Annotated in this window: 53 protein-coding genes and 1 riboswitch (2 of these 54 running past the window's edge); of the genes, 38 read left to right on the plus strand and 15 right to left on the minus strand. The window is 47.3% G+C overall.

The window, feature by feature from the left end; translation table 11 throughout:
* From BM124_RS05910 to BM124_RS05955, 10 genes are all read left to right on the plus strand, one after another.
* On the plus strand, positions 1-699 hold the 3' portion of the coding sequence (locus tag BM124_RS05910) for a tRNA nucleotidyltransferase/poly(A) polymerase-related protein (RefSeq protein ID WP_170840997.1). 471 nt of this gene lie to the left of the window's left edge; the window shows 699 of its 1170 coding nt (coding positions 472-1170); its start codon lies off the left edge, out of view; it ends in the stop codon at positions 697-699.
* Positions 689-1654 carry a biotin--[acetyl-CoA-carboxylase] ligase gene (locus BM124_RS05915; RefSeq protein ID WP_093336002.1) on the plus strand — a complete coding sequence of 322 codons (966 nt, stop codon included), beginning with the start codon at positions 689-691 and terminating at the stop codon, positions 1652-1654. The genes BM124_RS05910 and BM124_RS05915 overlap by 11 nt, the downstream gene beginning before the upstream one ends.
* A 58-nt stretch (positions 1655-1712) precedes the next feature.
* Entirely contained in the window at positions 1713-4520 is a 2808-nt protein-coding gene (dinG, locus tag BM124_RS05920; RefSeq protein ID WP_093336003.1) for an ATP-dependent DNA helicase DinG, read from the plus strand.
* Between the two features lie 14 nt (positions 4521-4534).
* Positions 4535-5845 (plus strand): amidohydrolase, encoded by a 1311-nt coding sequence (locus BM124_RS05925; protein ID WP_244504248.1) that lies wholly within the window; start codon positions 4535-4537, stop codon positions 5843-5845.
* Between the two features lie 31 nt (positions 5846-5876).
* A complete protein-coding gene (locus BM124_RS05930; RefSeq protein WP_139217072.1) occupies positions 5877-6353 on the plus strand; it encodes a PepSY domain-containing protein in 477 nt (158 codons plus the stop codon).
* Positions 6354-6479: 126 nt separating this feature from the next.
* Positions 6480-7670: a pyridoxal phosphate-dependent aminotransferase gene (locus BM124_RS05935; protein WP_093336006.1), complete on the plus strand. Its 1191-nt coding sequence runs from the start codon at positions 6480-6482 to the stop codon at positions 7668-7670.
* Between the two features lie 121 nt (positions 7671-7791).
* Positions 7792-8487, plus strand: coding sequence for a DnaD domain-containing protein (locus BM124_RS05940; protein ID WP_093336008.1), 696 nt, complete (start codon positions 7792-7794; stop codon positions 8485-8487).
* A gap of 15 nt (positions 8488-8502) precedes the next feature.
* The gene (gene nth, locus BM124_RS05945; protein ID WP_093336010.1) at positions 8503-9165 is read left to right on the plus strand and encodes an endonuclease III; all 663 of its coding nucleotides are present in this window, start codon (positions 8503-8505) and stop codon (positions 9163-9165) included.
* Positions 9158-9664: a YpoC family protein gene (locus BM124_RS05950; protein ID WP_093336011.1), complete on the plus strand. Its 507-nt coding sequence runs from the start codon at positions 9158-9160 to the stop codon at positions 9662-9664. The genes nth and BM124_RS05950 overlap by 8 nt, the downstream gene beginning before the upstream one ends.
* A gap of 33 nt (positions 9665-9697) precedes the next feature.
* The gene (locus BM124_RS05955; RefSeq protein ID WP_093336013.1) at positions 9698-13300 is read left to right on the plus strand and encodes a dynamin family protein; all 3603 of its coding nucleotides are present in this window, start codon (positions 9698-9700) and stop codon (positions 13298-13300) included.
* A 196-nt stretch (positions 13301-13496) separates the two neighbouring features.
* Here the strand turns inward: BM124_RS05955 and BM124_RS05960 are convergent, their stop codons facing one another.
* A complete protein-coding gene (locus BM124_RS05960; RefSeq protein ID WP_093336014.1) occupies positions 13497-16283 on the minus strand; it encodes a transglycosylase domain-containing protein in 2787 nt (928 codons plus the stop codon).
* Between the two features lie 86 nt (positions 16284-16369).
* Positions 16370-16963, minus strand: a complete 594-nt coding sequence (recU, locus tag BM124_RS05965) for a Holliday junction resolvase RecU (RefSeq protein WP_093336157.1) — start codon at positions 16961-16963, stop codon at positions 16370-16372.
* A 149-nt stretch (positions 16964-17112) separates the two neighbouring features.
* Here recU and BM124_RS05970 point away from each other — a divergent pair, with 149 nt between their 5' ends.
* The 4 genes from BM124_RS05970 (at position 17113) to BM124_RS05985 (ending at position 19267) form a co-directional block, all read left to right on the plus strand.
* Positions 17113-17367, plus strand: a complete 255-nt coding sequence (locus BM124_RS05970) for a DUF370 domain-containing protein (RefSeq protein WP_093336159.1) — start codon at positions 17113-17115, stop codon at positions 17365-17367.
* Between the two features lie 106 nt (positions 17368-17473).
* Positions 17474-18004 (plus strand): phage terminase small subunit-related protein, encoded by a 531-nt coding sequence (locus tag BM124_RS05975; protein WP_280139715.1) that lies wholly within the window; start codon positions 17474-17476, stop codon positions 18002-18004.
* A 41-nt stretch (positions 18005-18045) separates the two neighbouring features.
* Complete coding sequence (locus BM124_RS05980; protein ID WP_170840998.1) at positions 18046-18417, plus strand: YppE family protein; 372 nt, start codon at positions 18046-18048, stop codon at positions 18415-18417.
* Between the two features lie 19 nt (positions 18418-18436).
* Complete coding sequence (locus BM124_RS05985; protein ID WP_093336160.1) at positions 18437-19267, plus strand: sulfurtransferase; 831 nt, start codon at positions 18437-18439, stop codon at positions 19265-19267.
* On the opposite strand, the gene BM124_RS05990 is transcribed toward BM124_RS05985, so the two are convergent.
* From BM124_RS05990 to BM124_RS06005, 4 genes are all read right to left on the minus strand, one after another.
* Positions 19264-19878, minus strand: coding sequence for a trimeric intracellular cation channel family protein (locus BM124_RS05990; RefSeq protein WP_093336019.1), 615 nt, complete (start codon positions 19876-19878; stop codon positions 19264-19266). The genes BM124_RS05985 and BM124_RS05990 overlap by 4 nt on opposite strands.
* Positions 19879-19932: 54 nt before the next feature.
* Entirely contained in the window at positions 19933-21609 is a 1677-nt protein-coding gene (locus BM124_RS05995; protein WP_093336020.1) for an ABC1 kinase family protein, read from the minus strand.
* Positions 21610-21665: 56 nt separating this feature from the next.
* On the minus strand, positions 21666-21998 hold the full coding sequence (locus tag BM124_RS06000) for a phasin family protein (RefSeq protein ID WP_139217073.1): 333 nt from the start codon (positions 21996-21998) through the stop codon (positions 21666-21668).
* A gap of 147 nt (positions 21999-22145) precedes the next feature.
* Entirely contained in the window at positions 22146-22325 is a 180-nt protein-coding gene (locus BM124_RS06005) for a hypothetical protein (protein WP_093336023.1), read from the minus strand.
* A gap of 287 nt (positions 22326-22612) precedes the next feature.
* Between BM124_RS06005 and ilvA the strand changes: the two genes are divergently transcribed.
* Genes ilvA through BM124_RS06030 form a run of 5 tightly spaced genes read left to right on the plus strand, consistent with a single transcriptional unit; the run spans position 22613 to position 26002 of the window.
* The gene (ilvA, locus tag BM124_RS06010; RefSeq protein ID WP_093336024.1) at positions 22613-23860 is read left to right on the plus strand and encodes a threonine ammonia-lyase IlvA; all 1248 of its coding nucleotides are present in this window, start codon (positions 22613-22615) and stop codon (positions 23858-23860) included.
* 36 nt (positions 23861-23896) lie between these two features.
* Positions 23897-24649: a DUF3891 family protein gene (locus BM124_RS06015; protein WP_093336026.1), complete on the plus strand. Its 753-nt coding sequence runs from the start codon at positions 23897-23899 to the stop codon at positions 24647-24649.
* Positions 24650-24667: 18 nt separating this feature from the next.
* Positions 24668-25189, plus strand: a complete 522-nt coding sequence (locus BM124_RS06020) for a type 1 glutamine amidotransferase domain-containing protein (protein ID WP_093336027.1) — start codon at positions 24668-24670, stop codon at positions 25187-25189.
* Positions 25190-25233: 44 nt separating this feature from the next.
* Positions 25234-25593: a thioredoxin family protein gene (locus tag BM124_RS06025; RefSeq protein WP_093336029.1), complete on the plus strand. Its 360-nt coding sequence runs from the start codon at positions 25234-25236 to the stop codon at positions 25591-25593.
* The gene (locus tag BM124_RS06030; RefSeq protein ID WP_170841000.1) at positions 25568-26002 is read left to right on the plus strand and encodes a TlpA disulfide reductase family protein; all 435 of its coding nucleotides are present in this window, start codon (positions 25568-25570) and stop codon (positions 26000-26002) included. The genes BM124_RS06025 and BM124_RS06030 overlap by 26 nt, the downstream gene beginning before the upstream one ends.
* A gap of 79 nt (positions 26003-26081) precedes the next feature.
* Here BM124_RS06030 and BM124_RS06035 read toward each other — a convergent pair whose 3' ends face one another.
* The gene (locus BM124_RS06035) at positions 26082-26810 is read right to left on the minus strand and encodes a metallophosphoesterase family protein (RefSeq protein WP_093336032.1); all 729 of its coding nucleotides are present in this window, start codon (positions 26808-26810) and stop codon (positions 26082-26084) included.
* A 188-nt stretch (positions 26811-26998) separates the two neighbouring features.
* On the opposite strand from BM124_RS06035, the gene BM124_RS06040 reads away from it, so the two are divergent.
* Together BM124_RS06040 and BM124_RS06045 are read left to right on the plus strand one after the other, a co-directional pair.
* Positions 26999-28138 carry a conserved virulence factor C family protein gene (locus BM124_RS06040; protein ID WP_093336034.1) on the plus strand — a complete coding sequence of 380 codons (1140 nt, stop codon included), beginning with the start codon at positions 26999-27001 and terminating at the stop codon, positions 28136-28138.
* A 58-nt stretch (positions 28139-28196) separates the two neighbouring features.
* A complete protein-coding gene (locus BM124_RS06045) occupies positions 28197-28406 on the plus strand; it encodes a hypothetical protein (RefSeq protein WP_093336035.1) in 210 nt (69 codons plus the stop codon).
* A gap of 117 nt (positions 28407-28523) precedes the next feature.
* On the opposite strand, the gene BM124_RS06050 is transcribed toward BM124_RS06045, so the two are convergent.
* The 3 genes from BM124_RS06050 to BM124_RS06060 all read right to left on the minus strand — a co-directional run bounded on the left by BM124_RS06050 (position 28524) and on the right by BM124_RS06060 (position 31624).
* Positions 28524-29513: a DUF2777 family protein gene (locus BM124_RS06050; protein WP_093336037.1), complete on the minus strand. Its 990-nt coding sequence runs from the start codon at positions 29511-29513 to the stop codon at positions 28524-28526.
* 89 nt (positions 29514-29602) lie between these two features.
* Positions 29603-30547, minus strand: coding sequence for a hypothetical protein (locus BM124_RS06055; protein ID WP_093336038.1), 945 nt, complete (start codon positions 30545-30547; stop codon positions 29603-29605).
* A 27-nt stretch (positions 30548-30574) separates the two neighbouring features.
* On the minus strand, positions 30575-31624 hold the full coding sequence (locus tag BM124_RS06060) for a toxic anion resistance protein (protein WP_093336040.1): 1050 nt from the start codon (positions 31622-31624) through the stop codon (positions 30575-30577).
* Positions 31625-31811: 187 nt separating this feature from the next.
* Between BM124_RS06060 and BM124_RS06065 the strand changes: the two genes are divergently transcribed.
* The 5 genes from BM124_RS06065 (at position 31812) to kapB (ending at position 39891) form a co-directional block, all read left to right on the plus strand.
* Positions 31812-32225, plus strand: a complete 414-nt coding sequence (locus tag BM124_RS06065; RefSeq protein ID WP_093336041.1) for a DUF2203 family protein — start codon at positions 31812-31814, stop codon at positions 32223-32225.
* 15 nt (positions 32226-32240) lie between these two features.
* Positions 32241-33017: an NRDE family protein gene (locus BM124_RS06070; RefSeq protein ID WP_093336043.1), complete on the plus strand. Its 777-nt coding sequence runs from the start codon at positions 32241-32243 to the stop codon at positions 33015-33017.
* Between the two features lie 227 nt (positions 33018-33244).
* Positions 33245-37843: a glutamate synthase large subunit gene (gene gltB / locus BM124_RS06075; protein WP_093336044.1), complete on the plus strand. Its 4599-nt coding sequence runs from the start codon at positions 33245-33247 to the stop codon at positions 37841-37843.
* Between the two features lie 39 nt (positions 37844-37882).
* A complete protein-coding gene (locus tag BM124_RS06080; RefSeq protein WP_093336046.1) occupies positions 37883-39367 on the plus strand; it encodes a glutamate synthase subunit beta in 1485 nt (494 codons plus the stop codon).
* A 146-nt stretch (positions 39368-39513) separates the two neighbouring features.
* Positions 39514-39891, plus strand: a complete 378-nt coding sequence (kapB, locus tag BM124_RS06085) for a kinase-associated lipoprotein KapB (RefSeq protein ID WP_244504249.1) — start codon at positions 39514-39516, stop codon at positions 39889-39891.
* A gap of 75 nt (positions 39892-39966) precedes the next feature.
* On the opposite strand, the gene BM124_RS06090 is transcribed toward kapB, so the two are convergent.
* Positions 39967-41673, minus strand: coding sequence for a PucR family transcriptional regulator (locus BM124_RS06090; RefSeq protein ID WP_093336049.1), 1707 nt, complete (start codon positions 41671-41673; stop codon positions 39967-39969).
* Between the two features lie 122 nt (positions 41674-41795).
* Here BM124_RS06090 and BM124_RS06095 point away from each other — a divergent pair, with 122 nt between their 5' ends.
* The 6 genes from BM124_RS06095 (at position 41796) to BM124_RS06120 (ending at position 49581) form a co-directional block, all read left to right on the plus strand.
* Positions 41796-43046, plus strand: coding sequence for a cystathionine gamma-synthase family protein (locus tag BM124_RS06095; protein ID WP_425288570.1), 1251 nt, complete (start codon positions 41796-41798; stop codon positions 43044-43046).
* An 81-nt stretch (positions 43047-43127) separates the two neighbouring features.
* Positions 43128-44297: a M20 metallopeptidase family protein gene (locus tag BM124_RS06100; protein ID WP_093336162.1), complete on the plus strand. Its 1170-nt coding sequence runs from the start codon at positions 43128-43130 to the stop codon at positions 44295-44297.
* The gene (locus BM124_RS06105) at positions 44297-45337 is read left to right on the plus strand and encodes a homoserine dehydrogenase (protein WP_093336052.1); all 1041 of its coding nucleotides are present in this window, start codon (positions 44297-44299) and stop codon (positions 45335-45337) included. Before BM124_RS06100 ends, BM124_RS06105 begins: the two co-directional genes overlap by 1 nt.
* Positions 45338-45364: 27 nt before the next feature.
* Positions 45365-46807: an aldehyde dehydrogenase family protein gene (locus tag BM124_RS06110; protein WP_093336053.1), complete on the plus strand. Its 1443-nt coding sequence runs from the start codon at positions 45365-45367 to the stop codon at positions 46805-46807.
* 79 nt (positions 46808-46886) lie between these two features.
* Positions 46887-48098 (plus strand): M24 family metallopeptidase, encoded by a 1212-nt coding sequence (locus BM124_RS06115; protein WP_093336055.1) that lies wholly within the window; start codon positions 46887-46889, stop codon positions 48096-48098.
* Positions 48099-48213: 115 nt separating this feature from the next.
* The gene (locus tag BM124_RS06120) at positions 48214-49581 is read left to right on the plus strand and encodes a TRAP transporter large permease subunit (protein ID WP_093336056.1); all 1368 of its coding nucleotides are present in this window, start codon (positions 48214-48216) and stop codon (positions 49579-49581) included.
* Positions 49582-49641: 60 nt separating this feature from the next.
* Here the strand turns inward: BM124_RS06120 and yidD are convergent, their stop codons facing one another.
* Both yidD and dapA read right to left on the minus strand, forming a co-directional pair.
* Positions 49642-49893 carry a membrane protein insertion efficiency factor YidD gene (gene yidD, locus BM124_RS06125; RefSeq protein WP_093336058.1) on the minus strand — a complete coding sequence of 84 codons (252 nt, stop codon included), beginning with the start codon at positions 49891-49893 and terminating at the stop codon, positions 49642-49644.
* Between the two features lie 124 nt (positions 49894-50017).
* The gene (gene dapA / locus BM124_RS06130; protein ID WP_093336059.1) at positions 50018-50905 is read right to left on the minus strand and encodes a 4-hydroxy-tetrahydrodipicolinate synthase; all 888 of its coding nucleotides are present in this window, start codon (positions 50903-50905) and stop codon (positions 50018-50020) included.
* A 141-nt stretch (positions 50906-51046) separates the two neighbouring features.
* Positions 51047-51230, minus strand: a riboswitch (Lysine riboswitch).
* Between the two features lie 214 nt (positions 51231-51444).
* On the opposite strand from dapA, the gene BM124_RS06140 reads away from it, so the two are divergent.
* The 6 genes from BM124_RS06140 to BM124_RS06165 all read left to right on the plus strand — a co-directional run bounded on the left by BM124_RS06140 (position 51445) and on the right by BM124_RS06165 (position 55785).
* Entirely contained in the window at positions 51445-51717 is a 273-nt protein-coding gene (locus BM124_RS06140) for a hypothetical protein (RefSeq protein ID WP_093336062.1), read from the plus strand.
* Positions 51718-51775: 58 nt separating this feature from the next.
* On the plus strand, positions 51776-52162 hold the full coding sequence (locus BM124_RS06145) for a type II toxin-antitoxin system PemK/MazF family toxin (protein ID WP_244504250.1): 387 nt from the start codon (positions 51776-51778) through the stop codon (positions 52160-52162).
* Between the two features lie 123 nt (positions 52163-52285).
* A complete protein-coding gene (nfsA, locus tag BM124_RS06150) occupies positions 52286-53041 on the plus strand; it encodes an oxygen-insensitive NADPH nitroreductase (RefSeq protein WP_093336063.1) in 756 nt (251 codons plus the stop codon).
* Between the two features lie 138 nt (positions 53042-53179).
* Complete coding sequence (locus BM124_RS06155) at positions 53180-54382, plus strand: alpha/beta hydrolase (protein ID WP_244504251.1); 1203 nt, start codon at positions 53180-53182, stop codon at positions 54380-54382.
* 271 nt (positions 54383-54653) lie between these two features.
* Positions 54654-55346: a hypothetical protein gene (locus BM124_RS06160; RefSeq protein ID WP_093336065.1), complete on the plus strand. Its 693-nt coding sequence runs from the start codon at positions 54654-54656 to the stop codon at positions 55344-55346.
* A 127-nt stretch (positions 55347-55473) separates the two neighbouring features.
* The gene (locus tag BM124_RS06165) at positions 55474-55785 is read left to right on the plus strand and encodes a hypothetical protein (RefSeq protein ID WP_093336067.1); all 312 of its coding nucleotides are present in this window, start codon (positions 55474-55476) and stop codon (positions 55783-55785) included.
* A gap of 35 nt (positions 55786-55820) precedes the next feature.
* On the opposite strand, the gene BM124_RS06170 is transcribed toward BM124_RS06165, so the two are convergent.
* Together BM124_RS06170 and BM124_RS06175 are read right to left on the minus strand one after the other, a co-directional pair.
* A complete protein-coding gene (locus BM124_RS06170) occupies positions 55821-57161 on the minus strand; it encodes a YjiH family protein (protein WP_425288576.1) in 1341 nt (446 codons plus the stop codon).
* Between the two features lie 147 nt (positions 57162-57308).
* Positions 57309-57671, minus strand: partial view of an HAD family hydrolase gene (locus BM124_RS06175; RefSeq protein ID WP_093336070.1) — the final stretch only. The gene runs 417 nt beyond the window's last position; only the last 363 of its 780 coding nucleotides appear in the window; its start codon lies beyond the right edge, outside the window; the stop codon is at positions 57309-57311.

A 57671-nucleotide genomic window follows, 5' to 3' on the forward strand; every position in this document is an offset into this window, starting at 1 on the left:
TTCAGCGTGGATGAGTTAACCTGGCAGGCGCTATGTACGGCGGGAAATGGGCTTTGGCATACTGCAGAAGAACGGATTCAAAGAGAAATCGAAAAACTGCTCACCGGCATGGATAATTCAAGAGCCCTGGGACTGCTGCTGCGCTCCGGTGTGCTGCATGATTTTCCGCCTTCCATCAGGCCGGAGCACGTTCTGAAAAAGCAAAAACACCCGAATATGGCGTCTTTTTCTTCCATCGAGGAAAAATGGACGGTATTCTTCTTCCTGTTGTATGGCGGACAGGCAGGGCGTTTCGTAAGCAGGTGGCCGATGAAAAAAAGCCTCCAAAAGCGTATCCGTCACATCATTCAAGTCTGTACCGCCAATCCTGATGAAATAGAATGGAACACAGAGCTTGTTTACCGAAACGGCAAAAGGTGCGCTCTTCAGATTGAAACCGTCCACCAATGGCGGAAAGGAAAACAGAACAACGGCACACTGGAACACATCGAAGAGCTCGCCCGCTTGCTTCCTATCGCTTCAAGGAGTGATTTGAAAGTGGATGGATCGGATATCGTCAAGCTGCATCCCGCTCTACCGGGAAAGCAGATTGGTCATCTTCTGACGTTCCTGGAGGAAGAAGTGCTCCAAGGACGTGCTGCCAACACACATAAGGAATTACTATCCCTCGTAAAGGAGAAACTGTCACATGAGAGATAAGCTGCTGCAGGTGCTTGAAGATACAGCCGATGCCTATGTTTCCGGACAGCAGATCAGCCGAAAACTCGGTATTTCGCGGACTGCTGTATGGAAACATATAGAGGAATTGAGAAAGAACGGTTATGAAATCGAAGCGGCACCCCGGAAAGGATACCGTTTGACCCACACGCCCAACCGTGTAAGCGCTGATGAAATAAAAGCGCGGCTTCATACGAATACATTCGGACAGAGGCTGTTCTATAAAGAGGAAGTCACCTCCACCCAGGAAGAAGCTCATGAACTGGCGGGAAAACACGAACCGGAAGGAACAGTCGTCGCCGCCGATAAACAGGTGAAAGGAAAAGGCAGACTGGACAGGCCTTGGCTTTCCACGCCGGGAACGGGACTGTGGTTCAGTATTATACTGCGTCCTGACATACGGCCGCAGTATGCTCCCCAGCTTACCCTGCTTGCAGCAGTCGCTGTAACCGAAGGAATCAGCAGTGCAACTGGTCTTGACCCATGTATTAAATGGCCGAATGATATTTTACTAAACGGAAAAAAAACCGCCGGCATTCTGACAGAAATGCAGTCGGACCCGGACCGGGTTCAGGCTGTGATTATCGGCATCGGACTGAATATCAATCACGAAACAGATGATTTCCCGCCTGATCTGCAATCGAAGGCGACATCCCTGGCACTGGAGAATAACGGAGCAGCGTTCCACCGCGCTGATATTACTGCTTCTGTTCTGAAAAGTATGGAGCAGTGGTATGAGACTTATTTAACAGAGGGATTCGCATCCATCCGCAGACGCTGGGAGGAACTTGCCGTTACCATCGGAACCCGTGTCCGGGCTGTGTCCCGGTCCAAAACGGTGGAAGGATACGCCGAAGGAATTACAGAAGACGGCGTTCTTCTTCTTAAACAATCAGACGGTACGATTGAGAAAATTTACAGTGCCGATATTGACTGAAGCTGGAATATGATATACTTATGATGCCCGTAGAGACGAAACGGCCGGGGTGAAACCTATGACAAGAAAATTTGTCGTTATTGACACGGAAACGACAGGAAACGCTCCTAAAAAAGGAGATAAAATTATTCAGATAGGAGCGGCTCTCATCGAAGACGGCCGTATTGAAAAGGTATGGTCTTCGTTTATTCAGCCGCATTCTTCCATTCCTTTGTTTATCCAGCAGCTGACCGGTATTTCCTCTGAAGATGTTAAAACAGCCCCGGAATTTACCGACGTCGCGCCAATGCTCCGGGAGTGGCTGGAGGATTCCTATTTTGTCGCACATAACGTTCCATTTGATCTTCAATTTATAAATAGTGAACTTCAGGAAGCGGGGTTTCCGCCTTTTCAGGGAAGTGTACTGGACACCGTCGAGCTGTCCCGCATTCTTTTCCCGTCGGCTCCGGCGTATCAGCTCTCAAGGCTGACCCAGTGGCTCGGCATCTCCCACAACCGTCCCCACCAGGCTGACAGCGACGCGTGGGTAACCGCCTCTTTACTTCTTCGGCTGCTTCATAAACTGGCTGGTCTTCCGGAAACGACGAAAAAGTGGTTTCATTCGCTCGCACCGCATCTTGAGAGTGATGTATCGGCAGTGATGAGAGAACCTGTCATCAAACAGGAAACAGTCACCAATTCTGATCCACGGTGGATGGAGTATAAAGGAATTGTATTTAAAAAACCGGATTCGGATGATACCGGTCAGGATAAAATGAAAGGTTGTGCTGGAGAAATAGACACGTTTTTCTCTTCAGACGGACCATTCGCTTCTGAAAAGGAAACATTTGAGTACAGAGAAGAACAGGCCGTGATGGCACGGAAAGTGGAGCAGGTGCTGCAGGAACGCAGCCATTTGCTGGTTGAGGCAGGACCCGGGATTGGCAAAACGCTCGCGTATCTCGTGCCCGCCCTTTATTTCAGTAAACGAACCGGTCAGTGTGTACTTGTTTCCACCAACACGATTTCACTACAGGAACAGCTGATGCAAAAAGAACTTCCGTTACTGGAAGAAGCTGTTCCATTTTCCTTTTCGATGATTCTTTTAAAAGGAAAAAGCAATTATCTCTCGCTGCGCCGGTTCCGCCAGGCAATCGGAACGGCAGCCGGTTCTTATGAAGAGGTTCTCACGATTGCACAAATTCTTGTCTGGATTCTTGAAACAAGTACCGGGGATGTTGAAGAAATCAATATTCCAGGCGGCGCAGGAAATGCCCTCTGGGAGAAAGTGTGCACCGATGACCTGGACAAGCGGGGGCATTTTCCATCATGGGAAGCGCTGGATTACTATCCCCGCGCCGTTCAGCATGCCGGACAGGCCGACATTGTGATTACCAACCACGCCCTGCTTTTTACAGACATGAAAAACGGTGGCGGTCTGCTTCCTTCCCACGATCATGTCGTCATTGACGAAGCTCATCACCTTGAGGAACTGGCTTCCCGGCATTTAGGTGTGGAAATCAGCTATTTTGATGTAAATCAGGCTCTGAACCGCCTCGGTGTTCTGGAAGACACCGGACTGTTTCAACGCCTTTTTGTGTTTGAACAGGAAAAAGCGGAACAGTACTCGATGACGTGGTTTCAAAAGAGACAGGATTATTTCACATTATTAAAGTATGAAATAGATGAACTGTTCCGGATGGTCCATGAATTCTGTCTCAAACAGTCTGAACACGGGCACACGGACGTGGGACGGTTGTCGCTTCGTTATTTTCCAGCCCACATGAACCATCAGGCGTGGATGGGAATACAGGACGCGCTGGAGCGGGCGCTTGCCGTATTTTCAGAAGAAACAAGACAGTTCGAGTCTTTTTGCAGCAGCCTTTCCGCTCTGATTCATATGGATTCAGCAGAAAATGGACTGCTTCAGGATTTTGCTTCAGCTCTGGAGGAGGCAGCTAACCTGTTTGATTACCTTCATTCTTTATTTATGATAGAAGACTCCAACCATGTCTACTGGATGGAAGTAGAGAAGAAGGGAGCAGCGAATGCCGCGTATATATACCGGAGACCGGTCGATGTTTCGGATCTTCTTGCCGACCGGCTGTTTCAGGAGAAAGACAGTGTCATCATGACGTCGGCTTCCCTTACATTGAAAAACTCCTTTTCCCATGTCATTACAAAATGGGGGCTGGACGACTTTGTGCCTGAAACGATGCAGCTTTTCAGCCCTTTTCCGATACATGAACAGGCAGAACTGCTCGTTCCACAGAATATGCCTTCGGTGAAAGACCGGTCGTTCATTGCAGATACTGCTGAATTTATCTATCATACAGCCCACATCACCGAAGGGAAAATGCTGGTGCTTTTCACATCGTTTGATATGCTGAGGCGGACGTACGACCAATTGAAGCAGTGGGATGAGGAAAACCAGTTTTCCTTTATCGCCCAGGGAGTGAAAAGCGGGAGCCGCTCCCGTCTCATGAAGATGTTTAAGCAGCAGGAGCAGGCTGTACTGCTTGGAACAAATTCTTTCTGGGAAGGTATCGATCTGCCCGGTGAGGATCTGAGCTGCCTTATTATCGCAAGGCTGCCGTTTCCGCCTCCGGATGATCCGATGACACAGGCGAGAATGGAAGCGGCGGAACAAAACGGTCTATCTTCGTTTCGAAACGTGTCTCTTCCCCAGGCGGTACTTCGATTTAAACAGGGATTCGGCAGACTGATCCGCCACAGAAAAGACAGAGGAGTCGCTGTTGTGCTCGATGAAAGAATCATGACGGCCGGTTACGGAAAGACCTTTTTGGAGTCTATACCGGAGCTGCCTGTGGTCCACCGGCCGGTCGATCATCTGCTGGATGATATAGCTTCATTTTTTTACGACTGACAGGAGGGTGTGTGTTGCAGCACTTCATCATTGAAGATATTCATCTGCTTCCGGATGGCAGCAGAGAGTCCGTGCAGAAAAACTGCTATATGGAAATCAAAGACGGAATTATTGCGGAAGTGGAAACGATGCCGGTCCCTGATCATAAACACGATCTTATTCCCCGTATACAGGGAAAAGGCAGATGGGTTCTTCCCGGCATGTACAATACACATATGCATACACCGATGACGCTGCTGAGAGGTACAGCTGATGATGTTCCCCTTAAAGAGTGGCTCGAAAAAGAAATATGGCCCCGGGAGGCTGAACTGGACCGCGATATGGTGCAGGCCGGTACGGACCTTGCTCTGGCTGAAATGATCCGCTCGGGAACGACAGCCTTTCTGGATATGTATCATCTGCATATGGACCTTGTCTTTGAACAAACGAGGCAGGCCGGCATGAAAGCAGTATTAAGCCGTGGGATGATCGGCTTTGGAGGACAGAAAGAATGGGAAGCGAAACTAAGCGGGGCGGTGGAACTTGCCCATTACTGGAATAAGGAAGGAAATGGTAAGATAAAGGGAATGCTCTTTCCGCATGCTCCTTATACGTGCCCTCCGGCATTCATGACGCAAATTGCATCTGCCGCCCGGGAACATGATTTGATGATCGGTACGCATGCTGCCGAAACTGCAGGAGAAGTCGAGGAGTATAAAGAGAATTACGGACGTACGCCGGCCGCCCATCTTGACGATCTTGGGTTTTACGAACAGCAGGCGGTATTGACTCATGGTGTTCACGTGTCAGAAGAAGAGATAAGCCTGCTGCAAAAGAAACGCGCCTTTATTTCCCATAATCCGATGAGCAATGCGAAACTGGGGTCCGGCACGGCGCCAATCAGCCGTTTTCTTGAAGCGGGCATTCCCGTCACTCTCGGCACGGACAGCTCCGCATCCAACAACAACCTGGATATGTTCCAGGAAATGAGAATGGCTGCTCTTATGCAGAAGGGTGTCCGGATGGATCCCGGCGCAGTCGGGGCAGAAGACATTTTCCGGATGGCAACGCGAAATGGGGCGCATCTCCTTGGCTTTGAAGGAGATGGACTGCTTCAGCCCGGAGGCCCTGCTGATTTTATTATGCTGGATGCCGAAAAGCCCCATTTGCAGCCGGAACATCATATGGTGTCTCATGTTGTGTACGCCGCTTCCGGTCAGGACGTGACGGATGTATTTGTCGATGGAAACCAGCTCATGAAGGACAGGGAGCTCGTTACAATAGACGAAGAACGGATATTGTACAATGCCCGTTACCAGCACGAAAAACTGGAACAAAGACGGTGACGTGATGGACACAACAGAAAGGAAATGCAATATGAAGCGCTGGTTTCTTCTTACAGGAATAGCAGTCATACTGGCGGCAGGACTATCTTATCTCGGTTATACGATGGTTCGTTCCTCTCTGGCACAAACGCTGGATGAGGCGGAAAATATCGTCCTCGCTAAAGAGAATGTGACGTCGGTGCAGGAGTCTTATTACTTTCATGGACAGGAAACGGTTTACAGCGTATACGCTGTGTTATCCGATGGTTCCGAAGAATGGTTCTTTGTGAAGGGAGGCAGTGCAGCCGCCCGTCTGCCCGCACAGCAGAGCATATCATCCGCTGAAGCCAAAGAAATGGTCCGCAGCCGCTTTAACCGGCAGAGTATCCGCAGTATAAAACCGGGTTTCGAGAATGGCACCCCGTTGTATGAAGTGACGTTTGAAAATGACAATTCTCTTCATTACTATTATTTATCAATGAAAAATGGAGACTATATCAAACGGTACAGCATCCAGAAATCCGGGTAGAATTACCTCCCGGGAAGAGCAGAAGAAAACCATACAGCATGGCACAAACGCTGCTTGAATTTAAACGAGGTTTTTATTACACTTACGATATCCTGTTTTGTAACGTAACGAGGAGGAATAGAGATTATGGAGCTATCTAAAAGAGTATCGGCGCTTAGTCCGTCTTCCACTCTGGCGATTACGGCAAAAGCCAAGCAGTTAAAAGCCGAGGGGCATGATGTAATTGGCCTGGGCGCCGGCGAACCTGATTTCAACACGCCGTCGTACATAATAGAAGCAGCGGCCGCGTCCATGAGGGACGGACACACGAAATACACCCCGTCCGGCGGAATGCCGGAATTAAAAAAAGCAGTTGCCGACAAATTCAAAAATGATCAGCAGCTGACGTACACGGAAGAAGAAATTATTATCGGTAACGGAGCGAAACACATTTTATATACACTCTTTCAGGCTCTTCTGGATGAAGGAGATGAAGTTATTATTCCAGCTCCTTACTGGGTCAGTTACCCGGAGCAGGTAAAACTGGCCGGCGGAAGACCGGTATTTGTAAAGGGGAGCGAAGACAACCATTTCAAAATCACCGCAGAGCAGCTGGAAGAGCACGTATCTTCTTCGACAAAAGCTGTCATTATCAATTCACCCGGCAACCCGACAGGAAGCATGTATACGAAAGAAGAACTGAAAGAGCTGGGGGAAACCGCTCTGAAACATGATCTCATCATCGTTTCTGATGAAATCTATGAAAAATTGATTTATGGAAATGCCACGCATGTTTCCGTGGCGCAGCTTTCACCGGAACTCAAAGAACAGACCGTGCTCGTTAACGGGGTATCCAAGTCCCATTCGATGACAGGGTGGAGGATTGGATATGCTGCCGGAAACAGCACCCTTATCAAGGCGATGACCAACCTGGCGAGCCATTCAACGTCCAATCCGGCGTCGGCTTCCCAGTTCGGAGCGCTTGCAGCCTACACGGAGGATGACGGTTCCGTGGAAACCATGAGACAGGCATTTGAAGAGAGATTGAATACCGTATATGATAAACTGATAGACATAACGGGTGTTTCATGTGTGAAGCCCGAAGGAGCCTTTTACCTGTTTCCAAATGTGAAGGCAGCTGCCGATAAAGCGGGATATAACACCGTAGATGAATGGGCCAAAGCGCTGCTTGAGGAAGAAAAAGTGGCTGTTGTACCGGGAAGCGGCTTTGGTTCTCCGGATAATGTCCGTCTTTCCTACGCGACATCACTTGATGCACTGGAACAGGCACTGGAGCGGATACAAGCATTTATTGAAAAAAAGAACGCTTTATCATAAAGCAGGAGCATGCTGTGAAAGAAAGGCTTCCTGCTCCGCTCCGCCCCCTGATTCCGGGGGTTTTTCTTTGACAGGAGAGAAAGCGGGTAGGAAGCCGGACGGCCGAAAGGGGGAATGATGAATGAATCAGGAACAGGCACTTCACCTGCTGCAGTATGGAACCACACCAGTTTCCAACCTGCTTTTTGATTATTATGCTTGTATCGGACTCAACGAAAAAGAAATGATGATGCTGCTTCATATCTACCGGTTTATTGAAGACCATCATCCTTTTCCGACTCCGGGCGAACTTTCCGAGCGGATGGCCATTACAGATGATGAGTGTTCCAGCCTGCTGCGCACCCTGATTAATAACGGGTTTTTGGATATGCATAAAAACGAAGATGATAATCAGGTAATGTATGAAACATTCTCTCTGGAACCGTTATTCCGGCGGATTGTCGAAGCTTTTTACCGCCCGGCGGAAGACCTCCGGACCGAAGCGGAGGGGGAAGGAGAACTCTACCAGCTGTTTGAACAGGAGTTTGCCAGACCTCTTTCGCCGATGGAATATGAAACAATCAGCGTGTGGATGGATCAGGATAAATATAGTGCCGATCTTATAAAAGCGGCCCTGCATGAATCGGTATTGTCCGGGAAATTGAATCTGCGCTATATTGACCGTATCTTATTTGAATGGTATAAAAACGGCATCCGCACGAAACAGGAAGCAAAAGCTCACAGTGACCGTTTTCGTAAATCGACATCATCAGCCGGAAAAGCTTCAAAAGAAAAACTTCCTGACTATCCGAATATCAATTGGCTGGATGAACCATAAAAGGGCGGATGAAAGATGCTGACAAAAAAACAAATCCGAGAAACACTTGAAACAATCAAAGACATGTACCCTGAAGCCGAATGTGAGCTTCATCATTCCAATGCTTTTGAACTGCTTATCGCTGTCGTATTGTCTGCGCAGTGCACCGATGCGCTGGTGAATAAAGTGACACCGGGACTTTTTCAGAAGTATAAAAAACCGCAGGATTATCTCGATGCATCTCAAGGTGAGCTGGAGCAGGATATACGATCCATCGGGCTGTATCGGAACAAGGCAAAGAATATCAAAAAACTTTCCGCCTCTCTTCTCGAACAGTTTGAAGGGGAAGTTCCCCGCTCGAGAGATGAATTGATGAGCCTTGCCGGCGTTGGCAGAAAGACAGCCAATGTTGTGGCATCTGTCGCATTTAAAACACCTGCCATCGCAGTCGATACCCATGTGGAAAGAGTCTCTAAGCGTCTTGGCATCTGCCGCTGGAAAGACAATGTGCGCGAAGTGGAAGAAACCCTGATGAAAAAAGTTCCGGAAGAGGAGTGGGCGGATACGCATCACCGGTTGATTTTTTTCGGCAGATACCACTGCCGGGCGCGGGACCCTCAGTGCGCATCGTGCCCGCTTTTGCATTTATGCCGTGAAGGACAGAAACGAATGAAACGGGGGGACGTGCAGCATGCATGATAAGCTCGTTATCCCCCTCCATCTTGCTCAAGCCCCTTTTTATTATCAACACGATGTGGATTTATCCTTTCTCCAGGAAAAGAGAGCACCGTTCAGGGAAGAAATTTTGTGGGAAAACGGCTGGTTGAACGAGGCTCCATGGGAGCATCCTCTGACGTCTGTACCGAATCTGTTCGAGGAATGGGAGGAGCGTCTGAACGTGCTGGAAATCTGTTACGCGGACCGGGATACAGCATCCGCCCACCCTGTTATGATCGAGCAGACGGCCGCTCTGTTATCGGTTCTGTCCTGGATGAACAGATGCCGGGTTCCGGGAGCGGATCCGGACGTTTTCACCACAGCTGCCAAAGATATGAGAAGGGTGCCTTCCAACGCCGGCGGAAGGCTTTCTTTTATCATAAGCAGGCCGTCCCATCATCACAGTTTTATACAGCTTAAAAGCCTGTTTGTGGAAAGCAGAAAGCAGTTTGCCCTTATAAAGATTGAAGAAAAAAATTAAATGGTTCGTTTTACATGACACGGAGGGAAAATCATGCCAGAGGTACAAATGAAAGATGCTGGTTCACTGTTGAATCTCCCTTTTTCCGACGAGGACGAAAAACGGCTGCAGGCCCTGGTTTCAAAACGACAGAATCCTGCGTTTGAAGTTGCCTTCTGCGGTCATTTTTCTGCGGGGAAATCGACACTTCTGAATGAACTGCTGGGCAGAGACCTTCTGCCGTCAAGTCCTATTCCGACAAGTGCCAATATTATATCGATTCAATACGGCGACCCGGGTCTGGCCATTACAACCAGTGACGGGAAAGAGCAGCGGTGGCAGGATGAAATACCGTGGGATGAGGTGAAATCCTGGGGAATGAATGGAGAGGAAATTAAACATATTAATATCTACATCCCCTTTCCATTTCTGTCCACTTCAACCCGGCTGTTTGATACGCCGGGGGTGGATTCCACCGACCCGAATCATCAGCTCGTTACCGCAGATCAGCTTTATACAGCCGACTGCATTGTGTATGTCACCGATTATAATCACGTGCAGTCTGAAACAAATCTTCGGTTTTTAAAAGAAATGAGCAGGGAGAACAAACCAATTCTTCTTGTCGTCAATCAGATCGATAAACACAATGAAAACGAAGTACGTTTGACATCGTTTAAAAATGGGCTGCGCACCACGCTCTCCAGGGCCGGTATTCAGCCGATGGAACTTTTTTTCACTTCGATGAAAGAACCCGATTACCCTTTTAATGAATCCGATCGTCTTGCTTCTTTCTTAAAGCCGCTGCTTTATTATGGCGGCAATCTTTCTTCACGGAGCCTGCCGATGCACGAGTCGGGCGCGGTCCATCAATTAATGGAACGGCTGAAAGAAGAAAAAGAAGAAGCCTATGAAACGTGGCAGGAAAATCTTTTATCGCGCGGCATGGACCCAAAAGATGCAGAACAGGCCGGAAGCAGGGAAGAAGAGATTCAACAGGTAGAGCAGCAGAAGAAAGCTGCCGTACAATTGCTCTATGATGAACGCAATCAGCTCCTGAAAGATGTTACGCTGTTTCCGTATACGACAACGGAAAAGGTCAGACACTGGCTCGAAAGCTGTCACCGTCAGTTCAAAAAAGGGCTGCTTTTCACGCGCCGCAAAACGGAGGAAGAACGCGCGAAACGAAAAGAAGCAGTGCTTGAGGAATTGAATGAAAAGGTGAAAACAGAACTGCTTTTTCACGTAAAAAATATACTTCTGGGAGAAGCGGTGCCGTATATGCAGGATCCTGCTTCGTTTGAAACACAGGTACAGGAATGGAGTTTCACCGTTGACGGAGAGCTGTTGGAACGGTTTGTGCCGACATCGGAATTCGACCGGCAGTTTGTGTATACATTCACTGAAAAAATGGCGGATGCCGTAGGGAAACAGCTGAAGGCGGAAACGGAATCTTTTTTTCAGGACTATGAAGAAGCTTTGAAAACGCAGTATGATGAAAAAAAAGCGGCACTGCTGGAAAAACAGGAGAATGCGGAAGATGTAAGCCGGGAACTTCGGGAATGGGAGCAGGCCGCAGATGAAGTGGAGAAGAAATTAGAAGAATGCCGGACGTACCTGAAAACAAACGACGGCGGTCATGACTTTTGGCAGCTTCTCCGAGGCACAGCAGAAGAAGATTACCCGGAAGGAAATATTCCTGATATCGTTGTAACCGAGGAGGAAGAAGAGGATTCCGTGGTTACGGAGGCGGACGCACCGGAACAAACGAAAGAGCAGCCTTTCATTTCTGCGCCGGAGGTAGATGATTCGTTTGTTGAACCTATCCGCCGTTATCTCCATCAATACGGAGACCGGCCTCTGTTTGAACAGGAAAAGAAGAAGCTCGCGCGGCTGCTGGAGCAGTATGATAACAATACGGTCACGGTCTCTCTTTTTGGAGCATTCAGCGCGGGCAAGTCGAGCTTTATTAATGCCATGATTGGTGAACGTGTTCTGCCGGCGGCCCCGAATCCGACGACATCGGCTGTGAACCGTATCCAAAAAAGCACTCTGGCGTATCCTCATGGAACCGTGGTACTGGATACGAAAGAAGAAGCTGTCCTGGAACAGGAGATTCAGGCTGTATCACGGGAACTTGGCACGGATTTGAATCTGGAAACACTTCAAAGCTGGAAGAAACCAAACCAGAATCGATTAACCGACTACCAGCGGACGTATGCCGATTACCTGTTTACTCTGCAGCAGAGTCTGAAAAAAAAGACTGTCCCACCCGGCGTCCGCATCGAAACAGAAATCAATGAGCTTCAGGACTGGGTAGGGAAGGAGGAGTACGCCTGCCTTATTCAGCAGGCATCCATTTATTATGACTGCGCCTGGACTGAAAAAGGTCTCGTCTTTGTCGATACACCGGGTATTCACTCGATTCACGGCCGTCACACGAATGTCGCTTTTGAACAGATGACCCAGTCCAGCGCTGTCCTGTATGTCACCTATTATAATCATGCTTTTTCCAAAGCGGATCAAGTGTTTTTGCAGCAGATGGCGGGGGTCAACGAGGAATTTGATACGAACCGGCTGTATTTTATTATTAATGCATCGGACCTTGCGGATTCGAAGACAGAACTGAATGTCGTCAGAGAGCACGTGAGAGAGCAGCTTCTTCAAAGCGGGATACAAGATCCTCACGTATTCACGTTGTCCAGCAAAGACGCGCTTGCCTTAAAGCAGCAGGATGCTTCGGCCGAAGAGGAAGACGCCTTTACCGGATTTGAGCATTATTTTGAGACGATAACGATGGATACGTTAAAAGCCGATCATCTGGACCAGCTTTATCAACACGGCATGCATATGTACCGTTTACTGCGTTCGCTTCTTGATGACGCAGACAGCGGGGACAATCCGGAACAGATTATGACGAGGCGCCTCGAATCGGTGGATGCATTCAAACAAGAGATTGAGACACTCCATTTTGAAGACCTCCTTCCTTCGCTGCGTCACGAATTGCAGCAGCAATGCTCCTACCTGCAGGAAAGAGTGAAACTGATGGCGCTCGACTACTTCCCTGAAGCTGTGAATCCGGCCGTTCTTAACGGTTCGTCCAAACGGGAGCAGAAAGCCAGGCTTCAGGGAGCCCTCCAGGAAATGGAAGGACTGGCGCGGACTTTTCTGGAACGTGAGATGCAGACCATTATTTTCAGACTGCAGGAGCATGGTGCCAAAGGTATTTACCGCGGGAACCAACGTTTTAGAGACGCAGCGGTCCCTAATGATTTAAACGTAGCAGCTCCTGATTCGCAAGCCTTGCAGCTGCTGCCCGAAAAAGAGGAGGCAGCCGTTCGTATGACCATACCGACCGCTCCTTTTCTTGATTACTACCAGTCCGGAAAGGATTTTTTCGGAAACCGGGCGGTACAGAAACTGAAAGAGGACTTTTCCGAAACAGTCCGTCTCGAAGCAGGGAAGGAGATAGCTTCGCTGGAAGAACGGCTGCAGCAAAGGTTAAATGAACACATGCGGGAACAGGCGGAATACTTCAGAATATATTTTCAGAACGAAGCGGATCAGGAAATAGAAAGGATCCGCTGGCTGTTTGACTCTTCGAAAAAACCGGCGCTTGAAGAAGAAACTTCTTTTCTGCAAAAGCATCTGCAGAAGTAAAAAACGGTTATACCGGCTATGAGCCGAGACAATACCGGAAGTGACGGCTGCAGCGAACTGATTTTTTAGATCGTGGAGTCAGGGCAGGGAAGATAGAACATAAAAATCCGAACGATGCTGCATTCCAACATGGAATGTCCGTTCATCGTTCGGATTTTTATATGGTTCCTATTCTGTTGTCACAGCCTGCAGCCATTTAATTGGTGGAATTATTCTCCGTCGTACTTCCGGAGTCTGAATTACTGTTGTCATCCGAATTGGTGCTGTCACTGGAGGAATTGGATTGTTGTACGTCCGTGCTTCCGTCATTTGATTCACCGCTTGTGTTATTCTCATCACCTGAATCGCCGCTGTCGTTATTGCTGCTGTCATTGTTTTCGGTATTGTTGTTTTCGCTGCCGCTGTCCCCGCTGTTATCATTGTTGGTATTACTGTCTTCGTTATTACCGGAATCATTGTTATCCGATTCACCGCTGCCGGAGGAGCCGCTGTCTCCTGATCCCCCAGCATCCTCACTGTTATCATTCTGCTGGTCTTCACCGTCTTCATTTTCATTGCTGTCACTGCTGTCCTCTTCTTCCTCATCCATATTTTCGTTGTTCTCCGGTACATTGACCTGAACTTCAGACGAAGAGCTGGTCTGATTTGGTCCCTGCTCGTTGACTACGGTGATGCGGAAGCTGTGTGTTACACCGCTCTTGGGAACGGACATCGTATAGCCTGTTTCGGACTGGTTCGATACCGTTTCGTAAGATCCGTTTTCCGTCCGGTGTTCCACCTGGAAGGAGCGGCCGCTCTGTTCACTTTGATCGTAGTCCCAGCTGACCTGAACCGCGTCTTCCTGTTCATCATATACCGCATTTAAACCGGTGATGGATTCAGGCTGCGAGAATGTATCCGACACCTCTTCCGGCCCCGTTCCTTCAACAAACAGTTCCGTGATAATTTGACTCTCCGGTGTGTACCGGCTCGCCCTCTGCCCGCTGCTTCGTTCTATATCAATCGCATTGACGGAATCAGGCTGGGTAAATTCAGGTGTGTCTGTTCCTTCGGAAACATGGGACATCACGAGCCGGAAAATCTCTTTGGCAATATCACTTTCACCGCCGATCAGGTAATTCTCGCCCCGGTCGGAGCTGAAGCCGGTCCAGACGGCTGCCGTATAACGCGGGGTATACCCTGCGAACCATATATCAGGATCACCGCCGTCCGGGATACCGTACTGCTCATGTTCGGATTCAGTAAAGTTAGTTGTTCCAGTCTTTCCGGCCAGCGGAAGATCCGGAATATTCGCTCCGGTGCCGGTTCCTTCATCGACAACGTCTTTCAGCATATCCGTGATCATGTACGCGGTGTAATCCTGCATAGCCTGGCTGGTTTCATGCTCCATCGTAATTTCACGGCCGTCCCGGAATTCGATGCGCCGTACCGCGTGAGGTTCGGAATATGTTCCTTCATTTCCGAAGGCGGCATAAGCGCCTGCCATGTCAACACTTGAAAATCCAGGACTGATTCCCCCGAGGGCAGCTGCCGGGTAGACATTTTCGATCGGCAGACCGAGTCCCCGGGCGAAATCACCGGCTCGCTGCAGTCCGGTCTGCTGCAGCGCCTTGACAGCGGGAACGTTGATGGAGTCGACGAGTGCCTGTCTCATGCTCACAGAGCCTCTGAACGTTCCGGAGTAGTTCTGGATCTGCTGATCGCCGTCTTCGGTATACGTGTGCGGCTCATCGACAAGTTGGTGGTACGTGGACCACTGATTGTATTCAATCGCCGGAGCGTAATCGAGCAGCGGTTTAATCGTGGAGCCGGGCTGGGCGCTGCCGTTGCTCGCATAGTTGAACCCTTTGGCGATATCCTGGCTCTGCCGGTTGCCGACCATCGCTTTAATGGCACCGGTCTGTGTATCAATCAGGGTAAACCCGACCTGAAACTGGTCACTTTGCGGGTAATTGCTGATATGCTGGTTCGTATTAATGACTTCCTCCGCGTATTTCTGCGCTTCAGGATCGAGTGTGGTATAAATTTTCAACCCGGCCGAATACAATTCATTGGAGGAGATGCCTTCGACGTCTTCCATCTCATTCTGGACGTGTGTGATGAACGAGTCGTATATCAGGCCTTCCTGGGTCGGGTTGTAATCAAGCTGTTCATTGATAGTAACCGATTTGGCCTCTTTGGCTTCCTGCTGGGTAATGAAATCATTCTCCTGCATCAGACCAATAATCATGTTTCTGCGTTCTTTTGCGGTTTTTGGATTCTGAATGGGTTCATAATGGTTCGGCCTTCTCGGAATAGCGGCAAGAAGGGCAGCATCTTCGATCGTCAATTCATCGACGTCTTTATTAAAATAGACATCGGAAGCTTCTCCGATACCATATGCCCCCTGTTCAAAATAAATCAGATTTAAATACATCTGCAGAATCTGGTCCTTGGAATACTGCTGTTCCAGCCGGATGGCAAGGTACTGTTCCTGCACTTTCCGGCTGATCGTTTTTTCAGGGGACAAGAAGGCGTTTTTTACAACCTGCTGCGTGATCGTGCTGGCACCTTCCGCGCCGAATCCCTGCGACAAATTAGCTTTTAGTGCGCCGAACACGCGGATGATATCAATACCGAAATGGTCGTAAAATCTCGTATCCTCCACGGCAATAAAGGCTGATTTGACATGGTTGGGAACATTATTGATATCAATGAGGTCGCGGTTTTTCCCGGACTGCAGTCTTGTCACCTGGTTACCGTTCTGATCATAAATCTCAGCTGCCTCGGAAAGCACGAGTTCTTCAGGATCAAGTGCCGGGGCATTGCTGATCATAAAACCGGCCGCGACCCCTCCTCCAAGTACAAGTAGAAAACCTGTGATAAATACAATAAGAAATAATTTCTTGAATATAGACCGTTTACCGGATGATTTTTTATTTTTTTTGCCCGAAGTCTGCTGTGCCTGTCGTTTTTCCTGTCTCGAGCGGTAATCCTGGCTCATGGGTTGTTTTCTTCCTTTCTCTTGAGATGTTTCATTTTGACACGGGACATCATGGAGTTAGTCGACCTATGAAACAAAACGTTACATTATGAAAAATAAATAAGGTCAACAATATCAAGATAGTTTATGCGCGGACTGTATTGAAGGGGAATGTAATGACCGTTTTCCCTTATATCCTGCAGCGGTATCGATTTCCTTTCCTTCTGCCCGAAATACCAATCCAAAAAAAGGGAGGCATCGTATAAATACGTTTGTTCAAGCAGGGTGAAACGGATGATCAAAAACGCAATGCCGTCATGACGGAGAATGTCATGCATATGCTCCATCTGGTGGGCATGGATATTGCCAAAGGGAAAAGATGTTTTATTGCGGGTTTCTTTCGCTTCAAAGTCAATATAGCTGCCGCGGTAAATGCCGTTATAGTCTGTCGTGGAAGGCTGTTTAAAATAAGCTTCGGTAATTTTTGCAGCGCTTCGCTTCGGATAGTCGACATGCACGATCTGTACAGGGGTCGGTTTCTTATGAATAACAGCCTTCCCGGTTGACCGGTAATACTGATTTGTATCGTTAAGATCCTGCTCCAGTGTCATTCCCCGGTTTCCAAACAGGTTGGAGGGAGAAGAGGTCTGATGACTGCGCGAACCGTTATACTTTTTTCCGCCGGGGTATCGAAAGGCCATACTACCACCTGCTTTGCTGTTTTTCATTTCTCCATCATAGCATATCAGGGCCTTGGAAAGAACCATCTTTCTTCTCTTAAGAAGGGAAAGTAGACAATCATGGGGAAGGTCATGTTACGATAAAGGAGTAAGGGAGAGTGAGAGAATCAATGAATGAGAAGCCGGTCAATCTTGGTTTTGGCAATATGATGCCGCCTGAACGAATTATATCAATTGTCAGCTCGGATTCCGCACCTACAAAACGGTTGATTCAGGAAGCCCGGGATAGAAAAATGCTGATTGATGTCACGAATGGTAGAAAAACAAGGAGTATTATCCTTGCTGATAGCGACCACGTTCTGCTTTCCGCTATTCAGCCTGAAACAGTGGCACAGAGATTAAATGAAAATGATAGTGGTGGTTAGTACGAAGCTTCGGCCTATGCCGGAGCTTTTTTTGTAGATTTCAGGCTGATTTATACCTTCTTTTTCGAATAAACACTAGTTCTGTCAGTACAGCAGGGTTTCTTCAATCAAAGAAGAAAGCAGGAGGGACAGGAAAAAGGAGGTATGCAAAATGACAGAACAGCACTTGAAAACAAAAGACATTGCCCGGCGCCTGGAGGTTTCATCGTCAACTGTGCTGAATTGGGTCAAAAAATACAATATTCCATACACCGTTAACGCAAATGGTCATTACTGCTTCGAAGAAGATACTGTTTTGCAGTTTTTGAGTATTAAAAAGCAGCAACAGCAGGATGTATCCCATACCGCTGAAAAAAGCGGCGGCACGGTCAACCGCGATGTGATGCTGGAACGGCTGGCACAGGCCGAGGAGAATGTTCAATTACTTGAGCGGATGATTATGAATAAAGCAGATGATATCGTGACGTTTCAAATCGTAGAGCAGCGCAAGAAAATAGAAGCGTTGACAAAAAAGATGGACAGGCTCGAAAAGCAGATACAACAGCAGCAGGATCCAGAGCTCCGCCGGAAACAGGAGGATACAGCCGGTATCGCTCAACCCGGTCATCTGCCTGCAGGTCTTTTTCAGTTTGAATGAATGACTCCCCGTGATAAGATAGAATGGAGGAGGACAGGGATATGCAGCAGGAACAAAAACAAGAACTTTATACAAAAATACAACAGTTAAAACAATATAATGACCAGTCTCTTCATCATTTCACGACGATAGCACAGAATGCTGAATACACGCCCGATTTTTATGAAGAAGTGAAACCATTTGCCGACCGTATGAAAGAAACAGCCGATGCTTGGAAACCACTGGCGGAACAATGGATTATCGATGAAAAGCCATTCTATTTTTACTTGAAACAGATTGAGGACACGCATGAAAACATGTGTATTTCATCGATACGTTCGTTTCAATCCGATACAAAAAAGAAGCGCTTCCGTGAGATGATTCAGTCGATTGACTATATTTTAACCGGTATGGAAGAACAGCTGGATGTATAACAGGAAAGGAGGAGCAAAAGTGACGTATATTGTTGATCCGGAATGGGTGAACGATGCATGCCAAAGAGAGGACGTACGGATCGTCGACTGCCGGTTTCAGCTTGGCGAGCCGGAAGCGGGAAAAGCAGCATATGAAAAAGAGCATCTGCCCGGCGCTGTTCATATCGATCTGGAAAGAGATTTAAGTGCACCGGCGGAACCTGTCGGCGGAAGACACCCGCTGCCGGATATGGATGAATTTGCAGACATTTTATCCGAAGCAGGTATTGATCACCACACGGATGTCGTTGCTTATGATGATCAGGGAGGAGCGATGGCGGCTCGGTTTTGGTGGATGATGATGTATGCCGGCCATGAACGGACGTTTGTGATGGACCGGCCTTTCTCCTTATGGAAGGAAGAGGGGTATCCTGTTGAAAGCAGGCAGCCCGAACTGAAAAGAAAAGAATTTATTCTACGAATCCAGCCGCAGATGCTGGCGTCTATAGAAGAAGTAAAGCTTGCTCTTCATGAGGAATCGAGCCGGATTATCGATGGACGTGACGAAAGGCGCTACCGCGGAGAGACGGATCCGGTAGATCATACAGCCGGGCACATTCCGGGTGCCGGACACTATTTCTGGAAAGATGTGCTGGATGAGCACCTGATCTGGAAAGGCCCAAAAGAGCTGAAAGACCATTTTCAGCATTTACCGGAAGAAAACAGGATCTACTCTTACTGCGGATCCGGTGTGACAGCCTGTGTGAACGTACTGGCGCTGAATGAAGCGGGATATGAAAATCCAAGGCTCTATGCCGGAAGCTGGAGTGACTGGATTTCCTATGGAGACCTGCCGGTAGAGAAAGGCTAATGCTGGTGCTCCCTTATGGAATGACTTTTTGGAAGACGCCATCCGTAGTGAACAGACAGCATCCGGCAGATAACAATCAAAACGAGCATGGTGATATAGCCCGGCATGGAGGAAATCCATCCCATACCGATAACAATACCGGCGGGAACGGTCCATGCGATGTAAATTTCATGCCGCAGAAAAAGAGGTTTGCGTCCGGCCAGTACATCCCGGATCATTCCGCCACCGGTACCCGTTAAAGCAGCAGCGGCTATGGAAGCGCTGAGCGGAAGGTTCATTTCGGATGCGTAAATGGCCCCCTGTACGGCAAAGGAGCCGAGACCGATGGCATCAAACATAAGGCCCCATTTCCTCCATGTTTCAAACAAAAACCGCGGCAGTAGAAAAGCAATGGTCATGATGATAAAAGCGGTCAAAAACAGAGTCTCCTGTCCCCACAGAGCAGTAACCGGGACACCGATCAAAAGGTTCCGCACAGCTCCGCCGCCAAAAGCTGTCACGAACCCCAGAATATAAATCCCCATTAAATCATATTCTTCTTCCATTGCAGCAAAGACACCACTCAGCGCGAAGGCGGTAGTGCCGATAATATTAAGAATGTCCCACGTCACCCGGGACCGCCTCCTTTCCCAAGAAAAATTCCCGGCCGCATGAGGCCGGGATATTCAAAATCGTCCGGATTTAAATATAGCGTACAGAAGCCATAAAAACATAAGAAACGAAATAATGAAACTGATTTCAATGACCGGCAGTCTGACAAGAGGGGAGGAAGAATCTCCGAATGTAGAGCCGACAATCAAACCGACCATAATAATGCTGAACGCAAGCAGTATGATACTGAAAGAAAGGCGGTTGCTGATCCGGTCAAGCTTATTCAAAAAGATGTTCATTTTCGGGACTTTCATCTCAATGCCGACGTGGCTTTTGTTCAACTTGGACAGTGCATCACGGAATTCCCGGGGAATGTCCAGCAGGTAATCCCGCTGCCGCACTCCTTCTTTCCACCAGTCTCTGGCAATATTTTTAGGATTTATCTGTTCCATCGCCAGCTTCTTTCCATATGGTTCCGCTATTTCAACAATGCTGAGATCCGGATCAAGATGTTCGATAATGCCCTCGAAAGTAATCAATGCTTTGGCAAGCATCGTATATTCTTTGTAAATCTGAATCTCGTACCGGTGCGACGTTGCAAAAATATCATTAATTGCTTCACCGAACCGGATATCCTGGAACGATTTCTCGTAATACTTGGAAAGCATATAATAGACATCTTCTGCAAACTGATCATGATCAATCGTATCCGGAATATCGGCCATTTCATAAATGGCATCAGCCACCTGATCCGGCTTTTTCCGGGTCATGGCAATAATATAGTTGATAAACTGCCGGCGCATTTCTTTATTGAGCCGTCCGATTTGGCCGAAATCAATCAGTCCTGCTGTCTCATAGCCGGTGAAGACAATATTTCCGGGGTGGGGATCACTGTGAAAAAAACCATCCACCATGACCTGGTGAAAGAAAGCATCGGTGAGTGAACGCGCCAGTGCTTTCTTGTTAAACTGTTTGTCACTCTGCTCCAGCTCCGAAATTTTTGTGCCGTCCAGAAAAGAAATGGTCAGCACCCTCCGGCTGGAGTACGATTCGAATACTTCCGGAATCTCAAGAGCAGGGAAGTTCTCCATGTTGGTCCGCATTTTCTCTGTATTGCGGGCTTCCACATAGTAATCGACTTCATCCCGGATGGCATCTATATATTCCTCAATCACATCCTGCAACTGATAGTACCTTGCCCACTGAAAACGCTGGGCGAATAATTTGGCAAGATCCCGTAATATATCGATATCTTTTTCAATCGTTTCTTTGATATGCGGGCGTGATACTTTCACGGCTGCGTCCGTTCCATCGTGAAGCTCAGCCTTGTATACCTGTCCGATGGATGCTGCGGCAATCGGCTCATCTGAAAAGGAAGCGAACACGTCTTCCAATTGGTGTCCGAGGTCATGTTCGATAATTTTCCGTGCCTGCTCAAATGGAAAAGGCGGCACCTCATCCTGAAGTTTCTGCAGCTCTTCAATGATGGAAGGAGGAAAGATGTCTTCCCGGGTGCTTATCATCTGACCGAGTTTAATAAAAGTTGGTCCCAGATCCTCAAGCACTTTACGGATCCGCTGTCCCATCGAATGCATGTTGTAATCATCAGGGTTGGACGCCATCCGCTTGGGAAGGGACAAAATATGAAACAGGCCGACTTCCTGCAGTACATAACCAAAGCCGTGACGGGCAAGCGTGGCTGCTATCTTTCTGTAGCGGTTCGCGTGTTTAAGACCTCGTGATATTTCCATGTAACAATTCCTTTCCAGGAATACAAAATCTAATCTTGGCTCCTCGAACCGACGGATCAGCGTTCGTTATGATCTGTATCGTTAAATTTATAACGCTCCAGTTTTTCTTCCAGCTCCTGAAGTTTGGATTCTATCCGTTCTATGTCGGTGTCCGATGCAAGCCCCATGTCTCTGAACGCATCACGCGCTTTATCTTTTGAGCGTTCACTCCAGTCCGACTCCATATTCTTCCCGCGTTCCATTAACTCTTCTTTCCACTGCTCGGCTTCACGGGGGGTGATTCTGCCGCGCGTCACCAAATCATCAATATAAGTCTGCACTTTTTCTTTTCCGTAGGAAGCTGCTCCGAGGCCGAGAAAAAATCCTTTTTTCAGCATGTCATTCATCATGTATTCCTCCTGGTTCTTATTTTTCAGCAGGTGAGTTGTATCTTCCGCTCTGATTATCTACAATAGGCAGGGACGTCGTGAAAAAGGCTTACCTGAAGATAGAATACTCTATTCAGACAAGCCTTGAGAGAAAGATGGATACATTTCCTACCCGTTGTCCCGGAGCATGGAATAAATGAAGAATACCAGGACGATAACAGAGATGATGGACAGCCCGGCTAATAAACTTTTGTCCGCATCGTTCCAGGCATTTACCGAGGATGCTGATGCAGCCGCCGGTATCATGAAGATAATCATTGCAGACAGCACTGCGCTGAGTCTCGTCATAAAGAAAAGCCTCCTTCATGCATTGTCATTTATGTAAGATGGTTAAACACTCTGTCTAAGTATATCATTATCACCCATGGCAGAGCAGTGGGAAAACAAAAGAAATACCTTTTTTTATTATATCCGTGCAAAAACAATTTATCAATCCAAAAAGGATATCCATACGCTCCTTTTAGTGGACAGAACAATCGTTAGGGCGTACGTATCATGTTACAATAAATAAAGTGCAAAATGCAGTACAATGTAAAATGTGTCCGTAATGGAACGACAGGAAAGGAAAATGAGACATGTCAGGGATTCATATAGAAGATATCATCATAGCCAACCAAACATTAAAAGACGTAGTCGCCCATACGCCGCTGCAGAAAAATCAGGTTCTTTCCGAACGTTATGGTGCGAATGTGTACTTAAAAAGAGAAGACCTGCAGGTGGTGCGCTCTTTTAAAATCCGCGGGGCATATTATCTGATGCAGGGGTTGTCCGAAGAAACACTGAAAAACGGCGTCGTCTGTGCGAGCGCAGGCAATCATGCCCAGGGTGTTGCGTATTCATGCAAAGCGTTGAAGGTGAAAGGGAAAATCTTTATGCCGACGACAACACCGAAACAAAAAATCGGGCAGGTGAAATTATTCGGCAAAGAATATGTCGACGTCGTGATTACCGGTGATACGTTTGATGACTCGTATCAGGAAGCTATGGCATGTAAAGAGGAGAACAACATGGCTTTCATTCATCCGTTCAATAATGAAAAAATCATCGCCGGCCAGGGGACGGTCGGTATGGAAATCATGAATGATATTGAAGAACCAATCGACTATTTATTCTGTACCATCGGCGGCGGCGGATTAATCTCTGGTATCGGGACTTATGTAAAGTCGATTTCGCCGGAAACGAAAGTGATCGGAACCGAACCCGGCGGTGCACCCGGCATGAAAGAATCGATCGTAAAAAATGAAGTCGTGGAACTTCAGGACATGGACAAGTTTGTCGACGGTGCAGCGGTGAAACGGGTTGGTGATATTCCATATGAAGTATGCCGCGGACTGCTTGATGATATTTCACTAGTACCGGAAGGCAAAATCTGTTCAACCATTCTGGAATTGTATAATGAGAATGCCCTCGTTGCCGAGCCGGCCGGCGCTATGCCGATTTCAGCATTGGATTTTTACAAAGAGGAGATTAAAGGAAAGACGGTCGTGTGTGTTGTGAGCGGCGGTAACAATGATATCGGCCGGATGGAAGAAATGCGGGAAAAATCGCTCCGCTACGAGGGCCTTCAGCATTACTTTCTGATCAACTTTCCTCAGCGTGCCGGAGCGCTGCGCGAGTTTCTTCATGAAGTGCTCGGCCCTGAGGATGATATCACAAGGTTTGAATACACGAAGAAAAACAACAAATCGACCGGACCGGCACTTGTCGGCATAGAGCTTGCCGATCCCGGCGATTACGACAGGCTGATCAAACAGCTTGAAAAGAAAAATTTCCAGTATAACGAAATCAACAAAGAAGAAAATCTTTTTCATTTTCTTATTTGATGAAAGCAGAGGCAGCTGGATCAGGAGGACGGGATCATGATTATTAATGAAGAGGAGACGTTTTTTGAATGTATTCCCCAGCATGAACATGCCCGGATTTCTGCTGAAATCATAACATTATGGGGCGGCAGAGCCGCAAAAGAAGATCCGTACTGGGATGAACTGGCTGCGGCTGTCCGGGAGCACGACCGGGCCTGGATTCCGCTCGACGCGGCGCCGCTTGCCGATGAAAGGAACCGCCCTTACGATTTTACCAATTATCCGGAAAAACCTAAGACAGAGGCTTATCAGAGAGGTATTCTTGAGGCTGCCGGAATACATCGCTACTGCGGCCTGTTAGTCAGCAGACACTACACTTCTTTTTTTGAAAAAGGCTTGACAGCAACCGGGCGGATGTTTCGTGACCAGGAAAAAGAGCGGCAGAAAAAATGGCGGAGAGAACTTCAAGAGCCTGATAACGAAGAGCATCATCTTGCACTGCTGCAGTTTTGCGACGATCTTTCTCTCTATTTGTGCACCAATGCTCCCGGGGCTTCGAAAGAGGAGGAAAATCCCTGGTTCAAAAACGGATTCCGGCAGCATTTTGCTTTTGTGAACCATGAAACGATTTATGCGGAATTCAGTGGAAAAGAGCATGTGTTCATCACACCGTTTCCTCTGCAGGAACCGCTCGATATAACGATTCATGGCAGACAGGTTTTAAAAGAAGAGCTGCAGGAAAAAAGGTTTTCCGAAGCGTTTCAACACAGCACGGCACTTACGAGACAGTTCTATCTCCATCCAGGCTGACATAAAAAGGAGGATTCGATGTCTTTACAAGGAAAACGAATCATCGCACTTGTCGATGAAGATTTTGAAGATCTGGAACTTTGGGTACCGGTTATGAGACTCAGGGAAGAAGGCGTAGATGTTGTACTCACCGGAAAAGAAAAGGGGAAAACGTATTACGGTAAACACGGCGTACCTGCAGAAGCAGAAGCTTCGTTTACCGACATTTCCGCCGCAGAATATGACGGTATTCTTGTGCCCGGCGGATGGGCGCCGGACAAACTGCGGCGTTATCCGGAGGTTATGGACATGGTCCGGCATATGGATAAACAACAGAAACTTATCGGTCAAATCTGCCACGCCGGCTGGGTTCTTGTCTCCGCGGACATCCTTACGAACAAAAAAGTAACAAGCACCCCGGGTATTAAAGACGATATGAAAAACGCCGGGGCCGTCTGGTATGATGAGGAAGTGGTCGTAGACGGCCATATCGTTTCAAGCCGGCGCCCGCCGGACATTCCGGCATACAGCCGGGCGCTCGTTCAGTCGCTGAAAGCGTAAGACAGCATAATAAGAGGGGCTGAGCCGGAATAAAAGGAGTTATCATGAAAGAAATTTCTGCACGGGAAATACAGGAACTTACAAACAATAGTCAAACGGCGGCGGTTTTTTTCTACACTCCATTATGCGGAACGTGTCAGGTGGCATCAGAGATGACCGGTCATATAGAAACAGTGTTCGATGCTGCTTTTCTGCAGGCTGATATAAACACGATGCCCGATATCGCACAACAGGAACAAATCAGCAGTGTGCCCTGCCTGAAAGTGTGGAACGATGGGAGGATAGTTCTTACGATTTATGCGTTTGAATCCGTTCCTTCCTTATTGAAAAGGCTGCACGGCCTGGTGCCGCTCAAAGGTATGAAGGAGGATGAGAACAATGACAGAAGCAAAAGCAGCTCCTGATTTTGAACTTTCAACATTGGACGGGGAAGACCAGGTGCGGTTTCATGACTGGAAAGGAAAGCCGGTTATGCTGACGTTTTGGGCGTCCTGGTGTCCGGATTCGCAGCGTGATCTTGCGAAGAAACAGTCTTTTTATGAAAACCTGGATCAGGATAAGATACAATTTCTTACGATCAATGTGACCGGGAGAGAAGGATCAACGGAAGCTCCGGTGCAGTTTATGGAAGACAACGGGTACACATTTCCCGTCCTTCGCGATTTGAATACAAAAACGTATGACAAGTATCAATGCATGGGAGTTCCGACCACATTTATTCTTGATGAAAATCTTCAGGTAATGAATCGTTTTAATGATAAAGCAGCATTTGTGGATATTATCAAAGGAGTGGAACCGCTTCTGGTGCGTTAATACCGTTAAAAAACGAAGTCCGGGAACAGCCGGGCTTCGTTTTTTGACGTTGTGCTGTATTTGTTTTGTGTGACTGGTATTACGACGGCTTTCTTCCGTTTGTAACAACCTGTTTCATCTGGCTGCTGTTTGGATAATCATTAGCGTCATATTGTGCGGTGACACGTTCTTTGTCGTAGTCCACCCGGTGAATGGACGCATCAAACGATCCATTTTCTATATCGAGCAGCACGTAAGACGGCCGGGGATCGCCGTCAAAAGGAAGACCTACACTGCCGGTATTGATGAACGTTGTACCTCCTGCTTCACGGATATACGGCGTGTGGATATGCCCATATACTACAATATCGGCTTCCGATTCCGAGTGAAGGGTTTGAAGCAGAGTCTCATCGGAAGCATCCGCCGTTACAGCATCAAAAAGATTATCCGGTACAGCGTGAAAGGCATGTATCGTTACAGATTCATGATAGGTATCAAGAAATGATTCCGGCAGCTTATCCAGATAATCGATATCCTCGCGGCTTAACCGTTCAACGGTCCAATCCTGTTCCTGATTCATAAGAGCCAGCGCGTTGTCGGGAACTTCGCCCGCGCGTACCCCGCGGACCACCCATTCATCTGCATTGCCTTTCAGCACTTTTGCGGGGGTGGATCGTACCGTTTCCAGTGCGTTTTTAGGTTCAGGACCGCGGTAGCACAAGTCCCCCAGAATATACATCTGTTCAATATTTTTGTTCTGCAGATCATTCAGTACAGCTTTCAGCGCGCGTGCGTTACCATGGATATCAGATAATAATGCAATTTTCATACAGGCATCCTCCTCTATGCAATGAATCAAAACTCTATACTTCATTATACATGAGACAGAAAAGCTGTCATAACAATTTTCATGTTATGCTCCCTGGTGGAAGGTACAAGACCCCTTGTGTTACAATCACTCATATCTATGACATATCCGTTGAAAACAAACAGCACAATGATGAGAGGAGAGAGAAGATGAACATTATTTCGATTGAGCCGACACCAAGTCCGAATACAATGAAATTAATCATGGATGAATCGCTCCCGTCCGGGAAAAGCAATAACTATAAAGCAGACAACAAAGAAGAGGCTCCTGACTTTATCCGTCCGATACTGGAGATTGAAGGTATTACCGGAATATATCATGTATCTGACTTTATGGCTCTTGAACGTCATCCCAAGGCAGAATGGGAAGGACTGCTTGGTCAGGTACGCAGAGTTTTCGGTGAAAATGCAAAAACCGATGAGACAACCATGGAAATGGAGGATGCATTTGGAGAAGTGCAGGTGCAGCTGCAGATGTTTAAAGATATTCCTATGCAGGTCAAAGTAACATCAGGCGACGAAGAGAAGCGCAAAGGGCTCCCGGAACGTTTTCAGGAAGCGGCATTCAACGCTCAGACCGAAGGCGATAACATCGTGATGCAGCGACGGTGGGAAGATCACAGCCGCCGCTACGGCGATGACCTGGATGTCATAGCTGATGAGGCAGCGGAGGAAACGTCCGCGGCTTACCCCCGGGAACGTCTGAACACGCTCGTTCAGCTTTCCTTATCCGGAGAAGAGAATGCCCGGCAGTTTGAAGACAGGTTTATTGAAGTGACACCGGAAATGCTCGATGAACCGGATTGGCGGAGCCGGTATGCCGCTCTTGATAAAATGAATCCGAAAGAAAAAGATCTCCCGATTCTTGAAAAAGCACTTCATGATGAGAAGTCATCCGTTCGAAGACTTGCCGTTGTACACATTGGAATCATTGAAAAGCCGGTTATTCTGCCGCTTCTGAGACAGGCGATGCACGATCAGTCCGTCACAGTACGTCGTACGGCTGCCGACTGTTTCTCGGACCTTGGAGACCCGGCAGGCATCCCGGCTATGATAGATGCGCTTGATGATAAAAACAAACTGGTCCGCTGGAGAGCAGCGATGTTCCTGTATGAAGTGGGAGATGAGACGGCGGCAGAGCCGCTCCGTGAAACCGTGAACGATCCTGCGTTTGAAGTAGCTCTGCAGGCAAGGCTTGCTTTAAAACGGATTGAAGAAGGGAAAGAGGCCGAAGGTTCAGTCTGGAAGCAGATGACGGAAAAAATGCAGCAGGACAGAATAAACGAATAGAATCGGTAGTGGATAAAAGGGTGGTTTCACTTCCGCAAAAAAGGAGCATAAGTACGTAATGACGAAAGAGGAATTGAAACAGCAGCTGCAGGAAAAAGAAATGACGGAGGCGCTGGAACTGCTGGAAGAGGCCGAGCAGGGGGAGCTGGCTGAACTGGAGCTGGTCGAGTCCCTTGGTCTTCTCCGGGATGACTATTTAAATAACAGGCTGATTGAAATACTACAAAACGAAGGTGTCGAAATCATTTACATTCCGGCGGAAGAATAGCAGATCAGGATACCGTACCCGGAGAAAAAGAACCGTGACAATTCCGGTCCTATATAAGAGTAAAAAAAGCTTCCGATTATCCATTTCAGATAGCCGGAAGCTTTTTGTTTTATTTACTCAGGATTCGTGGTCTTTGGAGTAGGCGCTTGTGTAGGTGGATATCCGGCGCACTCCGTTATCTGCTGTGTATTCAAACCGGTCATAGACATAATCCTGCGCATTGGATTTCAGCACACGTTCATAATGATGCTGTACAACCAGGGTGGAAGAAGTCGTCTGGAACATTAGAAAGTTAACCCCTTTAAAGTCGGTAGTTCCTTCGGACTGCAGCAGTTCATGGAGTAGCCGGTTATGGCAGTCCATCAGATCGGATCCTGAAAAACCAAAGTCTTCAAGGTCTTTGAGAAGGCTGCGGCGTGAAGGGTGTTCCAGTTCATTCAAAAGGATCGTGAAAGGCTGGAACTGTTCGGTATGAATACGGACATTATCCCCTTCATTCAATGTGACCGAAGCACCTGTTTCGTCTGTAAACGTAAAATCCCGGCTGTGGGAGGCCGGATGCCATCTGCCGTTAATTTTTATTTCGAATTCAAACGGGCATCCTTCAAGTTCCAGTTCATCTCCGTGTATCGGCTCATAGAGGAAGGGGTGGTCCTGCTGTTTTTTGATGCGGTATACGACATAGGAAGGAGCCTGCTGCTCATCAGACTGTTTCTGTTTTTTTTCCGCAGGTTCATTTTCAAATGATGCTTTTACTTCCTGCCATGTCTCGGCTTCGGACGCGTAGGATTCGGATGCAGCCTGCAGATTTTCAATAACCTGTTTCAAAGCTGCTTTCGCAGAGGATTCAAAGTCAGTTGTCTGCGGCTCTTCCGTAATATCAATTTTACCGCCCGGTACGACAATGCTTTGATCTTTCATTTTCAAAATAACATCAGAACGGTGTACAGCAGGCACGTCAAAAAGTCCTGTAATGGTAACTTTTCCGGACCACATTTTTTTGGGCGGTGTCTGGACTTCTTCCAGTCTGCCGTAATACACCCCGTCTTGTCCCTGGTCTACGATGACCGTACTGCCTATATGTTTGGACGCTTCTTGGCGATTCATGGTAACCCTCACTTTAATAGTAGCTTTTCGTTCGGTAACTAACTTTATTATACGCAATCGAAAGTGGATTCAGCAAGCCTGACAACAGTTTATTCCAGACGATTGTTCCGTCTCCCGGCCGGATATCTGCGTTCATTCAGTTCAATGAGCTGTTCCATCTGCTCCAGTTTTGTATGCTCGGTTTTTTCCCGGAGCCTGCTTACGTTAACTTCCATTTTGACCAGCGCTTCATAAAGCTGCTCTGTCTGTTTCCCCTGATTGTCGGAGGAAAGCGATAAAAAGGTGTCCACCAAAGAGGGGATATCTTTAGTGAGCATTCGTTTTACGGTGTAGCGGTCTTCCACATCCAATGTATCAAACAGATCTCCCGTCCGGCGGATCTCTTCCATAAGACTGGAGAGGCGGTTATGGATTAAAGCCGGCAGTTCCTGCCATGATTCCGTCTTTTTCTTTTCAAGTTCCATCAGTTGATGAAACGGTTCTTCCCCGGAGTGAATAAAATCTTTTTCTCCTGACGGTTCTGCTTCCTTTTGCACTTGTTTATCGGCTGCGGGCTCAGGATTTTGAATCAAATCCCCGAGCAGCGCATCATCAAGCTGCTCGAGTTTATCAAATATACCTTTGAAATACGCAGACTGCTGTATACTGCGGACAAAAGTCTGTCCGTTTTTAATATACTGCACCGTTGCTTCTTTACATCGTTTCTGCCGGTTTTTGGGCAGGTAGGCTTTACGGAGGTATTCGATTACTATCCTCTTCTTTATGGCAGCCCCGGATTTGTGGTTTTCGTAACTTAACAGCTTCATTCGTTTTTGATTGACCTTGAGCCTGAAATGAAACGTATCTCCGTTTTTTTTGAAATTCTGTGATGATTTCACCTGTCTGCCGTATTCAATTAAACGATCCAGGGCTGCTTCTGTTTCCTGAACGATGACAAGACCGTGTGCATCAGAAAAAATATGATCATCCACCGGCCGCATGTGTTCCGGCAGAAACCGTTCCAGCCATGGATGCAACAGCCAGTCTTTAGCCAACTTGAATCACCTTTTTCATTTTAACTGTTATTCCAGTAATTTTGTTCTCATTTGTTCATTGAGCTCATCGAGTTCCTGAATGAATTTCTTTCCGGACTGAACGATACGTTCATTGGACTGTTCCGTCATTTCAATAGCGGCGTTAACGTCTTCGTAGGCTTTACGGAACGTTTCAATTGCAACGGCAGGTTCCTCAAGAGTCTTCAATGTATCTTCGGTGTTTGATTTCAGCATTTCGGCATTGCTTAATATCATGTTTTCCGTCGCATCGTTGACGTTCTGCACCGCGTTGATGACTTTACGCTGGTTGCCAAGCGCCAGCTGGATGGAAGCTGTAACTGTAATAATGTTTTTTGTCATTGTAATGGCATTGAAAATGGCTTCTTCCAGTTTTTCGTTATTGTCGAGAATCAAATCAACGGAAGCAAGGGACTGCTGCAGCACCATAACGGCCTGATGCATGTTTTTCACCCGTGTTATTACTTTTTCCTGGCCTTTCTGGAGAGGAGACGGGTTATCTTTCCATTCATCTTTAGTCATTTCCTGTTCCAGCATTTCATTAAGCTGGTTGCCCGTTTCAATCTGCTGCTGCAGTTCGGTGATCCGTTCTTTCGCGGTTTCTTTCAGTTGTTCGAGCATCACGTTGTCTTCCTGCAGTTTATCGCGGCCCGAAAGCAGTGCTTCAATAATGTTTTCAACCTGCGCTTCCACTGTTTCGTATTTTTTGGCGTACTGCTCCATTGGACTTCTGCCGAGCAGCTTGTTCCACGTTTTTTTCAGGCGGCCTTCTTTAAGGTGTTCCGGCTCCAGTTCGCTGACCATACCTTTGAGCTCATGAAGTTTTTCCGGAAGCTCATTGTCTTTTTGGTTCATCATCTCCCGCACCGGACGTTTAAGTGCATCAAGGGATTCACCGGCTTTTTTCTGCTCGGATTCACCCAGACTTCCAATGGAGGAAAGCAGGTCGTCTGAATCTTTTTCCTGTTTGAAGCGTTCCAGATATTTTTCTGCCTCATTCACCGTTTCTTTGGCACTTTCTGACAAAACAGAGGCATTTTGTTCGTTTTCACTGGTCATAGGAATCTCCTCCTGACAAAGAATCGTTTGGATACGATATCCGATCATTGATTGTGCTTGTTTTTCTATTATATCATTTTTTGACGTCCTTCGTAGCACATTGCTTTTCATTCTTTTGTAATTTGTGTACGATAACATTTACAATCAGATTCAATATAACATCATATAATCGGGAAAGGAGGTTAGAATGTTCAGGAAATATTTCGGCTTAAAAGAAGCCAATGCCGTCCTTCCGGATGTCCGGGAAGAAATGGTGCATCTGCAGCATCTGCAGCATGAGTACAAAACGAGTTATCACCACCTTCAGGCAGTAAAAAAGGGCAGACTTCAGGAAGATACAACGTTTAAAGAAGACATCTTTGTTCTGGAATCCGCCATTGATTTTATGGAAATCCAGGCCCTTCAGCTGCTGCAGCAGCTGGAGGCTGCCGGTATCTATATAAAAAGCATTGAAAAAGGGATTGTCGCTTTTCCGGCACGCCTCGACGGAAAATCTATTTTTCTGTCATGGAAACAAGGGGAAGAATATATATCCTACTATTACGAGTGGTCTGAATCGATGGAACACCGGAGGACTATCGGTAAAACCGACGATGACTGACAGGGGGAAAGAAGGATGTGTCTTATAGGGATTGGATACCGGATTCATCCTGATTATCCATTGATTGTTGCAGCAAATCGCGATGAGTTTTTTAATAGACCGACCGCTTCTCTGCACTCCTGGCCTGATTCTCCGATTACGGCCGGAAAGGACCTCCAGCAGGGTGGAACATGGATGGGGGCGGCAAAGAGCGGACGATTTGCTGCTGTAAACAATGTGAGAGATCCGGGAGAAACAAAAGCGCCCAGGTCGCGCGGTGAAATAGTAAAGAATTTTCTCGAGACGGATCATGCCGACCGCTTTTTTGAAAATCTACGGCAGAACCGCCATCAATACGGCGGCTACAATCTGCTGGGCGGCAGTCCGGACGGTGTGTATTATGCGACAAACCAGACAGCACACAAAAAAATACCACTGTCACCAGGGATATACGGGTTGAGTAATTCTTATCTGGATACGCCGTGGCCTAAAGTGGAAAAAATGAAAACAGATCTTTCCAATCTGCTGAAGATGTCTGATGGATCAATGGAAACAGAAAAAATCTTTCAGATTTTATCGAATTCTGAAGAAGCGGATGATAGGAAGCTGCCTGATACCGGTGTGGGTTATACCTTTGAAAAAAAATTGTCACCATTGTTCATAAAAATGGAAGGGTATGGAACCCGATCCCAGACCGTGTTTATGGTGTCGAGGCAGGGAAATGCTGTTTTGGAAGAAAAGACATTCCTCGAAGGTGCGGAGTTGTCGGAACATACAAAGTTTGAGTGGACTGTGGAAGAGAATGGATCATAATGAGAAATTGAATATTTTTTCTCTATATATTATAATTATGCATCACCCCCTCCGTGATTTGGATATTAAAAACGAGGGGAAGGCACAGAGAAACCGTTTACAAGGATTCGAATTTTTGTTATATAATTTGCCGAAATGTCAGAAAAATGATATGCTTTTGTATATTACTTTTTTAAAAAGAGAGAGCGGCCATTGGTCAGCAAGTTTTGAGAGAGGTGGAGAAGGTAATGACACAGCCTTATATCTCACAGAGAGCAGGACTGTATGACCCCGAATTTGAGCATGACAATTGCGGAATCGGGTTTTTAGCCAATATAAAAGGAAAAAAGTCTCATGATATAGTAGAGAATGCTTTGACTATACTGTCTAATCTGGAACACCGCGGCGGCCAGGGAGATGAACCAAATACAGGAGACGGAGCGGGGATGCTGCTGCAGCTTCCCCACGCGTTTTTCAGGAAGTGGGAGAAGAACCTGTCGTTCACCCTTCCGGAAGAAGGGTATTACGGCGTCGGAATGATGTTTCTTCCGGCTGATGAAACGAGACTCCGCCGGAGCATGGAAGAAATAAATGCTATTATTGAAGAAGAAGAACAGGGCCTGCTCGGCTGGAGGGAAGTCCCGGTCAACGACAGCATGATCGGAAACGCTGCACTGAAAACGAAGCCGGCTGTTTTCCAGGTTTTTATAGAACGCGTTGGTGCTGATTTATCACAGGATGATTTTGAAAGAAAGCTGTATGTTATCCGTAAGCGGATTGAAAATGAAGCAGGGAATGACATCGAAGAAGGGGATTCTTTTTATTTTGCAAGCCTTTCTTCGCGTACCATTGTGTACAAAGGTATGCTCACTACCGAGCAGCTGCCGCAGTTTTATTATGAGCTTCATGATCCGGCGTTTGAAACATCCGTTGCTATGGTACATTCACGTTTTTCAACCAATACATTTCCAAGCTGGGAAAGAGCGCATCCCAACCGTTATCTCATTCATAATGGGGAAATCAACACGATTAAAGGAAATGTGAACTGGATGCATGCCCGGGAGGCTGTTGTACAATCCGAAAAATTCAAAGAGGATCTGGACAAAGTCCATCCTATTATCGATCACCACGGCAGTGATTCTTCGATGTTTGACAATACATTTGAGTTTCTGACACTGGCAGGGCGCTCCATGCCGCATTCCGCCATGCTTATGATTCCGGAGCCGTGGCAAAACAACGACCATATGCCCGAAGACAAAAAAGCATTTTACAAGTTTAACAGTACACTGATGGAGCCATGGGACGGCCCGACGGCAATCGCCTATACCGACGGGCGGAAAGTAGGAGCCTGTCTGGACCGTAACGGTCTTCGTCCGGCACGGTATTATGTAACAAAAGATGATCATATCATTATGTCGTCTGAGGTAGGTGTGCTGGACGTTGATCCGGAAGACATCCTTTACAAGGAACGGCTCCATCCCGGACACATGCTCGTTGTAGATATGGAAGAAGGCCGCATTGTTCCGGACGAGGAAATTAAACACGATATTGTGAATCAAAACCCATATAAAGAATGGGTGGAAGAATGCCTGACGGATCTTGAGGATGTGCTGGAGAGCCGTGAAGTATACAACACGGACTTTGATCATCTGAAAGAGAGACAGATCGCTTACGGGTACACGTATGAGGAGCTTGATAAATTAATCAAGCCTATGGCTGAAGGCGGACAGGATCCGGTAGGTTCGATGGGCTACGATTCTCCGCTCGCTGTTTTATCGGAAAATCCCCAGCTTCTTTACAACTATTTCAAGCAGTTGTTTGCCCAGGTAACGAACCCGTCCATTGATGCGATACGTGAAGAGCTTGTTACCGCGGTAGGGACGACGATCGGTACAGAAGGAAATCTTCTTCATCCGGGACCCGAGGGTGCCCGTCACCTGTATCTCAAGACACCGGTCTTGAACAATGAGGACTTTGCCAAACTTCGTTCCAATAAAGTTGAAGGTTTTCAGTCCGTAACACTGCCGATGGTTTTTGATGCATACGGTGGTGAAAAAGCTCTGGAGCCTGCACTTGAAAGCCTGTTTGCATCTGCTGATAAAGCAGTGGAAGAGGGAGCCACCCTTATTATTCTGAGTGACAGGGATGTAGACAGCAGTCTTGCCCCGATTCCGGCTTTGCTCGCTGTCGGAGGCCTGCATCATCACTTTATCCGTAACGGAATGCGGACCCAGGTGAGTATCGCAGTGGAAACGGCGGAACCAAGAGAAGTTCATCATTACGCTGTACTGCTCGGTTACGGGGCGGAAGCAGTAAACCCGTATCTTGTATTTGACAGCATTGATGAAATGATCAGGGATAACTGGCTTGAAGACACTTCTTATGTAGAAGCAGTGCAGCATTATATTAAATCTGCAACGAAGGGCATCATGAAAGTTTTGTCGAAGATTGGTATCTCAACAATCCAGAGTTATCGCGGCGCCCAGATCTTTGAAGCTGTCGGCATTGCGCCTGAAGTAGTGGACAGATACTTTACCTGGACTCCTTCACGAATCGGCGGCGTGACACTTGATATAATTGCCGGAGAAGTGCTGATCCGCCATTCGAAGGCTTATACAAAGCGGGAAGGGGTGGACAAAACCCTCGATCCGGGGGACGATATGCAGTGGAGACGGAACGGGGAGCCTCATCAATATAACCCGCATACCATCCATATGCTGCAGCATGCGGCGAAACAGAATGATTATGAGCTGTTCAGGAAATATTCGAATGCTATTAATAAGCAGGAAGATAAACAGACGACCCTTCGTGGTATGCTGGACTTTCAGACAGAGGGCAGAAACCCGGTACCGCTTGAAGAAGTAGAACCGGCAGAAGATATTGTGAAACGATTTAAAACGGGCGGCATGTCTTTCGGTGCGATTTCCGAAGAAGCACACGAAGCACTTGCGATTGCGATGAATAAAATCGGAGGAAAATCAAATTCCGGTGAAGGCGGAGAAGACCCGGACCGGTTCACATCGGATGCCAATGGTGATTCCCGGCGCAGCGCAATTAAACAGGTTGCCTCCGGCCGTTTTGGCGCGACAAGTCATTACCTTGTGAATGCCGATGAAATCCAGATTAAAATCGCCCAGGGGGCAAAACCTGGAGAAGGCGGCCAGCTGCCCGGCAATAAAGTATACCCCTGGATTGCCAAAGTCCGTGGGACGACAGCGGGAGTAGGTCTTATTTCGCCGCCTCCGCATCACGACATTTATTCTATTGAAGACCTGGCCCAGCTCATTCACGATTTGAAAAACGCCAACCCTTCGGCGACTGTCAGTGTGAAACTCGTATCCGGGACCGGAGTCGGCACGATTGCCGCAGGCGTTGCAAAAGGACGTGCCGATGGTCTTGTCGTGAGTGGTTATGACGGCGGAACCGGCGCAGCAGCGAAAACGAGCATTAAACATGCCGGACTTCCGTGGGAAATCGGATTATCAGAAACACATCAGACGCTTGTTGAGAACAATCTCAGAAATCGTATTAAAGTAGAAACCGACGGTAAATTGATGACCGGAAAAGATGTTGCCGTCGCCGCGCTTCTTGGTGCAGAAGAGTATGCTTTCTCCACAGCGCCACTGGTTGTGCTCGGGTGTGTCATCATGCGTGTCTGCCATCTGGACACCTGTCCGGTAGGGGTGGCGACCCAGAATCCCGAACTGCGCAAGAAATTCATGGGCAGCCCGGATCATGTTGTCAACTTTATGCACTTTGTTGCCGAAGAACTGCGTGAAGTGATGGCGGAACTCGGATTTACCAATCTGAATGAGATGGTAGGAAGAACCGACATGCTGAAGCAGAAAGATAGTGTGAACAACTGGAAAGCAAATGCTGTGGACTTGACGAATCTCCTGTACCGTCCGAAGAAACTGGATCAATCCAAACACTTCGGCCATCAGGAACAGGACCACCAGCTTGAAGAATCTCTGGATGTCACCACGCTTTTAAAGGCAGCAGATAATGCTGTTCAGAATAAAGAACCTGTGTTTGGTGAATTTGCCATCCGCAATACCGATAGAGTGACAGGAACCATTTTGGGAAGTGAAGTCACAAAACGTTACGGCGTAGAAGGTCTGCCGGAAGATACAATCCGGTTTACGTTCCGGGGATCCGCCGGCCAGAGTTTCGGTGCTTTTCTTCCAAAAGGAATGACCCATACTCTTGTCGGGGACGCCAATGACTACTTCGGCAAAGGGTTATCCGGAGGAAGAATAATTGCCTATCCTCCTGAAAACTCAACGTTCGCCCCGGAAGAAAGCATTCTGATCGGTAATACTACCTTTTACGGTGCATCGTCCGGTGAAGCCTATATCCGCGGAGTAGCCGGGGAACGGTTTGCTGTCCGTAACAGTGGTGCAGACATTGTAGTGGAAGGACTCGGTGACCACGGCTGTGAGTATATGACCGGAGGTATAGTCGTTAACCTTGGATCTACCGGCAAAAACTTTGCTGCCGGCATGTCAGGCGGCATGGCTTATGTTCTGGACCGGGACGGCACCCTTGTATCATTTTGCAACCAGGGAATGGTTAATCTGGAACCGGTCGAGCAGGAAGAAGATATTAAACGATTGAAAACTATGATTGAACGTCACGCTTCCTATACGGAAAGTTCTCTGGCGGAAAGCATCCTTCAGCAGTGGAAAAACATGCTTCCGAAATTTGTGAAGGTCATTCCGTATGACTACAAGCATATGCTGGCCTCCATAGAAAACGCCAAAAAAGAGGGGCTCACCGAAGAAGAAGCAATCATGAGCGCGTTTAACGAAACAAAAACAGCTGCAGCCCGCGTAGGAGGAAAATAGCAGCCGGCATCAAGATTTATAACGTTTGGAGTGAGAGGTATGGGGAAGACGACAGGTTTTATGGAGTATGAAAGAGAAGCTCCGCCGAAAATAAAACCGACGGAACGTGTGAAAAACTGGCAGGAATTTCAGCTTATTATGCCGGAGGAGAAACTGCAGGAACAGGGGGCGCGCTGTATGGACTGCGCCATCCCTTTCTGCCAGGCCGGCACGACGATGGAAGGATCGGGGGAAATCGGCTGTCCGGTTTATAACCTGATTCCGGAATGGAACGATTTAGTTTACCGGGGGCAGTGGAAAGAGGCACTCACCCGCCTGCACAAAACAAACAACTTTCCTGAATTTACCGGCAGAGTATGCCCGGCTCCTTGTGAAGGCTCCTGTACAGTGGCCTTGAACGATGATCCGGTGACTATCAAGTCCATAGAGTTTAACATTGTGGAAAGAGGGTTTCAGGAAGGCTGGATTACAGCGGAACCTCCGAAAAGCCGCACAGGTAAAACAGTGGCTGTTGTCGGCTCCGGCCCCGCCGGACTCGCGGCAGCTGCCCAGCTCAATAAAGCCGGACACCGCGTCACTGTATTTGAAAAAGACGATAGAATCGGCGGTCTCTTGACATACGGCATTCCGGATGTAAAGCTGTCCTATCATATTATTAAGAGACGCCTGGATATTATGGAAGAGGAAGGCGTAGAGTTTGTTACGAATGCGGATATCGGACTGAATTATCCGGAAGAGGATCTGAACCGCGATTTTGACTCTGTTCTTCTCTGTACCGGTGCGCAGGTGCACAGGGATGTACCGGCGGAAGGCAGAGGGCTTAACGGTATTCATTATGCGATGGATTTTCTACGTTCGAATACCAAATCGCTGCTCGACTCCGAACACGAAGATGACAACTACATTTCGGCTAAAGACCGTGATGTCATTGTCATTGGAGGCGGAGACACCGGCGTGGACTGCATCACGACATCCATTCGTCACGGCTGTAATTCGCTTATTCAGTTTGACATCCACCCGGAAAAAGGTGTGGAGCGTCCTGAAGACAATCCATGGCCTTTATACCCGGTAGTCTACGGCCAGGAAGAAGGGCATAAGGAAGCGGAAACTGTGTTCGGAGAGGATCCGCGTACGTACAAAGTCATGACGAAAAAATTCGTCGGCGATAAAAATGGAAGAGTGAAAGAGCTGCATACCGTCGATGTAGATACAGTGTATGAAGATGGAAAGAAAATGAGAAAAGAGATTCCAGGGACAGAACGGGTGTGGAAAGCCGATCTTGTATTCCTGGCTGTCGGATTTACCGGTCCGGAACAGAACCTTCTGGAGAAAATGGAAATTGAAACAGATGAACGAAGTACCGTAGATGCAGAATACGGAAGTTATCAAACGAACAGAGAGCACGTGTTTGCTGCCGGTGACAACAGAAGAGGACAAAGCTTGGTTGTCTGGGCCATTCATGAAGGCCGTGAAGCAGCACGTGAATGTGACAGATACCTCATGGGCATTACAAATCTGCCTTAATTACAGGGACGGGCTGCTGTGCCCGTTTCTTTTTTCTTCAACAATAAAATTTCACGTACCGTATTTAAAATAGAAATAAACCTTAAACACATGATAAAATATAAAGAACACAACGAATAAAGTACATAGAGAAAAGGAGCATTATCATGACAAATTCTTTTATAAAAGCTTCTTATAAAACAGGAGTTTACGTTGGAGAAAAGATAGATGAAAAAAATGATAAGATATTGATGAAAGTAACTGCCGTATTAAAACACCCGATGCAGGGAGACCTTCATCAGCCCAAACGTGTCGATGTCCCGTTATTTCATGAGAGAAAAGCTCTTGCCGAGCACGAAAAAGTATGGGTTCCGACCCCGAACGCAAAGTCTTTTGAAGAAGAAATCCCCACGTACCGCGAATCATTGGTCAAAGCATTGAAAGAACTGGAAAGCGACCTTTCACGCAGAAGTGATGAGTATTCAAACAAATCACTGGAAACACTGGCAGAGCTGAAACGGGATTACCGCATCGAAGAATCTTAAAGTATACATGAATAAAAAGGACAAAACAAAAGGCTTCCGACTATCACTTTGACAATCGGAAGCTTTTTGTTTTCATCATTCCACCGGTTTTTTTTCAGATGCGGCACTTATATTATAGAGACGGATGGAAAGGTCGATTAAAAACCAGTCGTCGGAATCATCGAGACCGCATCCAGTCATTCTTTCAATTTTTCTCAGCCGGTAAGTTAAAGACTGGCGGTGCAGATTTAAATCTCTTGCCGTCTGACTTATGTTTCCTTTGTTCCGGTTAAAAATAACCAGTGTGTGCACCAGATCAATACCGCGATCATGGGAATAATGTAAAAGCGGTGCAATAATGCCTTCTGTAATGCTGCGCAGTTCTTCATTTTCAGTAAGCGCAAGAAGAGCACGGTCAAACCGCGTGTTGGCATATGTGGTAACAAATCCGGCACCTTTCTGCCGGCGTCCGATATCAAGAGCCGAAGACGCCTCTTTGTACCCCTCATGAAAAAAATCATCCCCGAATGTTTTCGCAATACCCCAGGACATCATCAGAGAAGGGTGCACCTGGCGTACTCTGTATTCCAGAAGTTCGATAAATGGATAGGCTGTTTCCACCCCTTTATCGGTGTGAGTTTCTATAAATATGATTAAATCTTCTTTCTGGAAGGTAGTCATCGTCTTGGCCTGAAGCATGCGGCCAGTGTGATAAACTTCTTCCTCCAGCCAGTCACCCAGCTGTCTAACCCAATTTTCATAAGAGGAGACGGAAGGTTGTTCTTCTTCGTAAAGCTTCTCCAGCTCCTCCGGACGGGCGATGATACATAAATAGGGGACGTTCAAATGATAACCAAGCGACTTTGCTCTTGATAAAGCGACGTCTCTTGATTCAAACGTTCCTTCCGCAAGGCTCCACACAAAGTCGTTTTTCAGCCTCATTTCCGTTTCCAATGCAGCCTGATCATGCAGAAAACAGAGTGCCGATGTCGTTACGGCATGTTCAAGCAGAATTAAAATATTCTCTTCGTATATATCTTCTTCGGGGAGCTGCTCCGGCCATTCGATGACGATAAATCCCTGGATTTCTCTGGCTCCCTGTACGGTAAGCTGCAGCACTTTGTTTTGATCCATATGCACCCAGTGCATCTTATTAGGAAGCGGCCCAGTATCAAATGCTTCCTCCATCTGAAAAAACAAAGGGTCACCGTGCTGTAGAAGATGTGAACTCCAGCTTTCCTCAAGTTTTTTGGATTCCGAGGTTTTAGCTTTCAGGCCGCCCCGACGATCGGTGATAAGAACAGGCATCTTCAGACGTCGAAAAAGATAGGCTGCAATCTCTGACGTACCTTCACCATTTAGTATAATCTCCAGAAGTTCTCTCCGTATTTTATCGGAATGTTCTACAAAACTCTGCTCTTGATGATGCAAAGCTGTTGAAATCGCATGGCTCACATCTGCAAAACGGATTTCCCATGGCAGTTCAATGAGAGGGAAGCCCTGGGACTGGCAGTGCTCAATAACAACAGACGGAATTTCCATTAAATATCGTCCGGTTGCAATAATTAACGCTGCCGCTTTTGAATTCATAACTTCTTCTGCAAAAGAGAGCAGTTTCTTCTCATCGTTCTCGCATCCAAAAGCGGCCGTTAATACGACTTCATTGGTGCGTACAAAGTCTTCCACAGGCAGCTCGATAATCGAAACCCACTCTACCGGATTACCGAGCGCGGACGGTGTTTCTGCTTTCGTTTCTGCTTTTTTCAGCACAGGCAGTTCGAGCATTTCTTTCACCGTGAACATAAAAACACCTCCATTCGATCGATGTGATAAAATCTCTTATCCATTGTGTTGAAACAGCACGAATGACTTTTATACAACTTGATGAATGGAATCTTTCCTTTTCTATCGTATGATAAAAACAGATGAAAAGAAAGTACGATGGGAAGGAAGTGCAAACCATGACAAACAATCCAAATCGGAAAATTCAGCAGTCGACCAAAGCGGTTTGGTCCGGTGAGAAAGAATATAGAGCACATGGAGCAACGCAGGTGCCTGTTGTACACAGCGTCGCTTATTCCTATGATGACCTTGATCATTGGTATGACGTTGCTGTCGGCCGGGAAAAAGGGCACATCTACGGCCGTAATACGAATCCGACCGTGGAGTCGTTTGAACAAAAAATCAGAGATTTGGAAGGTGCGGAGGCTGCAACAAGCTTTTCAACCGGCATGGCAGCTATAAGCAACTCTTTATCCACTTTTTTAAAGCCGGGGGACCGGATTGTTTCCATGAATGATACGTACGGGGGAACCAATAAAATTTTCAGTGAGTTTCTTCCCCGTCTTGATATGGATGTCAGCCTTTGTGAAACAGGGAATCATGAAGAAATAGAGCAGGAAGTACAAAAAGGGTGTAAAATTCTTTACCTGGAAACGCCGACGAACCCAACCGTCAAAATCACGGATATGGAAAGAATGGTACGCGCAGCCCGGAACGTTGGTGCCATGGTTTTTGTCGACAACACATTTGCAACACCTATTAATCAGAACCCGCTTGAATACGGCGTAGACCTTGTCATCCACAGCGCGACAAAGTTTCTGGGCGGTCATGCCGATGCTCTGGGAGGAGCTGTATGCGGAAACCGTGAACTCGTGGAACAGATTTTTCATTACCGTGAAATTAACGGGGCGACGATGGATCCGATGGCGGCGTATCTGCTCCTTAGAGGGATGAAAACTCTCCACCTCCGTTTGAAGCAGTCATGCGATTCCGCCATGAAAATTGCAGAGTACCTGAAAAATCATGATTTGGTGGACGATGTCTTCTATCCCGGCCTGAAAGACCATCCGGGTCACGAGATCGCGGCGCGTCAGATGAAACAGTTCGGCGGTATGCTCAGTTTTTCCATGAAAGGCGGAATGGAGGCAGTTCGCGGTTTTCTGCCGAAACTACAGTACGCCAACCGCGCCGCCAATCTCGGTTCTGTCGAAACAACGGTCGGCCCGGCGAGAACGACAAGTCATGTGGAAAACACACCGGAAGAACGGGCGGAGCTGGGTATTCCGGAGAGTCTCGTCCGCTACTCTGTGGGCATTGAAGATCCGGATGATTTGATAGAAGATCTGGAAGCGGCTTTTGCTTCATTGAAGAAAACAGCTGTTTCAAAAGAGTAATGGATAAAAAAGGGGTGGGGTGTAGTGCATTCCGAGCATTATCTCTACAGGAAAGCAGAGGCACTTAAAGATCAGCTTTTCATGTGGCGCAGGCATTTTCACCAGTATCCGGAACGCAGCTTCCAGGAAGAAAATACAGCAGCTTTTGTCGAGAAAGAACTCCGCAATATCCAGGGAATGGAAGTGTTTGCAGGGAAAGAGGAAACCGGTTTGAAAACCGGAGTCGCCGGCATTCTTCGAAAAGGCAGCGGACCGACAATAGCGCTTCGTGCTGATATGGATGCTCTGCCGATTCAGGAGGAAAATAAAACATCCTACCGTTCGGTTTATGACGGTATCATGCATGCCTGCGGTCATGATGCCCATACCGCCATGCTTCTCGGTGCCGCCCGTCTCTTGTCGGAAGAGGAGACATTTCAGGGAACAGTGAAGTTTATTTTTCAACCTGCAGAGGAAATGACAGATAGAAAGGGGAAATCCGGTGCCCCGTATATGATCAATCATGGGATGCTCGAGGATGTGTCCATGGCGTTTGCCCTCCACATGGATCCGGAATACCGTCCCGGCACTGTCCGGCTGCACCAGGGTCCTAGCATGGCAAATGTAGACACGTTTCAGGCCGAAATAGGTGGAACAGGAGGGCACGGAGCCTATCCCCACCTTGGAACGGATCCTCTCTGGATGCTTTCGTTTGTGATACAGGCCGTGCAGGGAATCACATCAAGAAAAACGTCGCCGCTTGTTCCTTCCGTCATCAGTATCGGTGAAGTGAAAGCGGGATCTTCCACGAATGTCATACCGGATCAAGTCACGATACAGGGAACGATACGAAGTTACGACCAGGACACCCGCCGTCATCTTGAAGAGGAGCTGAAACAGGCTTTCTCGGTGGTGGAAGCGATGGGCGGATCGTACCAGCTTCATGTAGAAAAGGGAGAACCTGCTCTTTTCAATGATGAAACGGCTGTGTATATGTTTGATAAAACGATGCAGGATATATTTCCCGGCTTTTCGATTATACGTGAACCATATGGACTAGGCGGCGAAGACTTTGGTTATATGGCGGAAGAAGTGCCCGCTGCTATGCTGTTTCTGGGTGCGGGATTTGAAAACAACCATCAGCGCGGCCTTCACATGCCTCGTTTTGATCTGCAGGAAGACATACTTCCGGTTGGCGCTTCCCTTCTTGCAGGTACAGCGCTTCAGTTTTTTCAGCATTACGTAAAGCATGAGGAAGGGAGTGGGAAGTAATGGCGCATAAACTGGCTTTTATAGGATTCGGAGGAGTTGGACGGGGTCTTGCCCATATCATCCAGGACAGAGGACATTCGCTGAAGGAAACGTACGGCACAGACTTTCAGATCGTTTCCATTTCAGATTTATATAAAGGATCTCTCCATCATCCCGACGGGCTGGATATACAGGCTGTTTTCGACTCTCTCGAGCAGGACGGGACCCTTTATCACTATCCGGAACAGGATGGATTGATCAGAGACTGGGACAGCTTAACGACCATTGAACAATCCAACGCGGATACGATGGTTGAAATCACGTTCACCGATGTTCATACCGGACAGCCGGCCATCGACCACTGCAAAAAAGCATTTTCCGCCGGGAAAAATGCTGTCATGACAAACAAGGGTCCTGTGGCGCTTGCTTATACGGAGTTAAACGACATGGCAGCCGAGTACAATGTTCAATTTAAGTTTGAAGGCACAGTGATGAGTGGAACACCTGCGGTTCGAATGCCGCTTACTTCCCTTGCCGGCAATGAGATCAGTCAAATAAGAGGTATCTTTAACGGTACGACAAACTATATTCTTTCGCGTATGGAAAGTGGAATGACACTCGATGATGCACTGAAAGAAGCGCAGGAGCAAGGATATGCCGAAGCAGACCCGACAAGTGACGTGGAAGGATGGGATGTTCTTTACAAAGTTATTATTCTGGCCAATGTCGTGATGAACGCCGGGCTTTCCAAAGATGATGTACAGTGTGAAGGCATCACCACCTTATCCCCTGAGGATATTCAGCAGGCGGCTTCGGAGGGAAAAAAGTGGAAACTCATAGGCAAAATAAAAAATGACCAGGAAAAGGTGACGGCATCGGTATTACCTGAAAAAGTTCCGCAGGACGATCCTCTTGCCGGGATATCGGGAGCTTTGAACGCAGTAACGTATGAGTGCGACCTGTCGGGACCGGTAACGCTGATGGGGGCGGGAGCAGGTATACCAGAAACCGGTTTTGCCTTGTTGATTGATTTGATTAATATAGAACGCAACCATGTCTAACACTTTACACGAAAGGTGGCGGGTAACATGGCAGGACAAATAGAAAAACAAAAGATGCTGCTGGCCGGAGAATGGGTGGAAAAATCAGAAGAGATTGAAGTACGGAATCCGGAAAACAACGAAGTTATCGGCTCTGTGCCGGCAGGTTCGGCCTCCGACATGAAACAGGCGGTCGAACTCGCACAGGAAGGCGCAGAAACAGCTGCGGATTTATCGGTCAGAGAAAGAATGGACATTCTCACCAAGGCGGCCGCCTATATCGAAGAACACCTTGAAACGTTTGCGGAAACGATCGCTTTAGAAGGCAGCAAAACGATAAATGAAGCCAGAAGTGAGACAACCAGAGCTGCAGAAACGATCCGGATCAGTGCCGAAGAGGCAAGGCGCCTTACCGGAGAATCAATTAACTTCGACCAGATGCCGGGTAATACAGACCGGATGGGGTACTATTTCCGCTTTCCCGTAGGTATCATCGCAGCCATTACACCTTTCAATGACCCATTAAACTTAATTGCCCACAAAATCGGACCGGGCATCGCGGCCGGCAATGCGGTCATCATAAAACCGGCAACAGAAACGCCGCTTAGTGCCATTAAACTGGCAGAAGCTTTCATGAGTGCCGGACTACCGCCTAAAATGCTCAGCGTCATCACCGGCCGGGCGCGGGATATCGGGGATGTTCTGATAGAGAGCCCGGACATTAATATGATCAGTTTTACAGGCGGCATGGAAACAGGGGAAAACATCGCAAAAAAAGCGGGTTTGAAACGGTTATCCATGGAGCTTGGGTCCAATTCTCCAGTGATTGTAAGGTCAGATGCTGATCTGAACGCTGCGGCGGCGTCGTGTGCCGATGGCGCTTTTGCAGCAGCCGGTCAGAACTGTCTTTCCGTGCAGCGCATTTATATCGAAGAGGACGTTTATGACGCGTTTCGATCCCGTTTTCTGCAGGAAACGACTGACGTAAAAACTGGAAGTAAATTGTCCGAAGATACAGACATGGGACCGCTGATTAACGAAAAAGAGGCAGGGCGCGTACAACGATGGATTGAAGAAGCGGTGGAAGCCGGAGGTGTGGTTGCTGCAGGCGGTACGCGTAGTGGAGCCTACGTGGATCCCACCGTTCTCGAACATGTCCCGGATGAGGCACTCATCGTCAAAGAAGAGGTCTTCGGTCCGGCGGTACTGCTCTTTAAAGTGAAAGATCTCGATGAAGCCATACAGCGTTCCAATGATGTCAATTACGGTCTTCAGGCTGGTATTTTCACAACGAATATCAATGCTGCGCTGAAAGCGTCGAAAAAACTGCATGTCGGCGGCGTCATGATTAATGACAGCAGTGACTTCCGTATTGATGCTATGCCGTTTGGCGGCGTGAAAGGTTCCGGAATTGGACGTGAAGGCGTAGAATATGCAATAAAAGAAATGTCGGAAGAACGGATCGTCGCCTTTAAATGGACAGATGAATAAACGAAAACCGGGATGGCGGTCCCACGGTCCGCCCCCTTAATCAAAGGATGATATCGACAGCCGGGAAAGGGGTGGAATTATGTTTTCCAATGAAGAATATTTAGTAAGAATGAATCAAACGAAACAGAAAATGATGGAATATGGTATTGAAGTGCTTCTCGTATCCAATCCATCCAACATGTTTTATTTGACCGGTTATAATGCCTGGTCTTTTTACGTCCATCAGATTCTTGTTGTTATGATTGACGAGGAGCAGCCTATCTGGATCGGAAGGGAAATGGACGCTCACAGCGCCCAGGTTACAACCTGGCTGGATGACAATCATATTATCCCGTATCCGGATGAATTTGTGCAGTCCACCATCAAACATCCGATGGATTTTGTTTCGAACATTTTAACGGAAATCGGACAGGGGAATCGTAAAATAGGACTTGAAATGGATGCTTTTTATTTCACCGCGATGTGTTATGAACGAATCATGCAGGGACTTCCGAATGCTGAATTCCGAAATTTCAGTACGCTCGTAAACTGGGTCCGACTCATCAAATCCGACGCAGAGATCGAATGCATGAGAAAAGCTTCCAGAATTCTCGAAAATGCCATGAATGCTGCCTATGACACCATTGATATAGGTATCCGCGAGAATGATGTAGCAGCCGCCATCTATCAGGCGCAGATCAGCGGCACTACTGATTTCGGCGGGGACTATACATCGATTGTTCCTATGATACCGTCCAATGAAAATACAGCCAGCCCGCATCTTACCTGGACGGATAAGCGTTATCAATATGGTGATTACATGACCATTGAGATAGCCGGTGCCTATAAGCGGTATCATACGCCTATGGCGAGGACACTTGCTATCGGCGAGGCACCGGATAGAGTAAATGATCTTGCCGAAGTTGTTGTAGAAGGAATAGAAACAACAATGGAATACATTAAACCGGGAATAACAGCCGAAGAAGTGGAAGATATCTGGAGTAAAACCATTGCAAAACGCGGCTACTTTAAAGAATCACGGCTGGGATATTCCATCGGTTTAAGTTATCCGCCGGACTGGGGAGAGCATACAGTCAGTTTCCGGAAAGGTGACCGGACGATGATGCAGCCGAACATGACGTTTCACCTTATGCCCGGCATCTGGCTTGATAATTATGGAGTGGAAATCACCGAGTCCATTCGTATTACCGAAAACGGCTGTGAGACCTTTGCCGATGTGCCGAGAAATCTTCATATAAAACAGCCTTCCCGGATCAGCACATTCACCTCGGATGAAAACCCGGCAACTTAGGATGCTCGACTCTGCGGTCTTTCAGCACTGCAGAGTTTTTTCATAGATTGAGTGGTGAAAACAAAAAGAGCATGATACGATAGCTGTGAATGGTGCAGGGAAAGAAGGGTGCTTCATGAATGATAATTATCTCGGGACAGCGGCATTTGCGGCCGTCGTTTTGTATCTGTGTCACGTATTTGTTTCTGCAGCGGTTCTTCTATACATATTCAGCAGCATAGCGGCAATACTTCTGTTTTTTTCTCTATTTAAAATGAACAGAATCAACCGAACTGTGGTTCTTGTCCTTCTGCTTACCGGAAGCAGTCTTTTTTATTTCTACGAAACTACATTTGCAAAAATCTGGATGAGTTTTGGGGAAAATATGAATCTGCTTGCTTTGTTTCTGCTTATCCCTTTTCTCGGTATTCTGATGTCGGAATCCGGGTATCTGCAGGCACTTCAGGCTTTTTTTCTGGAGCGCGAAAAACGCCGCGCCTCCCACCCTTACAGAATGGGGTTTTTCCTTACCGCCTCAATGGGATCGATTTTAAATTTAGGCTCGATGCCGCTCGTCTATAATATAGGATACGAGAGCTTTTCTTCCTTTGAGAATAAACGGTTTGTAATGATGCTCCTCCGGGCGTTCGGTTTCTGTATGCTGTGGTCTCCGTATTTTATCAATGTCGGACTGATTCTTAGTTTATATAATCTGTCCTGGATCCAAATCGGGATTCCCGGTTTGGCGCTTGCTACGATCTATGCGTTATTTATCCCGCTGTTTTTTCGCAAAACAATCTTTGCAGGGGAATACAAAATAATCAATCAACAGCCTTCGGTTCATGATATAAAAACAGTAAAACACCGCTTATTCATGCTGGCGGCCTTTGTGTTGGTTCTCCTTATACTCTCTTTTGCGGTAGAGTCCGTGTTTTCCATATCGATGCTCGCGTCTGTCTCGATTATCGCATTGTTTTTACCGCTCTTATGGTCGGCTGTTACCGGAAACAGCCGCGTGTATATTCAGTCCGCACTGCAGCATGTTCAAGGTTCGTTTGGGCGGCTGTATAATGAAGTCGGAATTTTTATAACGGCTGGATTTTTTGGAGAGGCACTGTCCATAAGCGGGGCGGGAGAGTGGCTGTCCACTATGATGATGAAAGGATCAGGCGGCATCATCCCTCTGTTGATCCTGATGTTAATCGCAACGGCTGTGGCACTCGCTTTTGTCGGTATTCATCCTGTTATTATTGTCCTTGGGTTCGGAAGTTCTCTGCAGCCTGCACACTTCGGGGTGGAGCCGGCTTTTATGGGGCTTATGCTGCTGACGGCGTGGATGATGGCCGTCCAGCTCTCTCCATTTTCCGGATCCGTATTAATGGCGTCCAATCTCATGAGAGAATCACCCTGGAGCGTTATTCGTAAAAACGTTCCGTTTATCGCGCTTATGGCGCTAGTCATGACAACAGTGCTCAGTTTTATGGAATGGTTCGGCCTTCTCTGATTAGCAGAACCTGAAAGGTCCGGCTATTCAATCATACGGCTGAGCAAAGAAACAAAGCCGTTACTCAGACTTTGAGCCGCCGCTTTTGTGCTTGATCTTTTTCGGAGGAACCGGATCGAATCCTCCTGGGTGAAAAGGGTGGCACTTACTGATTCTTTTTATCGTCAAGCCTAAGCCTTTCCAGGCACCGTGCGTCTGAACAGCTTCCAGACCATACTGCGAGCAGGTCGGGCAAAAACGGCAGGAGGGGGGAGTGAAAGGGGATATAAATGTTCGATATCCTTTAATAACGAGAAGCAGAACTTTTTTCAATGATAAACCTCCTCTGCATAAAGAAACTGCGGTTCCGTATCGCTCACGGGGACCGCAGTTTTCTTCTGATAGACACATTATACCTGCAAAGAACCAATCTTTAAAACATCTCTAAAAGAACGTATCAGCTTACAAAAAATGTCGTTTTGGGCTGCAGGGAAGAACGCAGCACATTCAATTCTTCTTCTTTGAGACGAACCATAGGCAGACGTACATCTGCGGAAATAATACCCTGAAGTTCCAGAGCCGCTTTGATCGGCGCGGGGCTCGGTGCAATCGTGAAGGTTTTCATCGTCGGAATCAGAGCACGGTGGCACTTCGCTGCATATTGAGGATACCCGTTCACAAAGCTTTGAACCATATCCTGCATTTCATTGCCGAGCACGTGTGACGCGACAGAAACAACGCCGGTGCCTCCGATCGACATGATAGGCAGCGTCAGCGTATCATCGCCGCTGTACACATGGAAGGAATCAGCGGTATTTTCGATGATGCGGGCGATTGCATCCAGGTCACCGCTTGCTTCTTTTACGGCAGTAATGTTGTCGACAGCTGAAAGCTCAATAATGGTTTCCGGTTCAAGACCCGCGGCACTGCGTCCCGGAATATTGTAGAGCATAACAGGAAGATGTGTGGATTCTGCGATTTTTTTGAAATGAAGGTACATTCCTTCCTGGGATGGCTTGCTGTAATAGGGAGTAACCAGCATGACTGCGTCGACTCCTGTTTTTTCAGCCTGCTTTGTAAGCTCAACCGATGCTCTTGTATTGTTGCTGCCTGTGCCTGCAATCACCGGCACACGTCCGTTTACAGTTTTGGCAACGTGTTCAAACAGGGTCAGCTTTTCTTCAGTCGACAATGTCGGGGATTCTCCGGTTGTGCCTGCAATCACCAGGCTGTCTGATCCATTTGAAATCAAATGATTTACAAGTTTGGTTACCGCACTGTAGTCGACTTCTTCCTGTTCATCAAAAGGAGTAACCATAGCGGTGCTTATTCTTCCAACGTTCATTGTATCCATCACCCTCCGCATGAGATTGAATTAATATGATATGACAGGCGGATGAGGGCTGTTCCCGCAAACTGCTTCCACACATGAAAAAGCAGCAGTGGGAGGGTTCCCAATGCTGCATGAACGTTTCAAACCGTTTATGCGTGAGATAGCCCTCCATATAACACGAGACGCATTATATGACAGTTACGTATTTGTTCAATACATAACCAGCTGTCAACTTATGAGAAGCTGTCAGCTTCGGCGGATCCCCCTTTCAGCAGTTTCGCAGGATCTCATGCTCCTCCAGCCGCATACTGATGGTTTCCGCACCTCTAACCTCACTTCTCTTATAGAAGCAGGAATTATATTAAACTACAACAACCTTAACAGATTTTTTATGGAACTGCAATCTATTTTTGAATACCGGCAAATCTAATATCTCGACATGCATGATAACCTCAAAAATCTACATTTTTTTTAAAAATACTTTTATTTTGAGATAAGATTGCTTTATAATGATGAGTGGGAATAAAGCATGCATGGGGGGCTGTCTGGATATGTCTCAACTTCAGCAGATCGCACTGGAGCTTCCAGAAGATTTATATTCTGAAATAGAGCATTTGAGTGAAGAAGAGAAAGATTCCTTCTTTCAGGAAGTGCTGCAGGAAAAGATTGACCATCGGAAATCTACAGATTTTCATTACCACATGAAACAGGGATACCTGGAGATGGCTCAAATTAATATGCAGCTATGCAGGGAGTTCGAAGAAGCGGAAGAGGAAGCTCTCCTTGAAGGAGAGAAACTCATTTATTCAGATGATGATGAATAAAACGTTCCTTTTCAGCATATCCTGTAAACGGGACCGGTGAAGGAGGTGAATGGATGATTTGAGCGATACGAGTCATAATCATCACCAAACCAAAAAAGTAGTAAAGCGTGGAGACGTTTTTTTTGCTGACCTTTCACCGGTGGTAGGATCGGAACAAGGCGGTGTAAGACCTGTGCTGATTATACAAAATGACATCGGCAACAGGTTCAGCCCAACCGTCATTGTTGCGGCCATTACAGCACAGATAAAGAAAGCAAAACTGCCGACCCACGTTGAAATCGACGCAAAAAAACATCGGTTTGACCGGGACAGTGTTATTCTGCTGGAACAGATACGAACCATCGACAAACAGCGTTTAACAGACAAAATCACCCACCTGGATGATGATACGATGGAACGGGTGAAAAAAGGAATCGCGATTAGTCTCGGTGTAGAAGAAATGTAACGTATCAGGCTTCATGAATAGACATACATAATGAAGAGAGAGCATGCTTTCCGTTTTCGGGGAGCATGCTCTCTTTGGTACAATAGTTTTGACAATGGATGACGAGAAAAGAGGGACTATCATATGAACGATGTTATACAAACGATTCTGAGGCACCGCTCCATCCGCCGGTTCAAAAATGAACCGTTGACTAAGGAAGAAACAGATCAAATTATCAGAGCGGCCCAGGCGGCGTCCACATCAAGCTTTTTACAGGCTTATTCCATCATCGGTGTCACCGATAAAGCAAAAAAAGAAGAACTTGCTGAGCTGGCGGGAAGTCAGGACTATGTCGCGGAAAATGGTTTTTTTACCGTATTCTGCGCCGATTTTTCCAGGCATCACACGGCCGCATCGCTGCATGGACAGGACATCAGGGAAGCTGTAGAAAGCACGGAAGGATTCATGGTGTCGGTTATCGATGCAGCTCTTGCCGCTCAGAATGCGGCCATAGCTGCCGAATCAATGGGACTTGGCATCTGTTACATAGGCGGTCTGCGAAACAATTTGGAATCTGTCAGTTCAGTGCTCGAAACGCCGTCCCACGTGCTTCCTTTGTTCGGAATGGCAATAGGCCGTCCGGCACAGCAGCATGAACAGAAACCAAGGCTGCCGCAGGAAACGGTGTATCATGAGAACACCTATAACTTGAACAGTGATGAACTGAAACAGCAGCTTCAAAATTATGATGAAACGATTCTTCAATATTACCGTTCCCGTTCATCAGGTAATAAAGAAATCACCTGGTCGAGCCAGGCGGCATCCACCCTGGCACATTCCAAACGGCTGTATCTGAATGCCTTCACCCAGGAAAAAGGATTCTTAAAAGGACGCCCTTAAAAACCGGCATGCCCACCGAAAAAAAGCACCTGCAGATATAGGCAGGTGTTTCTTTTTTGTGTAATCATATGGAAGGTTGAAAAAATGTGGTGGAATGTAAAGAAAAATGTAAAGATGTTGTTATAATGGAGATATCGCTTGTTACTGCTCGAGGAAGGAACGATAGCAATGTGGAAAAAAGGGGTAAAAACCGCTGTTATTTTAATATTGTGTTTTGCTGTGATTACAGTTTGGTCTGTGGAAAAATGGTCGCAGACCGTGCAGGGGGATCTGCCTTCCAAAACCGCCGTTATATTACATGCCATCAATCATAACCTGGTTTCGCTGGATACAAATATCACCGTGCCCGATTTTCTCACCCCGGACCGCTCCAAAGAGGACGGAGTAACAATGGAACGTCATGATACAACAATAACAACCGGAGGAAAAAATACCGAAATTCCCGTACGGGTATACAGCTATTCGGATACGGAAAATGCTCCTGTCATTGTTTATTATCACGGCGGCGCTTTTCTGAAAGGATACGGCAGTCTGGATACACACGAAAATGTTATCCGTTCTCTTGCAGCCAGGACCGGAGCTGTCGTTATCAGTCCGGCGTACCGTGTAGCTCCGGAATACGAGTACCCGGCAGCTGTTAAAGACAGCTATAACACGCTGCAGTGGGCCCGTCGTCATGCGGAACAATATGGTGGGAATCCTGATAAGATTGCTGTAGCCGGAGACAGTGCAGGAGGAAACCTCGCAGCTGTAACCGCTATGAAAGCAAGAGATGAAAACGGACCGGACCTGTTTGCACAGCTGCTTTTTTATCCGCTGACTACATTCCGGGATGTGAACTTCGATTCGAGAACAACGTATGACAGCGGCTATTTTCTTCTTTCCCGGCAGGTGATGCAAAAAGCAAGAGAGGCTTATACCCCAAAACAACGAATGTGGGATAATCCATATACGTCCCCGCTGCATGCCCAAAACGTCAGTAATCTTCCTCCCGCCTATATCGTTACATCAGAATTTGATCCGCTTCGCGATGAGGGGGAAAAATACGGCAGAAAACTTCATGAAGCAGGGATTCCTGTTCAAACAACCAGATACCAGGGAGCCATGCATGGATTTGTGTCGTTTTTTCAGATTATGAAAAGAGGAGACCATGCCCTGGCTCAATCGGCCGCGTTTCTCGAAAGAGCTTCTTCGGGTACCATTGAAGACCCCGACACGTATACAGTCTCCAAGTATGATGGACCATCCGGCCTGACATGGTTACAAAACGAAGCAGAAGCTCTTGCGATAGGAGCATTTCTCGTTGGAAAAAGTGTATATGACCGTGTGATGAACAAGTAACAGCCAAGAAGATGCCTGCAGCGGTATCTTCTTTTTTGGTTCGTTCCGGTAGATCAGATAAAAAACAGGCAGAAACAGAAAGCATTTGAAAGCATGAATGTCTTTCAGATAGGAAGAGACCCGAATATATTAAAAATGTTTAGAAAAACTTTTAAATACTCTGTTTTCTTTTTGATTCTGATATGATACACTCATTCTCGGAAATCGACAGAACGGTTTTGTGACCGCTGTGGCGGGTGTAGAGAATTTCAGAGTGGAGGGAGGCTTTCATATGTTGAAGGCAGTAAAAGAAAAGGTTGCCAAGCAGGATTCCTGCCGGGTGGAAAGAGCAGCCGGACGCATCGAAAACCCCGTGGAAAAAGAGAAACAGACAGCACGCTTTAGAAACAAAGAAGAAGAGAAATGGAACCATTTTCTTCATCAGGAGATAGAGACGTACCTTTATACTATTCATCCATCGTTTCTGCTTCATCCTGACGCGATGCGCGCACTTCATAATAGATTGCTTGCCCGGTCGAAAGGCAGACGTTTGGTCTCACTGCATGTCACGAGTGAAGTAAATCTGGCGCTGGATTTTTATCAATCTGATTTAACTTTCTTTCTCGAGTATCTTGAAAAGAAAGGCTTTCAGCTTTCAGGAAATGAAGAACGTTTGATGAAGGCAATGCAGAATAAATTGAGCGAAAACAATTATTATATCTATTTTGAACGCTTCGGAGACTTCGCGGCAGACGCCGTTACACTGGAAAAGGCTCTACTGGACTACCTGGAGACCGCCGGTTCTCAAAATAAGTACGGAAGCGGGAGAATGGATTTCCTCGTGAAATATTTAATCAATAAAGAACTTCTCAATCCTGAGGTGAATCACAAAAAAATGAGGAAACTGGTAAAATCACTGGAACGCAGGTACGCCGGCAGCAGAAAAACGGGACGACCGGACCGGGAAATGAGTCAAATCAGCTGATGAAAAAGGGCAGACCTTCTAAAAATAAGGATAGGTCTGCTTTTTTCATGGCAGAAATATCTTTTCGTCTAATCCGGGTTGTGGGAAAATAGGATAAAAGACAAAATACGCTCGAGGAGGGAGAACCATGAAGAAGCCGATGCCGGAGTTTTTTTCTGAAAAAATTCAGGAGGCCAAGGAACAGTTTGAGCGTACGATTGACTGTAAACACACGGAGTTTGATGATCTGTACCCGTATATGAATGAACAGCCGCAGTTTTTTTGGTACAAACGCTACGTGGCCTGGCAGGATCTTCTTACCATCGTCCGTCTCGCTCAGGAACTCGATATAGACTGGCAGACAGAGTTTCAGAACAGCCAGGTATCCTTTATAAAAAATAAAGTACTCGACGCCAAAGTACTTGATGAATGGTATGGTAAAAAACGGACAGAAGCTTAGAAAACCCGGGTGCCTGAGCGGCATCCGGGTTTTGTTTAAAAAATAAGATGGGCACAGCCGATGATAACCGGCAGCGTAATAATGGTTCGTTCCAAAAAGATGAGAACAAGATCGATAAAGCTGATCGGCAGTTTGGATGCGAGCAGAAGCCCGCCGACTTCCGACATGTAAATTAACTGCGTGACAGAAAGCGCGGCAATAACAAATCGTGTCAATTCGCTTTCAATGCCCGCACCGAGAATAGAGGGAAGCAGCATATCGGCGAATCCGACAAGCATTGTTTCGGAAGCTTTCACCGCTTCAGGAACCTGCAGGAGGTCAAGAAGCGGGACAAACGGTGAACCGATAACAGCAAAGAAAGGTGTATTCTCCGCAATGACAACGGCTGTCGTACCAAGAGCCATCACGACTGGAAGTACGCCGATCCACATATCGAGGACGTTTTTGACGCCTCCGGTTAATATCGACGAGACTTTATTGCCTGCTGCTGTGCGGGACGCTTCGCGGAAGCCGTACTGAAAGACATTCATCGAGTCCGGGCGCGGCTGCTCCCGGGACACCGAGCCTCCATCAGCATAGACATCTTTTTTGCGGGATAAAGGCGGTATTCTCGGCATAATAAGGGCTGCCACGAATCCTGCTGCAACGATCGTTATATAATAGGGAAGAATATAGGCCGTCAGGTTCATATCAGACAGAATGACGATGCTGAATGTAATCGACACGACGGAAAAGGTCGTTCCAATGACCGCGGCTTCCCGTTTCGAGTAATGCCCCTGTTCGTACTGCTTATTCGTTAACAGAACGCCGATTGTGCCGTCGCCAAGCCATGATGCCGCGCAGTCAATGGACGACCTGCCAGGAAGGGTGAACAGCGGACGCATAATCGGCGATAACACTGCTCCACAGAATTCCAGAAGGCCGAATTGCAGCAGAAACGGCAGAAAGATCCCGGCGAACAGAAATACCGTAACCAGAAGAGGTATCAGGTCTTCAAGCAGTAACCCTCCGGTTGCGCTGGATATCAGCCACTCCGGCCCTAAATCAAACAGCACAATGATGGAAAGAATAAAACCTAAGAGACGGATTACAAGCCAGGAAAGATCCACCGCAAAAAGGGAGTTCATGAAACCGCCCTGGGGAGGACGTACCGCTGCAATCAGCGAACCAACTGCCGCGATCCCCATAAAAAGAGAAGCAGCAGCAGGGAGGACCGGCCCTGCCCAGCCCCCGAGCAGATCGGCCAGAAACGCGACCGGAATAGTAATCTCCCCATCGATACGCATCGGAATCATAAAAAGGAAAATGCCGATGGCTGAAAAGAAAAGAAAGCGCAGGGGAGACGCTTCTGTTTGTGAGTGTGTGTCATTGTTCATGTTCATGTCCTACCTCTCATTTCTATATCAAGTTAGTGTATAAATACATAATTCGATGTATAAATTTACAAACGTAATTATATAGGAGGCAGGCACGGTATACAATAGGTAATATAAATTTCAAACAATTAAAAGTAAAAGAAACGCTTAAAGTACGCCGGGAAGATCTTTAAGAGACTGAATATCAGCATCGAAAGAAACAGGGTGCCCCGCTTTTTTTCCAGTCCGGTTCAACCAGATACTCCGTATACCGGCTTTATTGGCGCCGTCGATATCAGTCAAAAGGTTGTCGCCGATCATAGCAGCATCCTCCGGTTTGGTATCAAGCAGTCTTAAAGCATGATGAAATATAGAGGGATCCGGTTTTCCGAATCCAAAGGCTCCGGAGATGACAATGTAGTCAAAGTAATGGACAAGCGGCGGGGTCATTTCAAGCTTCGTGTTCTGCAGCGAAGGTGCTCCGTTTGTAAGCAGCAGCAGATGATAGTCTTGTTTGAGTTCTGCAAGAAC

Source organism: Salibacterium halotolerans (assembly GCF_900115625.1).
Taxonomy (GTDB): Bacteria; Bacillota; Bacilli; order Bacillales; family Marinococcaceae; genus Salibacterium; species Salibacterium halotolerans.

Excerpts from the sequence above, each read along its gene's own strand:
- BM124_RS05995 (WP_093336020.1), bottom strand. The coding sequence starts at position 21,609 with ATGGAAATATCACGAGGTCTTAAACACGCGAACCGCTACAGAAAGATA.
- BM124_RS06005 (WP_093336023.1), bottom strand. The coding sequence starts at position 22,325 with ATGACGAGACTCAGCGCAGTGCTGTCTGCAATGATTATCTTCATGATA.
- BM124_RS06165 (WP_093336067.1), top strand. The coding sequence starts at position 55,474 with ATGAAGAAGCCGATGCCGGAGTTTTTTTCTGAAAAAATTCAGGAGGCC.
- BM124_RS06140 (WP_093336062.1), top strand. The coding sequence starts at position 51,445 with ATGTCTCAACTTCAGCAGATCGCACTGGAGCTTCCAGAAGATTTATAT.
- BM124_RS06105 (WP_093336052.1), top strand. The coding sequence starts at position 44,297 with ATGGCGCATAAACTGGCTTTTATAGGATTCGGAGGAGTTGGACGGGGT.
- BM124_RS06065 (WP_093336041.1), top strand. The coding sequence starts at position 31,812 with ATGTTCAGGAAATATTTCGGCTTAAAAGAAGCCAATGCCGTCCTTCCG.
- BM124_RS06030 (WP_170841000.1), top strand. The coding sequence starts at position 25,568 with ATGACAGAAGCAAAAGCAGCTCCTGATTTTGAACTTTCAACATTGGAC.
- BM124_RS05935 (WP_093336006.1), top strand. The coding sequence starts at position 6,480 with ATGGAGCTATCTAAAAGAGTATCGGCGCTTAGTCCGTCTTCCACTCTG.
- BM124_RS06160 (WP_093336065.1), top strand. The coding sequence starts at position 54,654 with ATGTTGAAGGCAGTAAAAGAAAAGGTTGCCAAGCAGGATTCCTGCCGG.
- BM124_RS06100 (WP_093336162.1), top strand. The coding sequence starts at position 43,128 with ATGTGGCGCAGGCATTTTCACCAGTATCCGGAACGCAGCTTCCAGGAA.
- BM124_RS06000 (WP_139217073.1), bottom strand. The coding sequence starts at position 21,998 with ATGATGAATGACATGCTGAAAAAAGGATTTTTTCTCGGCCTCGGAGCA.
- BM124_RS05955 (WP_093336013.1), top strand. The coding sequence starts at position 9,698 with ATGCCAGAGGTACAAATGAAAGATGCTGGTTCACTGTTGAATCTCCCT.
- BM124_RS06060 (WP_093336040.1), bottom strand. The coding sequence starts at position 31,624 with ATGACCAGTGAAAACGAACAAAATGCCTCTGTTTTGTCAGAAAGTGCC.
- BM124_RS05970 (WP_093336159.1), top strand. The coding sequence starts at position 17,113 with ATGAATGAGAAGCCGGTCAATCTTGGTTTTGGCAATATGATGCCGCCT.
- BM124_RS06020 (WP_093336027.1), top strand. The coding sequence starts at position 24,668 with ATGTCTTTACAAGGAAAACGAATCATCGCACTTGTCGATGAAGATTTT.
- BM124_RS06035 (WP_093336032.1), bottom strand. The coding sequence starts at position 26,810 with ATGAAAATTGCATTATTATCTGATATCCATGGTAACGCACGCGCGCTG.
- BM124_RS06025 (WP_093336029.1), top strand. The coding sequence starts at position 25,234 with ATGAAAGAAATTTCTGCACGGGAAATACAGGAACTTACAAACAATAGT.
- BM124_RS06115 (WP_093336055.1), top strand. The coding sequence starts at position 46,887 with ATGTTTTCCAATGAAGAATATTTAGTAAGAATGAATCAAACGAAACAG.
- BM124_RS05930 (WP_139217072.1), top strand. The coding sequence starts at position 5,877 with ATGAAGCGCTGGTTTCTTCTTACAGGAATAGCAGTCATACTGGCGGCA.
- recU (WP_093336157.1), bottom strand. The coding sequence starts at position 16,963 with ATGGCCTTTCGATACCCCGGCGGAAAAAAGTATAACGGTTCGCGCAGT.
- dapA (WP_093336059.1), bottom strand. The coding sequence starts at position 50,905 with ATGAACGTTGGAAGAATAAGCACCGCTATGGTTACTCCTTTTGATGAA.
- BM124_RS06070 (WP_093336043.1), top strand. The coding sequence starts at position 32,241 with ATGTGTCTTATAGGGATTGGATACCGGATTCATCCTGATTATCCATTG.
- BM124_RS05960 (WP_093336014.1), bottom strand. The coding sequence starts at position 16,283 with ATGAGCCAGGATTACCGCTCGAGACAGGAAAAACGACAGGCACAGCAG.
- dinG (WP_093336003.1), top strand. The coding sequence starts at position 1,713 with ATGACAAGAAAATTTGTCGTTATTGACACGGAAACGACAGGAAACGCT.
- BM124_RS06095 (WP_425288570.1), top strand. The coding sequence starts at position 41,796 with ATGAAAAGAAAGTACGATGGGAAGGAAGTGCAAACCATGACAAACAAT.
- BM124_RS05940 (WP_093336008.1), top strand. The coding sequence starts at position 7,792 with ATGAATCAGGAACAGGCACTTCACCTGCTGCAGTATGGAACCACACCA.
- gltB (WP_093336044.1), top strand. The coding sequence starts at position 33,245 with ATGACACAGCCTTATATCTCACAGAGAGCAGGACTGTATGACCCCGAA.
- BM124_RS05950 (WP_093336011.1), top strand. The coding sequence starts at position 9,158 with ATGCATGATAAGCTCGTTATCCCCCTCCATCTTGCTCAAGCCCCTTTT.
- BM124_RS06015 (WP_093336026.1), top strand. The coding sequence starts at position 23,897 with ATGATTATTAATGAAGAGGAGACGTTTTTTGAATGTATTCCCCAGCAT.
- BM124_RS06080 (WP_093336046.1), top strand. The coding sequence starts at position 37,883 with ATGGGGAAGACGACAGGTTTTATGGAGTATGAAAGAGAAGCTCCGCCG.
- nth (WP_093336010.1), top strand. The coding sequence starts at position 8,503 with ATGCTGACAAAAAAACAAATCCGAGAAACACTTGAAACAATCAAAGAC.
- BM124_RS06045 (WP_093336035.1), top strand. The coding sequence starts at position 28,197 with ATGACGAAAGAGGAATTGAAACAGCAGCTGCAGGAAAAAGAAATGACG.
- BM124_RS06040 (WP_093336034.1), top strand. The coding sequence starts at position 26,999 with ATGAACATTATTTCGATTGAGCCGACACCAAGTCCGAATACAATGAAA.
- BM124_RS06170 (WP_425288576.1), bottom strand. The coding sequence starts at position 57,161 with ATGAACAATGACACACACTCACAAACAGAAGCGTCTCCCCTGCGCTTT.
- BM124_RS06050 (WP_093336037.1), bottom strand. The coding sequence starts at position 29,513 with ATGAATCGCCAAGAAGCGTCCAAACATATAGGCAGTACGGTCATCGTA.
- BM124_RS06110 (WP_093336053.1), top strand. The coding sequence starts at position 45,365 with ATGGCAGGACAAATAGAAAAACAAAAGATGCTGCTGGCCGGAGAATGG.
- nfsA (WP_093336063.1), top strand. The coding sequence starts at position 52,286 with ATGAACGATGTTATACAAACGATTCTGAGGCACCGCTCCATCCGCCGG.
- BM124_RS06090 (WP_093336049.1), bottom strand. The coding sequence starts at position 41,673 with ATGTTCACGGTGAAAGAAATGCTCGAACTGCCTGTGCTGAAAAAAGCA.
- ilvA (WP_093336024.1), top strand. The coding sequence starts at position 22,613 with ATGTCAGGGATTCATATAGAAGATATCATCATAGCCAACCAAACATTA.
- kapB (WP_244504249.1), top strand. The coding sequence starts at position 39,514 with ATGACAAATTCTTTTATAAAAGCTTCTTATAAAACAGGAGTTTACGTT.
- BM124_RS06120 (WP_093336056.1), top strand. The coding sequence starts at position 48,214 with ATGAATGATAATTATCTCGGGACAGCGGCATTTGCGGCCGTCGTTTTG.
- BM124_RS05915 (WP_093336002.1), top strand. The coding sequence starts at position 689 with ATGAGAGATAAGCTGCTGCAGGTGCTTGAAGATACAGCCGATGCCTAT.
- BM124_RS05980 (WP_170840998.1), top strand. The coding sequence starts at position 18,046 with ATGCAGCAGGAACAAAAACAAGAACTTTATACAAAAATACAACAGTTA.